At 61.5% G+C, this 55382-nt stretch carries 51 protein-coding genes (1 of these 51 running past the window's edge); 21 read left to right on the top strand and 30 right to left on the bottom strand.

Going from position 1 to position 55382, the window contains the following annotated elements:
* Window positions 1–33: the 5' portion of a UPF0149 family protein gene (locus tag ACQRBV_RS23160; RefSeq protein WP_411983927.1), read on the bottom strand. It extends 522 nt beyond the left edge of the window; the window shows 33 of its 555 coding nt (coding positions 1–33); the start codon lies at window positions 31–33; the stop codon falls past the left edge of the window.
* A 61-nt stretch (window positions 34–94) separates the two neighbouring features.
* Window positions 95–1363: a chloride channel protein gene (locus ACQRBV_RS23155; protein ID WP_411983928.1), complete on the bottom strand. Its 1269-nt coding sequence runs from the start codon at window positions 1361–1363 to the stop codon at window positions 95–97.
* Between the two features lie 192 nt (window positions 1364–1555).
* On the opposite strand from ACQRBV_RS23155, the gene ACQRBV_RS23150 reads away from it, so the two are divergent.
* Both ACQRBV_RS23150 and nudC read left to right on the top strand, forming a co-directional pair.
* Window positions 1556–2368, top strand: coding sequence for a crotonase/enoyl-CoA hydratase family protein (locus tag ACQRBV_RS23150; protein ID WP_060757019.1), 813 nt, complete (start codon window positions 1556–1558; stop codon window positions 2366–2368).
* A gap of 5 nt (window positions 2369–2373) precedes the next feature.
* Window positions 2374–3207 (top strand): NAD(+) diphosphatase, encoded by an 834-nt coding sequence (nudC, locus tag ACQRBV_RS23145; RefSeq protein WP_411983929.1) that lies wholly within the window; start codon window positions 2374–2376, stop codon window positions 3205–3207.
* Here the strand turns inward: nudC and ACQRBV_RS23140 are convergent.
* From ACQRBV_RS23140 to ACQRBV_RS23130, 3 genes are all read right to left on the bottom strand, one after another.
* The gene (locus ACQRBV_RS23140) at window positions 3175–3954 is read right to left on the bottom strand and encodes a TSUP family transporter (protein WP_060757017.1); all 780 of its coding nucleotides are present in this window, start codon (window positions 3952–3954) and stop codon (window positions 3175–3177) included. The two genes, nudC and ACQRBV_RS23140, sit on opposite strands and share 33 nt — an antisense overlap.
* A gap of 114 nt (window positions 3955–4068) precedes the next feature.
* Window positions 4069–4788, bottom strand: a complete 720-nt coding sequence (gene pcsA / locus ACQRBV_RS23135; protein ID WP_060757016.1) for a phosphatidylcholine synthase — start codon at window positions 4786–4788, stop codon at window positions 4069–4071.
* 149 nt (window positions 4789–4937) lie between these two features.
* Entirely contained in the window at window positions 4938–5852 is a 915-nt protein-coding gene (locus ACQRBV_RS23130) for a class I SAM-dependent methyltransferase (RefSeq protein WP_411984401.1), read from the bottom strand.
* 191 nt (window positions 5853–6043) lie between these two features.
* On the opposite strand from ACQRBV_RS23130, the gene mdeB reads away from it, so the two are divergent.
* Window positions 6044–8722: an alpha-ketoglutarate dehydrogenase gene (gene mdeB, locus ACQRBV_RS23125; protein ID WP_244383673.1), complete on the top strand. Its 2679-nt coding sequence runs from the start codon at window positions 6044–6046 to the stop codon at window positions 8720–8722.
* A gap of 76 nt (window positions 8723–8798) precedes the next feature.
* Here the strand turns inward: mdeB and ACQRBV_RS23120 are convergent, their stop codons facing one another.
* Together ACQRBV_RS23120 and ACQRBV_RS23115 are read right to left on the bottom strand one after the other, a co-directional pair.
* Window positions 8799–9287: a DUF1289 domain-containing protein gene (locus tag ACQRBV_RS23120; RefSeq protein ID WP_060757013.1), complete on the bottom strand. Its 489-nt coding sequence runs from the start codon at window positions 9285–9287 to the stop codon at window positions 8799–8801.
* Window positions 9288–9296: 9 nt separating this feature from the next.
* Window positions 9297–10547 carry a ribonucleotide-diphosphate reductase subunit beta gene (locus ACQRBV_RS23115; RefSeq protein WP_205343706.1) on the bottom strand — a complete coding sequence of 417 codons (1251 nt, stop codon included), beginning with the start codon at window positions 10545–10547 and terminating at the stop codon, window positions 9297–9299.
* A 301-nt stretch (window positions 10548–10848) separates the two neighbouring features.
* Here ACQRBV_RS23115 and fae point away from each other — a divergent pair, with 301 nt between their 5' ends.
* The 4 genes from fae (at window position 10849) to ACQRBV_RS23095 (ending at window position 15279) form a co-directional block, all read left to right on the top strand.
* Window positions 10849–11361, top strand: a complete 513-nt coding sequence (fae, locus tag ACQRBV_RS23110) for a formaldehyde-activating enzyme (protein WP_060752763.1) — start codon at window positions 10849–10851, stop codon at window positions 11359–11361.
* Window positions 11362–11371: 10 nt separating this feature from the next.
* On the top strand, window positions 11372–12406 hold the full coding sequence (locus tag ACQRBV_RS23105) for an aldo/keto reductase (RefSeq protein WP_060752764.1): 1035 nt from the start codon (window positions 11372–11374) through the stop codon (window positions 12404–12406).
* Window positions 12403–13836: an NAD-dependent succinate-semialdehyde dehydrogenase gene (locus tag ACQRBV_RS23100; protein WP_411983930.1), complete on the top strand. Its 1434-nt coding sequence runs from the start codon at window positions 12403–12405 to the stop codon at window positions 13834–13836. Before ACQRBV_RS23105 ends, ACQRBV_RS23100 begins: the two co-directional genes overlap by 4 nt.
* Before the next feature lie 72 nt (window positions 13837–13908).
* Entirely contained in the window at window positions 13909–15279 is a 1371-nt protein-coding gene (locus ACQRBV_RS23095) for an MFS transporter (RefSeq protein ID WP_411983931.1), read from the top strand.
* Between the two features lie 26 nt (window positions 15280–15305).
* Here the strand turns inward: ACQRBV_RS23095 and ACQRBV_RS23090 are convergent, their stop codons facing one another.
* The 8 genes from ACQRBV_RS23090 to ACQRBV_RS23055 all read right to left on the bottom strand — a co-directional run bounded on the left by ACQRBV_RS23090 (window position 15306) and on the right by ACQRBV_RS23055 (window position 25148).
* A complete protein-coding gene (locus ACQRBV_RS23090) occupies window positions 15306–16181 on the bottom strand; it encodes a LysR substrate-binding domain-containing protein (RefSeq protein WP_411983932.1) in 876 nt (291 codons plus the stop codon).
* 140 nt (window positions 16182–16321) lie between these two features.
* Complete coding sequence (locus tag ACQRBV_RS23085; protein WP_161548887.1) at window positions 16322–17491, bottom strand: hypothetical protein; 1170 nt, start codon at window positions 17489–17491, stop codon at window positions 16322–16324.
* Window positions 17492–17576: 85 nt separating this feature from the next.
* On the bottom strand, window positions 17577–19214 hold the full coding sequence (locus ACQRBV_RS23080; protein WP_411983933.1) for a dipeptide ABC transporter ATP-binding protein: 1638 nt from the start codon (window positions 19212–19214) through the stop codon (window positions 17577–17579).
* A gap of 2 nt (window positions 19215–19216) precedes the next feature.
* Entirely contained in the window at window positions 19217–20053 is an 837-nt protein-coding gene (locus ACQRBV_RS23075; protein ID WP_411983934.1) for an ABC transporter permease, read from the bottom strand.
* Window positions 20050–21003, bottom strand: a complete 954-nt coding sequence (locus tag ACQRBV_RS23070) for an ABC transporter permease (protein WP_060752771.1) — start codon at window positions 21001–21003, stop codon at window positions 20050–20052. The genes ACQRBV_RS23075 and ACQRBV_RS23070 overlap by 4 nt, the downstream gene beginning before the upstream one ends.
* Before the next feature lie 57 nt (window positions 21004–21060).
* Window positions 21061–22695 carry an ABC transporter substrate-binding protein gene (locus ACQRBV_RS23065; RefSeq protein ID WP_411983935.1) on the bottom strand — a complete coding sequence of 545 codons (1635 nt, stop codon included), beginning with the start codon at window positions 22693–22695 and terminating at the stop codon, window positions 21061–21063.
* A gap of 293 nt (window positions 22696–22988) precedes the next feature.
* On the bottom strand, window positions 22989–24215 hold the full coding sequence (locus tag ACQRBV_RS23060; protein ID WP_090371311.1) for a M24 family metallopeptidase: 1227 nt from the start codon (window positions 24213–24215) through the stop codon (window positions 22989–22991).
* 51 nt (window positions 24216–24266) lie between these two features.
* Entirely contained in the window at window positions 24267–25148 is an 882-nt protein-coding gene (locus ACQRBV_RS23055; RefSeq protein WP_411983936.1) for a HalD/BesD family halogenase, read from the bottom strand.
* A gap of 105 nt (window positions 25149–25253) precedes the next feature.
* On the opposite strand from ACQRBV_RS23055, the gene ACQRBV_RS23050 reads away from it, so the two are divergent.
* Complete coding sequence (locus ACQRBV_RS23050; protein ID WP_244383666.1) at window positions 25254–26168, top strand: LysR family transcriptional regulator; 915 nt, start codon at window positions 25254–25256, stop codon at window positions 26166–26168.
* On the opposite strand, the gene ACQRBV_RS23045 is transcribed toward ACQRBV_RS23050, so the two are convergent.
* Window positions 26106–27338: an MFS transporter gene (locus ACQRBV_RS23045; RefSeq protein ID WP_411983937.1), complete on the bottom strand. Its 1233-nt coding sequence runs from the start codon at window positions 27336–27338 to the stop codon at window positions 26106–26108. The genes ACQRBV_RS23050 and ACQRBV_RS23045 overlap by 63 nt on opposite strands.
* Window positions 27339–27622: 284 nt before the next feature.
* On the opposite strand from ACQRBV_RS23045, the gene ACQRBV_RS23040 reads away from it, so the two are divergent.
* From ACQRBV_RS23040 to ACQRBV_RS23020, 5 genes are all read left to right on the top strand, one after another.
* The gene (locus ACQRBV_RS23040) at window positions 27623–28552 is read left to right on the top strand and encodes a LysR substrate-binding domain-containing protein (protein ID WP_081086943.1); all 930 of its coding nucleotides are present in this window, start codon (window positions 27623–27625) and stop codon (window positions 28550–28552) included.
* A 115-nt stretch (window positions 28553–28667) separates the two neighbouring features.
* Window positions 28668–30092 carry an aldehyde dehydrogenase gene (gene aldA / locus ACQRBV_RS23035; RefSeq protein WP_411984402.1) on the top strand — a complete coding sequence of 475 codons (1425 nt, stop codon included), beginning with the start codon at window positions 28668–28670 and terminating at the stop codon, window positions 30090–30092.
* Window positions 30093–30167: 75 nt separating this feature from the next.
* On the top strand, window positions 30168–31478 hold the full coding sequence (locus tag ACQRBV_RS23030; RefSeq protein ID WP_411983938.1) for an MFS transporter: 1311 nt from the start codon (window positions 30168–30170) through the stop codon (window positions 31476–31478).
* A gap of 1 nt (window position 31479) precedes the next feature.
* Window positions 31480–32697, top strand: coding sequence for a mandelate racemase/muconate lactonizing enzyme family protein (locus ACQRBV_RS23025; RefSeq protein WP_411983939.1), 1218 nt, complete (start codon window positions 31480–31482; stop codon window positions 32695–32697).
* Between the two features lie 25 nt (window positions 32698–32722).
* On the top strand, window positions 32723–34333 hold the full coding sequence (locus ACQRBV_RS23020) for a GMC family oxidoreductase (protein ID WP_411983940.1): 1611 nt from the start codon (window positions 32723–32725) through the stop codon (window positions 34331–34333).
* Between the two features lie 98 nt (window positions 34334–34431).
* Here ACQRBV_RS23020 and ACQRBV_RS23015 read toward each other — a convergent pair whose 3' ends face one another.
* Genes ACQRBV_RS23015 through ACQRBV_RS23005 form a run of 3 tightly spaced genes read right to left on the bottom strand, consistent with a single transcriptional unit; the run spans window position 34432 to window position 36939 of the window.
* Window positions 34432–35124 carry an ABC transporter ATP-binding protein gene (locus tag ACQRBV_RS23015; RefSeq protein ID WP_218580522.1) on the bottom strand — a complete coding sequence of 231 codons (693 nt, stop codon included), beginning with the start codon at window positions 35122–35124 and terminating at the stop codon, window positions 34432–34434.
* Window positions 35125–35144: 20 nt separating this feature from the next.
* Window positions 35145–35972, bottom strand: coding sequence for an ABC transporter permease (locus ACQRBV_RS23010; protein ID WP_090371297.1), 828 nt, complete (start codon window positions 35970–35972; stop codon window positions 35145–35147).
* Window positions 35973–35982: 10 nt separating this feature from the next.
* The gene (locus ACQRBV_RS23005) at window positions 35983–36939 is read right to left on the bottom strand and encodes an aliphatic sulfonate ABC transporter substrate-binding protein (RefSeq protein WP_090371296.1); all 957 of its coding nucleotides are present in this window, start codon (window positions 36937–36939) and stop codon (window positions 35983–35985) included.
* 314 nt (window positions 36940–37253) lie between these two features.
* On the opposite strand from ACQRBV_RS23005, the gene ACQRBV_RS23000 reads away from it, so the two are divergent.
* The gene (locus ACQRBV_RS23000) at window positions 37254–37469 is read left to right on the top strand and encodes a TOBE domain-containing protein (protein WP_060752785.1); all 216 of its coding nucleotides are present in this window, start codon (window positions 37254–37256) and stop codon (window positions 37467–37469) included.
* A gap of 50 nt (window positions 37470–37519) precedes the next feature.
* Here ACQRBV_RS23000 and ACQRBV_RS22995 read toward each other — a convergent pair whose 3' ends face one another.
* Genes ACQRBV_RS22995 through ACQRBV_RS22980 form a run of 4 tightly spaced genes read right to left on the bottom strand, consistent with a single transcriptional unit; the run spans window position 37520 to window position 40223 of the window.
* Window positions 37520–38665 (bottom strand): MalY/PatB family protein, encoded by a 1146-nt coding sequence (locus tag ACQRBV_RS22995; protein ID WP_411983941.1) that lies wholly within the window; start codon window positions 38663–38665, stop codon window positions 37520–37522.
* A 58-nt stretch (window positions 38666–38723) separates the two neighbouring features.
* On the bottom strand, window positions 38724–39317 hold the full coding sequence (locus ACQRBV_RS22990; RefSeq protein ID WP_411983942.1) for an FMN-dependent NADH-azoreductase: 594 nt from the start codon (window positions 39315–39317) through the stop codon (window positions 38724–38726).
* Complete coding sequence (locus tag ACQRBV_RS22985) at window positions 39314–39754, bottom strand: GNAT family N-acetyltransferase (RefSeq protein ID WP_411983943.1); 441 nt, start codon at window positions 39752–39754, stop codon at window positions 39314–39316. Before ACQRBV_RS22985 ends, ACQRBV_RS22990 begins: the two co-directional genes overlap by 4 nt.
* Window positions 39747–40223 carry a carboxymuconolactone decarboxylase family protein gene (locus tag ACQRBV_RS22980; RefSeq protein ID WP_060752789.1) on the bottom strand — a complete coding sequence of 159 codons (477 nt, stop codon included), beginning with the start codon at window positions 40221–40223 and terminating at the stop codon, window positions 39747–39749. Before ACQRBV_RS22980 ends, ACQRBV_RS22985 begins: the two co-directional genes overlap by 8 nt.
* A gap of 131 nt (window positions 40224–40354) precedes the next feature.
* On the opposite strand from ACQRBV_RS22980, the gene ACQRBV_RS22975 reads away from it, so the two are divergent.
* On the top strand, window positions 40355–41740 hold the full coding sequence (locus ACQRBV_RS22975) for a PLP-dependent aminotransferase family protein (RefSeq protein WP_411984403.1): 1386 nt from the start codon (window positions 40355–40357) through the stop codon (window positions 41738–41740).
* Between the two features lie 76 nt (window positions 41741–41816).
* Complete coding sequence (gene ggt / locus ACQRBV_RS22970) at window positions 41817–43541, top strand: gamma-glutamyltransferase (protein ID WP_198762963.1); 1725 nt, start codon at window positions 41817–41819, stop codon at window positions 43539–43541.
* 387 nt (window positions 43542–43928) lie between these two features.
* On the opposite strand, the gene ACQRBV_RS22965 is transcribed toward ggt, so the two are convergent.
* From ACQRBV_RS22965 to ACQRBV_RS22955, 3 genes are all read right to left on the bottom strand, one after another.
* Window positions 43929–44447 carry an AAA family ATPase gene (locus ACQRBV_RS22965; protein ID WP_104993539.1) on the bottom strand — a complete coding sequence of 173 codons (519 nt, stop codon included), beginning with the start codon at window positions 44445–44447 and terminating at the stop codon, window positions 43929–43931.
* Entirely contained in the window at window positions 44444–45007 is a 564-nt protein-coding gene (gene pnuC / locus ACQRBV_RS22960; protein ID WP_060752793.1) for a nicotinamide riboside transporter PnuC, read from the bottom strand. Before pnuC ends, ACQRBV_RS22965 begins: the two co-directional genes overlap by 4 nt.
* Window positions 45008–45166: 159 nt before the next feature.
* Window positions 45167–46801, bottom strand: a complete 1635-nt coding sequence (locus ACQRBV_RS22955; protein WP_411983944.1) for a methyl-accepting chemotaxis protein — start codon at window positions 46799–46801, stop codon at window positions 45167–45169.
* Between the two features lie 228 nt (window positions 46802–47029).
* On the opposite strand from ACQRBV_RS22955, the gene ACQRBV_RS22950 reads away from it, so the two are divergent.
* Window positions 47030–47860, top strand: coding sequence for an undecaprenyl-diphosphate phosphatase (locus ACQRBV_RS22950; RefSeq protein ID WP_060752795.1), 831 nt, complete (start codon window positions 47030–47032; stop codon window positions 47858–47860).
* Complete coding sequence (locus ACQRBV_RS22945; RefSeq protein ID WP_060752796.1) at window positions 47857–48240, top strand: DUF1294 domain-containing protein; 384 nt, start codon at window positions 47857–47859, stop codon at window positions 48238–48240. The genes ACQRBV_RS22950 and ACQRBV_RS22945 overlap by 4 nt, the downstream gene beginning before the upstream one ends.
* Here the strand turns inward: ACQRBV_RS22945 and ACQRBV_RS22940 are convergent.
* Genes ACQRBV_RS22940 through ACQRBV_RS22930 form a run of 3 tightly spaced genes read right to left on the bottom strand, consistent with a single transcriptional unit; the run spans window position 48229 to window position 50929 of the window.
* Window positions 48229–48585: an MmcQ/YjbR family DNA-binding protein gene (locus ACQRBV_RS22940; protein WP_411983945.1), complete on the bottom strand. Its 357-nt coding sequence runs from the start codon at window positions 48583–48585 to the stop codon at window positions 48229–48231. The two genes, ACQRBV_RS22945 and ACQRBV_RS22940, sit on opposite strands and share 12 nt — an antisense overlap.
* The gene (locus ACQRBV_RS22935) at window positions 48582–49490 is read right to left on the bottom strand and encodes a LysR substrate-binding domain-containing protein (RefSeq protein WP_060752900.1); all 909 of its coding nucleotides are present in this window, start codon (window positions 49488–49490) and stop codon (window positions 48582–48584) included. The genes ACQRBV_RS22940 and ACQRBV_RS22935 overlap by 4 nt, the downstream gene beginning before the upstream one ends.
* 59 nt (window positions 49491–49549) lie before the next feature.
* A complete protein-coding gene (locus ACQRBV_RS22930) occupies window positions 49550–50929 on the bottom strand; it encodes an NAD-dependent succinate-semialdehyde dehydrogenase (protein WP_411983946.1) in 1380 nt (459 codons plus the stop codon).
* 159 nt (window positions 50930–51088) lie between these two features.
* Between ACQRBV_RS22930 and ACQRBV_RS22925 the strand changes: the two genes are divergently transcribed.
* The 3 genes from ACQRBV_RS22925 to ACQRBV_RS22915 all read left to right on the top strand — a co-directional run bounded on the left by ACQRBV_RS22925 (window position 51089) and on the right by ACQRBV_RS22915 (window position 53987).
* Window positions 51089–52015, top strand: coding sequence for an AraC family transcriptional regulator (locus ACQRBV_RS22925; RefSeq protein ID WP_411983947.1), 927 nt, complete (start codon window positions 51089–51091; stop codon window positions 52013–52015).
* A gap of 104 nt (window positions 52016–52119) precedes the next feature.
* Complete coding sequence (locus ACQRBV_RS22920; RefSeq protein ID WP_090371274.1) at window positions 52120–52731, top strand: FMN-dependent NADH-azoreductase; 612 nt, start codon at window positions 52120–52122, stop codon at window positions 52729–52731.
* Between the two features lie 206 nt (window positions 52732–52937).
* Window positions 52938–53987: an alpha/beta hydrolase family protein gene (locus ACQRBV_RS22915; protein ID WP_090371272.1), complete on the top strand. Its 1050-nt coding sequence runs from the start codon at window positions 52938–52940 to the stop codon at window positions 53985–53987.
* Here the strand turns inward: ACQRBV_RS22915 and ACQRBV_RS22910 are convergent.
* Window positions 53981–55156 (bottom strand): MFS transporter, encoded by a 1176-nt coding sequence (locus ACQRBV_RS22910; RefSeq protein ID WP_090371270.1) that lies wholly within the window; start codon window positions 55154–55156, stop codon window positions 53981–53983. The two genes, ACQRBV_RS22915 and ACQRBV_RS22910, sit on opposite strands and share 7 nt — an antisense overlap.
* Window positions 55157–55382: the final 226 nt, after the last annotated feature.

Here is a 55382-nt window from a genome sequence, read left to right as displayed (position 1 = left end):
GAAATCGGCGGGGGCGAGGGGTTGGGCGTGCATGGGCATATCCTTTAAGCGTCGAGCGCTGCGGGTGGGCAGCTTAGAGCGCGAAGGATGGCGCTTAGGCCGGCTTTTTTCCAGTGTTTTCCCAGCGTTGGCACAGCTTGCTCACGCACACCGAGCCGATGACGGCCAGGATGATCGGCACCAGAAAGTCATGCTCGATACGGGTGAATTCCGCCACCAGCACAATGGCGGTCAACGGCATGCTCATGCTGGCCGCCAGGAAGGCCGCCGCGCCGATGATTGCAAAGGCACCCAGCGGTACGCCGGGGAGCATCAGGCTCCAGGCACCGCCCAGGATGATCGCCAGTAATGCGCCATTGGCCAGGCCGGGTGTCAGCAGGCCGCCCTCGGCACCGGTGCGCAAGCTGGCAGCGGTGACCAGCACCTTGGCGACCAGCAACACGGCGGCCAGGCCAATGCCCAGTTCATTATCAAAGCCCAGTTGCGCCGGGCCTTTGCCGTTGCCGAGGATCTGCGGCAGCAGCATGGCCAACCCGCCAATCAGGCTGAAGTTGAGCAGCGCCAGCACCGGCAGGCGCCACCCGCGTGCCGCATGGGCCCTGGCGGCGCCGGTCAGGCGGGTAAAGCCGTAGGCGGCCACGCCGAACACCGGCCCGCACACCACGGCCCAGGCGATCAGCGCCGGGCTCAGCACAAAGTGCGGCACGACGTATTGCGCTTCCGCCCCCAGCCCGAGCCATGCCACCGCTGCGCCGATAGCCGACGTGGCCAACGCCATCAGTGCGGCCGGCCAGCTGAATGCGCCCACCAGCACTTCCAGTACAAACACCGCGCCGCCCAACGGTACGTTATACACCGCCGCCAGCCCGGCGCCCGCACCACAGGCGACGAGCAGCCGGTGCATCTCCGGCGTTAGTCGTGCGCGTTGGGACAGCCAGGTGGCGGCCAGCGCGCCAACCTCACGGGGCGCCACTTCACGGCCCAGGGGCGAGCCGAGCGCCACCGTGATGATCTGCAAGACGGCGTGGGCGAGGGTGGTCTTGGCCGGCATGATCGGCAGGCTTGCCGACACGGCCTGCTTGACGCTCACCAGCGGGCGGCCATAGCGATAGAGCGTCCACCAGCCCAGCCCGGCCACCAGCCCGCACACCATCAGCACGTGCAGGCGGCGTTCGGGTGTCGCGGCGGTCACGCCCCACAAAAAGGTTTGATGGCTGACCAGGCTGTCGAGGCTGTAGCCGTACGCCAGGTGTTGAATGCCGTGCAGCAACAGCGCCAGGCACATCCCGCCCAAACCCGCGCCGATACCGGTCAACACGACCACCAGGGCCAGCGTCAGCGACGAACGAAACGTGGGCGGCATAAGGTTGCTCCAGGCTAGGGCCCTGATGGTATAACCGATCAGTCGCGTCTGCTGGAGGAAATGTATCGGTACTGCATGCAGGGCGCGCCTGCAACATTGCATTACTTTGCCAGTCCCGTTTTTGGCCGATGCGCCGTCGCGCACCCTTGTTATAGTTCGAGCCTTATCACTCGCCAGTCAGGGATCACTGCCATGTCCGAATACCAAGCTTTCGTCGTCGAACTCACCGGCAACGTTGCCCATGTGCAGATCAACCGCCCGGAAAAGATCAACGCGATGAACGCGGCGTTCTGGACCGAAATCATCGACATCTTCCAATGGATCGAAGACACCGATGCCGTACGTGCGGTGGTGCTCAGCGGCGCAGGCAAGCATTTCTCGTCGGGCATCGACTTGATGATGCTCGCCTCGGTGGCCAACGAGTTCGGCAAGGATGTCGGGCGCAACGCACGCCTGCTGCGGCGCAAGATCCTCGAACTGCAAGCCTCGTTCAATGCCGTCGACAATTGCCGTAAACCGGTATTGGCGGCGATCCAGGGTTATTGCATCGGCGGTGCCATCGACCTGATCAGCGCCTGTGACATGCGCTATGCCGCCGAAGGGGCGCAGTTCTCGATCAAGGAAATCGACATCGGCATGGCCGCCGACGTCGGCACCTTGCAGCGCCTGCCGCGCATTATCGGTGACGGCATGCTGCGCGAGTTGGCCTACACCGGCCGCCAGTTCGGTGCCGAAGAAGCGCGTGACATCGGCCTGGTCAATCGTGTGTATGCCGACCCGGAAAGCCTGCTGGCCGGGGTGATGGAAATCGCCCATGAGATCGCCGCCAAGTCGCCGATTGCCGTGACCGGCACCAAGGCCATGATCAGCTACATGCGTGATCACACCATCAATGACGGTCTGGAATACGTTGCCACCTGGAACGCGGCTATGTTGCAATCCAACGACCTGCGCGTGGCCATTGCGGCCCACATGAGTAAGCAGAAACCCGAATTCGTGGATTGACTGACATGACCCCAGGCTGGATAACCACAACCCTGCTCGACAACGACACGCCAGGCGGCTGGGCCGTCGCCCGCAGCCGTGACGGCTTTTTGCATGACAGCAATGGCCCGCTGTTTCCCAGGGAGTGGCTCAAGCGCCAGGACCTGTCGGTGTTTGCCGAGCATGGCATCGGCCACCTCGACGGTGAACCGGTGTACTTGCTGGAGCTCAACTCGGCCGACCAGGTGCCGGGTTGCAGTTGGCAGGGGTTGCGCGGCTTTATGCTGCAAGGTGATCACACGCTGTACAAAGTGTTGGGCTACGCCGCGCAGATCGGCACCTGGGCGCGGGAGCACCGTTTTTGCGGCAGCTGCGGCCAGGCGATGGTTCAGGTTCCACGCGAGCGTGCGATGTATTGCCAGGCCTGCGACCTGCGCAGCTACCCACGGATCTCGCCGAGCATGATCGTGCTGGTGACCCGTGGCGACGAGATTCTACTGGCGCGTTCGCCGCGCTTTGTCACGGGCGTCTACAGCACCCTGGCCGGGTTTGCCGAGCCGGGCGAGTCGGCCGAAGACTGCCTGATCCGCGAGGTGCGCGAAGAGGTGCAGGTGGAGGTCAAGAACATCCAGTACATGGGCAGCCAATGCTGGCCGTTCCCGCATTCGATGATGCTGGGGTTCCATGCCGAATACGCCGGGGGCGATATCGTGCCCCAGGCCGACGAAATCGAAGATGCGCAGTGGTTCAACATCCACGAGCTACCGCCGTTGCCGGCCTCACGCTCGATTGCGCGTTACCTGATTGACCTCTACCTGGCGCGTCGTCTAGGCCACGCTGAACCAGTGCTGCCAGGCTAGGCGTACCGTCAGGCCGAGCACCACAGTGATAAACACCGGCCGAATGAATTTGGCGCCGCCGCTGATCGCGCTGCGCGCGCCAAAGAACGCGCCGCACATCACCGAAAGGCCCATGGCCAGGCCGACGATCCAGTCCACCGAGCCATTGATGATAAACACCGTCAGCGCCGCCGCGTTGCTCACGAAGTTCATGCTGCGCGCCACGCCGCTGGCCTTCACCAGGTCGATCGGGTGCAGCAGCATGGTGCTCACCGTCCAGAACGCACCGGTGCCGGGGCCGGCCACGCCGTCGTAGAAGCCCAGGCCAAAACCTTGGGTGGCTTGCCATTTCTTCTTGATCGGTGCATCGGCATCCAGCGGTGCCTTGGGTGTGCCGCCGAACAGCAGGTACACGCCACAGGCGAACACGATCACCGGGAGCATTTTGTTCAGGGTTTCGGCAGGCAGGTAGTGGGCGACCACGGCACCGGTCAGCGCGCCGACCAGCGTACCGATGATGGCGTGCACCCACTGGCGCGGGTTGAACAGCTTGCGTCGATAGAAGGTGAAGCTTGCCGTGGCGGAGCCGAACGTCGAGCTGAGTTTGTTGGTGCCCAACACCAGGTGCGGCGGCATGCCGGCGGTAAGCAGGGCCGGCGTGGTGAGCAACCCGCCGCCGCCGGCGATGGCGTCGATGAAACCGGCAATGAAGGCTACGACGGCGAGAATGGCTAGGGTGGTGAGGTCAACGCTGAGTTCGAAGGGCATGGGCAGGGCTTATTATTGGCAGGGCGCTAAGCGAGAGGCGGTCATCTTACCCGTGTGATGCACCCAGATCCAAATGTGGGAGGGAGCAAGCCCCTCCCACTTTTTCCAGCGTGATCAGCTGTGGCGTTTGTCGAGCCATTCCAGCGCGGTGCGCCACACGCAGATCCCGAGGAAATAAGCCGACATCAGCGACCACAACCCGAACGTCCACGGGTTGGTATTCGGGTAATCCACCACCATCAGAAAGCTGCACAACAGCCAGATCGTGGTCACCGCGATATTCAGCGGCATGAAACGCTTCACTCGAAACGGATGCAGAAACTTCATCGGCGTCACGGTCAGCAGCGCCAGGCCAATCACCGTCAACAAGGTGACCCAGGCTTCGGGCTGGATGATATACACGCACAACGCCACCACGTTCCACGCGGCCGGGAAGCCGACGAAGTAGTTGTCCTTGCTCTTCATGTTCACATTGCAGAAGCAGAACAGCGACGACACCAGGATCACCGACACCGTAAACAGATGGGTAAAGTCCGGCAGGTCGATATAGCGGTAGATAAACAAGGCCGGAATGAACACATAGGTCAGGTAATCAATCACCAGGTCCAGCACCGAGCCATCAAAGCTGGGCAACACCGTGCTCACATTGACCCGTCGCGCCAGCGAGCCGTCGACGCCATCGACCACCAGCGCCAGGCCCAGCCACAACAGGCAAGCCTTGGGCGAGTTTTCCAGCAGTGCCAGGGTCGCCAGGAAGGCCAGCACCACACCGGTGGCGGTAAAGCCGTGGGCGCCCCAGGCTTTGAGTCTGGCTACATGCAGGGTCGATATCACGGGCGGATCTCCAAAAGGTGAAACAGGGCAGCCGACAACGTAACGCCGTCGAGTCTGGCCAGGGAATGCAGTTATCGACCGGGAAGGGGGGGATAAGGTTCACCACCCCGGCGTATCCCTTAGCGTAGCAAGCGTAAGACGTTTCGGCATCAGCCCTGACGGAACACCAGGGCCTTTAAACCGCTTTGAGGGTCGACGTCGGGGAATTCCGGCGGGTTTGCCAGGCGTTCCACAAAGCGCAGGCCCGGCGCTTCGCGAGTTACGCCATCAATCAGGAAGTCTTCGCCGAAGGCCGGGTCGTTCATGCAGGCCAGCACCGTGCCCTGTGCTGTAAGCAGATCCGGCAGGCGGCGCAACACGCGCTGATAGTCCTTGGTCAATAAAAAGCTGCCTTTCTGGAACGACGGTGGGTCGATGATCACCAGGTCGTAGGGGCCGCCGTTGATGACCTTGGCCCAGGATTTGAACAGGTCGTGGCCCAGAAACGTGACTTTGCTCAGGTCATGTCCATTCAGGCGATGGTTGTCGCGGCCACGGCTTAGGGCGCCACGGGCCATGTCCAGGTTCACCACATGTTCGGCGCCGCCTTCGATCGCCGCCACCGAGAACCCGCAGGTATAGGCAAAAAGGTTGAGTACCCGCTGGCCCGTGGCCTGTTCGCGTACCCAGTTGCGGCCGTAGCGCATATCGAGGAACAGCCCGCTGTTCTGTTTTTTACCCAGGTCGATCAGGTAGCGCAGGCCACCTTCGGTAATCGTCAGCTCATCTACCGCGTCGCCCACCAGCCATTCGGTGGTGCTTTGCGGCAGATAACGGTGTTGCAGGGCGACGGTGTAAGCACCCAAGTGTGTCTGCAGCAACTGTTTCAAGGCTTCCAGCTGGGCAGGCTCCGGCTCCTTGAACAACGCGACCAGCACCACGCCTTGCAACCAGTCCACGGTCAGTTGCTCCAGGCCCGGCCAGCAGCGGCCGCGGCCGTGAAACAGGCGGCGGGTCTCCGCCGGTGGGCTGGCCAGGGCGGTGAGCAGGTGAGCGTGCAGGGTGGCGAGTGCGTCTGGGGTCATCGTCGAGCGTCGGTCATTGAGCGGGCGGCATTTTAAACACAGTTGGGTGGTTTCGGGGGGCTTGAGCACGATGTGCTGGTAAAAAGCCGATTGGCAGTGATTCATGCTCAAACCGCCGCAAACCGCGCCTGATAACAGGCAAAAAATCCTCAAGCACCCACATAAACTGGAAAAAAAGCCCGGAGGTGCTCATGAACGGTTTCGCAAGTGCAGTCAATCACACGGCGTTGGATCAGCAAGAGCTGGACGAATGGCGTGACGCCCTGGCTTCACTGGCCTCCCACGCCGGGCCTGCGCGGGCGCGGCAGATCCTCGACCTGCTCGCCCGCGAGGGCAGTGCGCCGCACATCGACTGGAAGCCGCGCCACGGCACACCGTATATCAACAGCATCAGCGTCGAGCAGCAGCCGGCCTTTCCCGGCGACCTGGCCACCGAAGAGCGCCTGGCCTCGTGGGTGCGCTGGAATGCCTTGGCCATGGTGGTGCGGGCCAACCAGGCCTACGGTGAACTGGGTGGCCATATCGCCAGCTACGCCAGTGCCGCGGATTTGTTCGAAGTGGGCTTCAATCACTTTTTCCGTGCCCGCAACGAGCATTTTGGCGGTGACCTGGTGTTTTACCAGCCGCACTCGGCGCCAGGCATCTATGCCCGGGCCTTCCTTGAGGGGCGCTTGAGCGAGAACGACCTGGCACACTATCGCCAGGAACTGGGCGGCGCAAAATCCGGCGCACGCGGCCTTTGCAGCTATCCGCACCCTTGGTTGATGCCGGACTTCTGGCAGTTCCCCACCGGTTCCATGGGCATCGGCCCCATCAGTTCGATTTTCCAGGCGCGTTTCATGCGCTACCTGCAGCACCGCGGCCTGCAGGACACCACCGACCGCCACGTGTGGGGCGTGTTCGGTGACGGCGAAATGGACGAGCCGGAAAGCATGTCGGCGCTGACCCTGGCCGCCCGTGAAGGGCTGGACAACCTGACCTGGGTCGTCAACTGCAACCTGCAACGCCTCGACGGCCCGGTGCGGGGCAACGGGCGGATCATCGACGAACTGGAGGCGTTATTCGCCGGCGCCGGCTGGAACGTGATCAAGCTGGTGTGGGGCTCGGACTGGGACGCTTTGCTCGCCCAAGACACCGACGGCTCGCTGGTCGATACCTTGTCGAACACCGTCGACGGCCAATTTCAGACGTTCGCCGCCAAGGACGGTGCCTACAACCGCGAACACTTCTTCGGCCAAAGCGCGGCCATGGCCAAGCGGGTCGAAGGCATGAGCGATGAACAGATCGACGGCCTCAAGCGGGGTGGCCACGATATGCTCAAGATCCACGCGGCCTACCACGCCGCGCGCCGGGTCAAAGGCAAGCCCACGGTGATCCTGGCCCAGACCAAAAAGGGCTTTGGCATGGGTGAGGCCGGGCAGGGCAAGATGACCACTCACCAGCAGAAAAAGCTCGATCGTGAGGCATTGATCGCCTTTCGTGACCGCTTTCGCTTGCCGTTGACGGATGAGCAGACCGAATCCCTGAGCTTCTATAAACCTGGCGATGACAGCCTGGAAATGCGCTACCTGCACCAGCGCCGCGCAGCCTTGGGCGGTTATGTGCCGAGCCGTGCCCAGCAGGCAGCGCCGGTCAGTGTGCCGCCGCTGACGGGTTACGCCGGTTTCGCCACTGGCGCCGACGGTAAGGAAATGTCCACGACCATGGCCTTTGTGCGCATGCTCACCAACCTGCTCAAGGACAAGGCGCTCGGCCCGCGCATCGTGCCCATCGTGGCGGACGAGGCGCGTACCTTCGGCATGGCCAATCTGTTCAAGCAGATCGGTATTTATTCCAGCGTCGGCCAGCGTTACGAGCCGGAAGACATCGGGTCGATCCTCAGCTACCGCGAAGCCACCGACGGGCAAATCCTTGAAGAAGGCATCAGCGAAGCCAGCGCCATCAGCTCCTGGGTCGCGGCGGCCACCAGCTATTCGGTGCACGGTCTGCGCATGCTGCCGTTCTACATCTATTACTCGATGTTCGGCTTCCAGCGCGTCGGCGACCTGATCTGGGCCGCCGCCGATCAACGCGCCCGGGGCTTTCTGCTGGGGGCTACCGCCGGGCGCACCACCCTGGGGGGCGAAGGCTTGCAGCATCAGGACGGCAGCAGCCACCTCACGGCGGCCACCGTGCCCAATTGTCGCGCCTACGATCCGGCGTTTGCCGGCGAGTTCGCAGTGATCCTCGACCACGGCATGCGGCAAATGCTCGAGCAGGATGTGGATGAGTTCTACTACGTGACCCTGATGAACGAAAGCTACCCTCAGCCCAGCCTGCCGGTGGGCGTGCAAGCGGCGATCATCAAGGGTATGTATCGCCTGGAAGGCGCTGCCGAGGCACAAGTGCGCCTGCTCGGGGCCGGTACGCTGGTGCGCGAGGTCCAGGCTGCGGCACAACTGCTGGCGGACGATTGGCAGGTGGCGAGCGAAGTGTTCAGCGTGACCAGTTTCAGCGAGCTGGCCCGGGATGCACGGGAGGTGGAACGGTGGAATCGCTTGCATCCGCAGGGCGTCAAGCGGGTCAGTCACCTGGCTGAATGCTTGCCCAAAGGCGCGCCGGTGATCGCGGTGTCCGACTATGTACGGGCCGTGCCGCAGATGGTGGGCTCGTATCTGGACTCCAGCTACACCGTGCTCGGCACCGACGGCTTTGGGCGCAGTGATACACGGGCGGCGCTACGGGATTTCTTTGAGGTGGACCGCCATCACCTCGTGCTGGCGGCGCTGACGGCGTTGGTGGAGCAGGGCAGTTTGGAGCGCGAAGTGTGCCGGCAGGCGATTGAGCGATATGGCTTGCAGGCGGAGCGTGACCCGTCCTGGATCGCCTGAACCACAGAGATCAAATGTGGGAGGGAGCAAGTCGAATCGTCGCACCGCCCCTCCCACATTTTATTTGTGTTGCGGGTTAGGCTGTGGCGATCAACGCCGGCTCGAATGCGTCCTGCAGAAAGCGTGGTGCGATATACCGCTCGTAATGCGCTTCGGACAGCAGGAAAAACTCCCGGTCAATCGCATCCCGCAGATCGGCCAGGCTGCGCTCACGAAATTCCGGCAACAACGCCAGGCCATAGGCCTCCAACTTGGAAATCACCCGCGCGCCCCGGGCAATCAGCTGGTACGCCCAGCAATAGGGTGACTGGTGCGGCACGAAGCGGATCTTGCGGGTTTCCAGTTGCTGACGCAGAACAGACGCGTCAAATACCTCCAGCTTGCTGGCCATTACCTGCACCAGCAGTTGCTCCAGGCGCAGCCAGACTGCCTGCTTCTCCTCGGCGTTGTAGCCGTTCCACTGGATCACTTCATGGTGATAACGCTTGCAGCCCCGGCAGACCAGGTCCCCGTAAACGGTGGAGCAGAGGCCGACGCAGGGCGTCTTGATGGTTTGATTGGGCATCCGTCTTGATCAATCCCAGCTCAGCGCGCCGCCGGTCTGGTACTCGATCACCCGAGTCTCGAAGAAATTCTTCTCTTTCTTCAAGTCCATGATCTCGCTCATCCACGGGAACGGGTTGGTAGTGCCTGGATACTCTTCCTTAAGACCAATCTGCGACAACCGACGGTTAGCGATGAACTTCAAATAGTCTTCCATCATCGCCGCATTCATCCCCAGCACGCCGCGAGGCATGGTGTCGCGAGCGTATTCGATCTCCAGCTGAGTCCCTTGCAGGATCATCTGGGTCGCTTCTTCCTTCATCTCGGCATCCCACAGGTGTGGGTTTTCGATTTTGATCTGGTTGATCACGTCGATACCGAAGTTCAGGTGCATCGACTCGTCGCGCAGGATGTACTGGAACTGCTCGGCGACGCCGGTCATTTTGTTGCGGCGGCCCATGGAGAGGATCTGGGTGAAGCCGCAGTAGAAGAAGATGCCTTCCAGCACGCAGTAGTAGGCGACCAGGTTGCGCAGCAGCTCTTTGTCGGTTTCGACGGTGCCGGTTTCGAACTTCGGATCGGAGATCGAACGGGTGTATTTCAGGCCCCAGGCGGCTTTTTTGGCGACCGATGGGATCTCGTGGTACATGTTGAAGATCTCGCCTTCATCCATGGCCAGCGATTCGATGCAGTACTGGTAGGCGTGGGTGTGGATCGCTTCTTCGAAGGCCTGGCGCAGGATGTACTGGCGGCACTCCGGGTTGGTGATCAGGCGGTACACGGCCAGGACCAGGTTGTTGGCGACCAGCGAGTCGGCGGTGGAGAAGAAGCCGAGGTTGCGCATGACGATGCGGCGTTCGTCGTCGGTCAGGCCCTCGGGGTTTTTCCACAGGGCGATGTCGGCGGTCATGTTGACCTCTTGCGGCATCCAGTGGTTGGCGCAGCCGTCTAGGTACTTCTGCCAGGCCCAGTCGTACTTGAAAGGCACGAGCTGGTTGAGGTCGGCGCGGCAGTTGATCATGCGTTTTTCGTCAACGGCGACGCGGGCGGAGGCGCCTTCGAGTTCGGCGAGGCCTTCGGCGATGTCGAGTTTGTCGAGGGCGGCCTTGGCGCGCACGATGGCGGCGGAGTCACTGGCGGTGACGGCGCGGGCTTCAACCGCGGCGGCAGCGCCGGCGCCGTCGAGGCGGTCCATGTTGGCTTCGGTGGCGTGGCCGGCGTTGGCGCCCCTGATCACCGCTGCACCGGTGTCTTCGTTGTCGACTTCATCCCAACTCAGCATTGAAATTCTCCTTCCTGGTGCTCGAAAAAATAGGGGGTTGCAGGCTTCATGGCATTGAAATACTGCGCAGAGTGTGGTGGGGAAATTCCAATTCTGCACACTATATAGTGGTCTGTTCTGTTTGTGGGCACACTATATGGTGTGTGGCAGGCGGGGTCAACGCGCAGGAATGCGCGCAGGGGTCGCAGGGCTATGAGAAAAACTCACACCCCCATGACTTTTAATGGTTACGGCCGCTTCGAAGCTCAATGCTAAAAATTCGCCAACAAGCTCCCCATAACAACAATGAGCGTTTGCGAAAATGAAAGCACTTGATCTGTACATCGGCGAAGGCTTCGAAGGCCCAGGCGTCAATGCTGCCCATATCAACATTCTCATCGGCCCACGCAATGGCCCGGCCGGCCAGGCGTTCGCCAACAGCCTCGCGTCGCCAAGCCAGGGCCATTGCCCGTTCATGGTGATCGCCCAGCCGAACATCCCGGTCAAACCCATGACCCTCTACGTCAACAAAGCCGCCATCGGCAGCGACCTGCACGGCAATGCCACCTGGGGTGCGTCCCAGGCCGGGATCGCCAAAGCGGTGCTTGAAGCGTTGCTGGACGGCACCTTGCCGGCCGAGGCCGAAGACGAATGGGCGATTGTCACCGCCAACTGGGTCAACCCGGCCTGCGATGATCTGGACGCCGTCTACCTGAACAACTACAACGCCTGTCGCACCGCGATCCGCGCCGCCCTGAATGGCACGCCGTACACCGCGCAGTTGGCCGATGTGGTCAATCACATCAGCAATCCTTTCTACACGCCGAAAGCCTGAGGAGACTGCCATGCAATACATCCGTTTGGGCAACTCCGGCCTGCAAGTCTCACGCCTGTGCCTGGGCACCATGAATATGGGCACCCCGGACTGGAAACCGTGGATTTTCGACGAAAAGCAAAGCGAGCCGATCGTCGCCCATGCCCTGGCCAACGGCGTCAACTTCATTGACCTGGCCGACTTCTACTCCGCCGGTGTCGGCGAAGAAGTGGTGGGGCGCATCCTCAAGCGCGTGGCGCGACGTGACGAGATCGTGGTCACCACCAAGGTCGGCTACGGCACCCGCAGCGGTATCAACGCCAGTGGCCACTCGCGCAAGCACATCATGGACAGCATCGACGCGTCCCTGAGCCGTCTGGGCATGGATTACGTCGATGTGTTCATGCTGCATTACTTTGACGTGAACACCCCGGTGGAAGAGACGATGTGTGCGCTCAACGACATCGTGCGCTCCGGCAAGGCCCGCTACATTGGCGTGTCGACCATGCTCACGGGGCAGCTTGCCAAAATACTGATGGCCTGCGAGCGCAACGGTTGGGTCAAGCCTATCAACATGCAGTTGCAACTGAACTGCGCCTACCGCGAAGAAGAGCGCGAGATGATCCCGTTCTGCCGAGACCAGGGCCTGGGCGTCTCGGTGTTCAGCCCGCTGGCGCGTGGTTTGCTCACGGGTGAGGTGCAATCGACGCGTAACCAGACCGATTTCTTTACCCAGCAGATGTACAGCGACCAGGCCTCGTTCGATATCGCCCATTCGGTACAGCGTGTGGCCCGTGCCCGTGGCGTGTCCAACGCGCAGATCGCCCAGGCGTGGGTCGCCAACCATCCTGGCGTCGACGTCATGCTGGTCGGCGCCGATACCACCGCGCAATTCGACAGTGCGCTGGCGGCCCTCGACACCCGCCTGGATGCCGAAGAACTGCACGAACTGGAGCGCAATTACACCCCGTGCGATGTGATCAATGACTACACCGCCGGCAAGCGCATCCTGCGTGAGGCCCGCCCGGGCCTGGACCGTTTCAACCTGACCGAGGCCGTGGCATGAACCCGCTGATCCGTACTGGCAACTACATCGATGGCCAATGGTCCAGCGGTGGCCCCACCTATCCGGTACTCAACCCGGCCAATGGCGCGCTGATCGTCGATGTGCAGCGCGCCGGCGCTGAAGAAACCCAGCTGGCCATCGATGCTGCCCACCGTGCCTTGCCGGCCTGGCGCAAGCTCACCGCCAAGGAGCGCAGCCAGCGTCTCAAGCGTTGGAGCGAGCTGATGCTGGGCAACCAGAAAGACCTGGCTCAGCTGCTCAGCCTGGAACAGGGCAAACCCCTGGCCGAAGCCATGGGCGAAGTGGTCTACGCGGCAAGCTTCCTGGAGTGGTTCGCCGAAGAAGCCAAGCGCGCCTATGGCGATGTGATCCCGACCCACAAGGCTGATGCACGCATCATCGTGACCAAGGAAGCGATTGGTGTCGTGGCTGCGATCACGCCGTGGAATTTTCCCCTGGCGATGGTCACCCGCAAAGTCGGCCCGGCACTGGCGGCCGGTTGCACGATGATCCTCAAACCGTCGGAAGAAACGCCGTTGTCGGCTTTTGCCTTGGCGGTGCTGGCCGAGCAGGCGGGTATTCCAGCCGGTGTATTCAACATCGTTTCGGGTGACGCCGTCGCCATTGGTGGTGCGCTGCAAGCGTCTGGCGTTGTGCGCAAGCTGTCGTTCACCGGGTCCACTCGCACCGGCAAATTGCTGATGCGCCAGGCCGCCGACACGCTGAAAAAAGTCTCGCTGGAACTGGGCGGCAATGCGCCGTTTATCGTGTTCGACGATGCTGACCTGGACGCCGCCGTCAAAGGTGCCATGGCCTCCAAGTTCCGTAACACCGGGCAGACCTGCGTGTGCGTCAACCGCTTCTATATCCAGGACGGCGTGTACGAGGCCTTTACCCGTAAATTGGCCGAAGCGGTCAGCGCCATGCGTGTGGGCAGTGCGTTGGACGGCGACACCGAGCAAGGCCCGCTGATCAACGCAGCCGCCTTGGCCAAGGTCGAAGCCCATGTGGGCGACGCGTTGGAGAAGGGCGCCAAGCTGCTCTGCGGCGGCCGTCGCCATGCGCTGGGCGGCACCTTCTTTGAGCCGACGATTCTCACTGAAGCCAACGGCGACATGTTGATCGCCCAGGAAGAAACCTTCGGCCCCGTGGCGGCGTGCTTTCGTTTCACGGACGAAGCCGAGGTGCTGCAACGGGCCAATGACACGCCGTTCGGCTTGTCCGCCTACTTCTACAGCCGCGATATCGGCCGCGTCTGGCGCATGGCCGAGGGCTTGGAGGCGGGCATGGTCGGCATCAACGAAGGGATCATTTCCACTGAAGTCGCGCCGTTTGGCGGTATCAAGGAGTCGGGGCTCGGCCGTGAGGGTTCCAAGTACGGCCTGGAGGATTATCTGGAGATCAAATACCTGTTGATGGGAGGCCTGTAGCTTCTGATTTGAACCGGTGCCCGCAGGGGCACCGGCTGTTACTCCGTCAAAAACAACAATATGGAGAACACCATGACTGTACAACCCGTCAAAATCGACGATCTGCCGATCGGTCGGTTTCACCTCAAGATTGCCGGCCTGACCTTCGGCGCGCATTTCACCGACGGCTATATTCTTGGCCTGATCGGTATCGCTTTCACCTTGCTCAGCCCACAAATGCAACTCGATGCCTTCTGGCAAGGCTTGATCGGTGCTTCGGCCCTGATCGGTCTGTTTTTGGGCAGCCTGTTTTTCGGCTGGATTTCCGACACCCTCGGCCGGCAGAAAATCTTCCTGGTCAGCTTCGTACTGATTACCGTAGCGTCGGTGATGCAGTTCTTTGTTGAAACGGCCATGAGCCTGTTGCTGTGTCGTATCTTGATCGGCATCGGCCTGGGCGGTGATTTCAGCGTGGGCCACGCCATGCTTGCCGAGTTCTCACCGAAGAAACACCGCGGTGTGCTGCTCGGCTCGTTCAGTGTGATCTGGACCTTCGGCTATGTGGCCGCGACCTTTGTCGGCACCGCCATGCTCAGCCTCGGCGACGACGCCTGGCGCTGGATGCTGGCGTCTTCGGCAATCCCCGCCGGGTTGATCCTGCTCGCCCGCATCGGCACCCCGGAATCACCGCGCTGGCTGGTCAACCGTGGGCGCATCGCCGAAGCCCGCGCCATTGTCAAAAAACACCTGGGCGAGCACGTGCTGCTGGATGAAGAACCGTCCGCGCAGACCCGCTCCGGCTATGGCGTGCTGTTCAGCCCTGAGTACCGCAAGCGCACGGCCTTCAACTGCCTGTTCTTCGTGTGCATCGTGATGCCGTACTTTGCGATCTACACGTTCTTGCCATCGATCCTGCAGAAGATGGGGTTGTCCCAGGGATTCGGCACTGAGTTGCTGCTCAACTTATTGCTGATTGTCGGCGCGCTGCTCGGTATCTGGTGCACGGTGAAGTTCTCGCGCCGTGGCTTTCTGATCAACTCGTTCATCATCCTCGCGGCGGCACTATTCCTGCTGGCGGTATTGCCGGGTAGCCTGGCATGGTTGATGGTGCTGACATTTGGCATATTCACGTTGGTGTTGTCGGCGGTCAGCAATCTGGTGGGTGTGTTTCCGGCGGAAAGCTTTCCCACCGAGGTACGTGCCAGCGGCATCGGTCTGGCGACTGCGGTCAGCCGTTTGGGCTCGGCGATCAGTACGTTCCTGTTGCCGGTCAGCGTGGCCGGGATCGGCTTGAGCCCGACCATGGGCATTCTGGCGGCGATCCTGGTGTTCGGCGCAATCATTTCCTGGGCCTGGGCCCCGGAAACCAAAGCGCTGACGCTGAGCCAGGCGTGCAAGGCGCAGAGCCCGGTCGATCAGCACGCGGCGGTCGGCGTGAAAAGGGCGAATGCTGTCAGGGTGTAGGTGTATCCGGGGTGGGTGAGTGCCTGTCAGGGATTGCTCACACGCCCCAACCACTCAGTAAACAGACCAACCTTGGATAACCCCTGCTTGTCCGCTGCCACATCCAGCCAATAGCCATACGGCCCGATCACCTCCACCGGGGTGATCGGCAGCAAACTGCCGTTGGCCAGTTCGCGCTCGATCATTTGCCGGTCGATCACCGCCAGCCCACCGCCGGCCAGGGCGGTGTGGATCACTTGGTCCAGGGTGCTGAATTCCAGGCCCCGGCCCGCATCGATATCGTCGCGGCCCATCGCCGCCAGCCAGTTTTCCCAGACTTTCAAACGCTTGCCGTCGTGCAGGATATGCAGCAGCGGGAAGCGTCGCAGGTCGGGCGGTTGGCCGTCGATAAACAGCTCCGGGCTGGCTACGGCGATATGGCGCTCCATCACCAATAACTCACTGTGCCAATGCGGGTCTGCGTCCAGGCCGAAGCGAATGCGGCAGTCGATCTCGGCCAGGCTCTCCTGGTGGCTCTGGTGGGTGACGCTGAGGTTGATATCCGGATAGTGCTCACAGAACCCGCGCAAGCGCGCCGACAGCCAGCGCGTGGCCCAGGTTGGTGGTGCAACGACACGCAGGCGCTGGCGCAGGTTGGGTACGCGCACGGCCTGCAGGGCGCGTTCGATATGGTCGAAGGCGTCGCTCAAATGCGGTGAGAGGGCGAAGCCGGCTTCGGTCAGGGACAGGCCCTGAGGCGTGCGGATAAACAGGGTGACGCCCAGATAGTCCTCCAGTTGCTTGATCTGGCGGCTGACCGCGCCCTGGGTAACGTTGAGGCTCACGGCGGCCTGGCTGAAACTGCGGTGGCGAGCGACTTCTTCGAAGACGCGGAGCATGTTGAGGGCAGGGAGTTGGCGCATGGTTCGGGTTCCACACATTGTTTTTATAGTGTTTTCACTGCCCTCATCGCAGGCAAGCCAGCTCCCACATTTTTGACCGCGCCGCCGATCAAATGTGGGAGGGGGCTTGCCCCCGATGGCGTCAGCGCTGACGCCGCCTATTAGAAGTAATAACCAATGTTCATGTACAGCTGATTTTCCCACTGGTTACTGCCCCCGGCACCCAGGCTCTGGGTGTAGCTGCTGCCGCCGATGTAGGGGTCGTTCTTGCCGATCAACCACTCTGTGGCGATCCACAACTTGCTGAACGAGAACGAGGTACCGAGGATCACTCGTTGCGAGGTCTTGAAGGCATCGTCGGACTTGTCGAAAGCGCTGTAGTTGGCGTACAGCTTCACGCCGCTGATCTGGTCGAACAGGTATTTACCGGCCACGTCATAACTCAGGTCCGCCACATACAGATTGCCGCGGCTGGCGACGTTGAAGGTGCCGTCATAACCGCCCAGTGTGACCACGCCATTGGTGCCCTCGTTGCGCGGTGACATCTGTTGGCGCGCCGCCTGCAATTGCAGGCCCCATGGACCGTTTTTGCCCAGGTAGTGGATGGCTACGGCGTTGCGTCGGCCGTCATTGCCGGTGTCCTTGTTTTCCAGGGTCGAGGTCAGGCCCGACAGGCCGACTTCGGATTTCCAGCCGCCCAGGTCCATGGCTTTGGCGACGCGCACCACCACGGTGTTGCGCTCCTGGTTATTGCTGCCGTCGGCGACATAACTGTCGGCTTCGGAAATCACGCTGGAATAGGTCACGCCCTTGCTGGTGCCTTTGCCTTGCCACGCCGGGCGCAGGTAATAACCGGCCTGGATGTTCCAGTCGCCACTTTGCTGGATGTACTTGGTGCCGACCTGTTGCACATCTTCCAGGCCGATCACGTTGCCCAGGGTTTCATAGAAGGTACTGCCGAAATACGGCTGCAAGCCGAACGGCACGGTGTTCAAGCCCACTTGCACTTGCTGGTCCGGGTTGAACTTGTAGCCTACCCAGGCGAATTTGGCGAACTGGATGTCGCCGTAATTCTTGGTGTACTGGTAAGGGTAAGAGCGCCCATAAAATCGGTACTGCGCCTCACCAATCCAGGTGTCGGAGTTGTACTTGGCGCTGAGAAACACGGTGTCGAGCCCGAACTTTTGAATATCGCGGTCCGGATCATAGTCCCAGCGCGCACGCACGGCGCCGCCAAGGTCGAGGTTGTCGGTGACCTGATAGGCCATGGCCGGTGCCGCCAGGGCGCCGAGTACCGGGATGAGGGTGAAGTAGCGTGTCGTTGGTCGCATGGTTTTACTCTCGTTTTTAGTTTTTTTTGGGCAACAGCAGCCCGTTGCCGCAGCAAACGCTGCGACGCAGGGAAAAGGCTTGGACTCAGTGCGCGTTGGGGTGGATCAGCCTCAAGGGCGGCCCGGCGGCGGGTAACTCGGAGGCGCCGGGTGCCGCCGCGAGAAGGGCCTGGGTGTAGCTGTTCCGTGGCCTGAGCAAGACCTGTTCGGCGCTGCCGTATTCCACCACTTCGCCTTGCCGCATCACCGCAATGTGGTCGCTGATCTGCGCCGCCACGCGCAGGTCGTGGGTGATAAACAGGATGCTCAGGTTCAACTGCTTCTGCAGTTCGGCCAGCAACTCCAGCACTTGCTTTTGCACCGACACATCCAGTGCCGACACACTTTCGTCGGCGATCAGCACTTCCGGGCGCATGGCCAGGGCCCGGGCGATGCCGATGCGTTGGCGCTGGCCCCCGGAAAACTGCCGGGGCTTGCGCTTGAGGGCGTCACGCTTGAGGCCGACCTGTTCGAGCAAGTCACCGGCTTCGGTCCACGCATCTTTGGCGGACAACCCTCGCAGTCGCGCGGCGCGGGCAATGATGTCGCCCACCCGGTGGCGCGGATTGAGCGAGCCGTACGGGTCCTGGAAAATCATCTGGATGCGGCGCCGATTGGTCGCCAGGGCCGAGCCGCGCAAGGCCAGGAAGTCGCTATCGCCGACCCACACATGCCCACTGTCGCTGTCTACCAGGCGGATTGCCGCCTTGACCAGGGTGCTTTTGCCTGAGCCGGACTCACCGACGATCGCCAGTGTCTTGCCCCGTGGCAGGTTCAGCGACACATTGCGCAGCGCCGCCACTGAGCTGCCGCCGACGTTATAGGTTTTGGTCAGGCGCTCGATACGCAACGCCATTTCGCCGTCGGCACAAGGTGTGCGCAGTTCGGGATGCAGCGCCGGTACCGCGGCAATCAGCTTGCGTGTATAGGCGTGGGCGGGGGCATTCAACACCTGGTCCCGTTCGCCGATTTCCACCAGGCGGCCACCTTCCATGACGGCGATGCGATCGGCAATCTGCGCGACGACCCCGAAGTCGTGGGTAATAAACAGAATGCCGTGTTGGCCGCGCCCTCGCAGGTCGCGCACCAATTTCAACACTTGGGCCTGGGTGGTCACGTCGAGGGCCGTGGTCGGTTCGTCAGCGATCAACAAGTCCGGGTTCATTGCCAGGGCCATGGCGATCACGACCCGTTGGCATTGCCCGCCGGACAGCTGGTGGGGGAAACTGTTGGCGATGCGCGGCGGGTCGGGCAGTTGGGTGGATTCGAGCAGCGCGAGCATGCGTTCCTGGCGTTCGCGCTGAGGCATCTGTGGCGCATGGATATCAAAGATTTCCTCGACTTGTTTGCCGATGCGAATCGCGGGGTTCAACGCGGCCATGGGTTCCTGGAAAATCATCGCGATGCGGTTACCGCGCAATGCGCGCAAACGGTTTTCATCCAGGCTGCAGATGTCGTCACCGAGAAAGTCGATCACCCCACCGGCATGCCGCAGACCCTTGGCGTAGTCGCCCATGATCGCCGCCGACAGGACCGACTTGCCTGAACCGGACTCGCCTATCACGCAGAGGATTTCGCCCTTGCGCACCTCCAGGCTGATGCCGTGCACGGCGTGGCGGCGGTCGGCGCCGGTGGGCAGTTCAATCGTGAGGTCCTGCACACGCAATACGGGTTCTGGGTTCATGTTCAACTCCTTGCGCCTTGCTGGGCGTGTTCATCCAGGCCGTCCGCGAGCAGGCTCAGGCCCAGCATCAGCGTGGAGATGGCGATGCACGGAAAGATCACCAGATGCGGAAAGGCGATGGCCATGGCGCGGCCGTCGTTGATCATGCCGCCCCAGTCCGGGGTCGGCGGCGGCAGGCCGAGGCCGAGAAAACCCAAGGCGCCGATCATGATCGCGGTGTAGCCGATGCGCAGGCAGAAATCGACTATCAAGGGCCCGCCGCAATTGGGCAGGATCTCCACCAACATGATGCGCAATGAACCTTCGCCTTGGGTGATGGCGCTGAGTACGTAGTCGCGCGAACGAATGTCGATAGTCAATGCGCGCATGATCCGGAAGATGGCCGGGGCACTGGTGAACGTCACCGCAATCAGGATGTTCACGGCCGAGGCGCCGAGGGCGATGATGATTACGATGTACAACACCAGCACCGGGAACGACAGCACGGTGTCGGCCACATACGACAGCACCGCGTCGACCCAGCCATTGAAGTAACCGGCACACAGGCCCATAGCAATGCCGACGGCGAACGCGGTAAGGGTGGCGAGGATCGACCAGAACAGCACCGTGCGCGTGCCCCAGATCAACCGCGAGAGAATGTCTCGGCCGATCATGTCGGTGCCCAGCAGGAAGCTCTGGCCGCTGTCGCCGGCCGTCATTGGCGTGAGCAGTGGCGTGAAGCTTTCCAGCGGATCATGCGGCGCGAGCCACGGCGCCAGCAACGCGGTCACCACCCAACTGCCGACCAACAGCAGGCCGAGCAACGCCAAGGGGTGCTTGAAGGCTTGAAGACGGTTCATCGGGTACCTCCGCCGAGACTGCGCAGGGTGATGCGCGGGTTGAGCCAGGTGTAGGCCAGGTCCGAGAAGATCTTGGTGATGCCCACGACCACCGCACTGACCATCGCGCAGGCTTCGATCAGGTATACGTCATGGTTCAGGGATGCGGTGTAGAGCAGCGAGCCGAAGCCCTTGTAGGCGAAGAACACCTCGACCACGATGACGTTGGACAGCAGCCACGGGATGTACAACATGATCACGGTGATGGGGGCGATCAGCACATTACGCAGGGCATGGCGCATCACGATGCGTGCGGTCGAGGCGCCTTTGAGGCGGGCCGTGCGGATGTACGGTGACTGCATCACTTCGACCATCGACGCCCGGGTAATGCGCGCCAGGTAGCCGATGCCGAACAGGCACAGCACCATCAACGGCAGGACCAGTTGCACCGCGCTGAAGCCCTCGCTCATGCTGCTGACGCCGGGCAGCCAGTTGAGCCAGAACACAAAGAGTGCCGAGACGAACACCGCGCTGGCGAAGTCGGGAATCGACGTGGTGACGATCGACAGGAACGACACCAACCGGTCAAGCAGCGAGCCCTGGCGAATGCCGGCCAGCACGCCCAGGGTCAGCGCCACGGGCACCATCACCAGCAGGGCCAGCCCGGCGAGGGTCAGGGTCTGCGCCAGGTTGGGCAGCAACAGTTTGATCACCGACTCACGAAAGTACACCGAGGTGCCCCAGTCGCCGCTGACAAAATCCTTGAGCCACAGCAGGTAGCGCCACACAAAGGGTTGGTTGTAGCCGTGTTCCACCAGCCACGCCGTACGTTGGTCGGCGGCGGAGTAGGGGCCGAGGACGTTGATCGCGACGTCTTCGATGTTCAGTTCCAGGGCCAGGAACACGATCAGTGACACCGATAGCAGGGTTGCCACCAGCGCCAATAATTTACGCAACAGAAAATGAGCCATGGGTGCATGCTCCGACGAATGATGGGAGACCTGCCCGCCTGTGCGGGCAGTGTTGACTCAAGCGCTCAGCCAGACGTTACCCATGGGATAGAAGTCAGAGGGGTGTACCTGGAAACCCTGGACCTTTTTGCTCACCGCCGTGAACTTGTCGCCCCAGAACGGCTGCACGATCACGCAGGCGTCTTGCAGGATCTGCTCGACGCTTTGCATGGCCACCGCACGTTGCTGCGGGTCGATGATGCCCATGGCCTTGTCCAGCGCGGCATCGAAAGCCGGGTCGCTGTAGTGGCTTTCGTTCCAGGCGCCGCCGCCGCGATAAGCCAGTTCCAATGACATCACTCCGAGCGGGCGATGGGCCCAGTAGGTGAGGCTGAACGCGGCCTTGTCCCAGATCGGCCAGTACTGAGCGGCGGGCACCACTTTGAGGTTGATGCGTATCCCGGCTTCCAGGCAATTCTGCTGCAGGATCTGTGCGCAGTCCTGCTCATAGCGCCCCTGGGTATTGCCGACGATCAGGTCGATGTCCAGGCCATTGGGAAAGCCGGCTTCGGCGAGCAATTTCCTGGCTTGCGCCACGTCGCGGTTGCGCTTGGGCAGCGGGAAATATTCAGGATGGGAGGGTGCTACATGGTGGTCCTCGCCCAGGGTGCCCATGCCACGGTAGGCGATCTTCAGCATCTGCGCGTTGTCGGCGCACAGCACCACGGCTTTGCGGATGCGCAGGTCGGTGAACGGTTTCTGGTCGCAGGCCATGCGCATCACGACGGTTTGCGCGGATTTGCAACTGAGCAACTGTGCGCCGGGCAGGCGCTTGGCCAGGTCCAGTTCGGCCACGGTCACCCGGTACAACACGTCAACCTGGCCGGCCTGCAAGGCCGCAAGGTGAGTGGACACGTCGGTGCCCATGTCGATGTAGCGCAGTTCGTCGAGGTTGGCGGGCTTGCCCCAGTAATCGGCACGCTTGGCGAAGGTGGCCTGCTTGTTCACCGCGAATGAGACCAGCTTGAACGGCCCGGTGGCCAGCGGATTTTTCGCCCAGTCATCACCCGCCTTGAAGCTGCGGTGCACAATGGCGCAGGTGAAGGCGTTGAGCATCTCCGGGATCGCCAGAATGGGCCGCTTGAGGTGCAGGCGGAACTGGTAGTCCCCGATTTTTTCGAAGGCTTTGATGTCCTGGAACGCAGTGCGGTTGACCGACTTGGAGTCGGCGGCAATCCAGCGTTCGATGTTGTGTTGCACGTCGTCGACGTTGAAACGCTCGCCGTTGCTCCACGTCACGTCCTGGCGCAGGTTGAAGGTCCAGGTGGTGAGGTCCTCGGACGGGCTCCAGCTTTCGGCGAGGTAAGGGTGGGTGATGTTGTCGGCGTCGACCCAGGTCAGGTATTCCAGGGAATTGCGCAGCAGGTTCGAAGCTTCGATCCAGGTGATCAGCATCGGGTCCTGGATTTCCTGGATCGCACAGGCAAAGCGCAGGCTGCCGCCTTGGCGCGCGGGCGTGGCATCAGCGGCCTGAGCCTCGTTGCCCAACAGGGCCGAGCCCAGGAAGGTGCTGGCGCTGGCGACGGTAACGCCCAGCAGTGCGGCGGTACGCAAAAATTGGCGGCGGTTTATCTCACCGCTTTTGACTTGGGCACACAGGTTGTCAACGGCTGGATGCGGCAGGGTGCCGCCCAGGGTAGTCAGGTCTTTCATAAGCCTCTCCGGTACTTGCGAATATGCGTTTTTGTTGAACCGCAAGGGTCAGTGGCAGGCGCAGCAACGGCGCAGCACGGACCTCTGTGAAGCCGGCAGAAGAACAAGGCAAAACGAAGTCAGGAGGCGGGCAATGGGATAGGACATAGGGCAGCTCTCATGTTGTTTTTATTAGAGATGCCCGCAGTTTTGTCATTTGCGCAACGATGGACAAACGACAAATTCTGCGCAGTAACCTTCTATAAATGCATGTTACAGATCCGTCCCAGGGCCGCCTGTATTGCTGGATCGGTTCAGCGTGGCAACAGGCGCGCATCGAATGGGTAATCGGAGAGCAGCTCGATGCCGTGCTCGTGAATGTAGATCTGTTCTTCGAGCTTCACGCCTTCGCCGCCGTCGTCGTGGCCAATGTAACTCTCCACGCAGATGGTCATGCCGGCTTCGAACACACCGTCGTAACCCAGCGCATCGATGTCCTCACGGTGCACCACATAAGGGTATTCACCGGTCATGCCAACCCCGTGCACCAGCGCGAAATAACGATTGTTCTTGTAATGCTCGGGAATCTTCCAGGCCATCTCTGCGTATTCCTTGAAGCTGCGTCCGGCCTTGAGCATTTCAACGTTGGTTTGCACCTGCTCGTAGGCGAGTTTGTACAGCTCCTGCTGTTTGGCGGTGGCCGCCTGGTCGCCGCACAGGAAGGTGCGGGAAAAGTCCGCGTAGTAACCGAAGCGCCCAACCACATCGGTATCCAATGCCACCAGGTCACCGGCTTCGATCGGCCGTGTGCTGCATTCCTGGAACCAGGGGTTGGTACGCGGGCCGGATGACAGCAGGCGTGTTTCCACATAGTCGCCGTCGGTGGCGATGACATGCTGGTGCAGGTGCGACCACAGCTGGTTTTCGGTGATGCCGGGCACCAATCGGCTTTCCATCAGGCGCACTCCGGCTTCGGTGGCGCGCAGGCTGGCGCGGATCATCTTCAGCTCATTGGGCACCTTGATGCAGCGTGCTCGCTCCAGCGGCTCCTGGGCGTCGAACACTTGATAGCCGAGGCGCTGCAGTTCGAATGCGGCGGCCGAAGTGGCACTTTCAATCGCAATGCGTTTACCGCCACCGCACTGTCGCACCAGCTCATCAATCTCGGCGGCCCAGTCGGCGGTGACATTGCTCAGGAAGCTGTCGCAAAAATAGTAGGAAATCGCTTTGGCCGGGCGGACTTCATCGACGGTGTTCAGGTTTTCGGCCAAGTGCAGGCAGCCGCCGAACTCGAAGACCACCACCGGGCCTTCCGCCGGGATAAACGCATAACGTGCCGGGTTGCGGGCCGAGTACACCTGCATGTTGCGCGAGCCGGTGGCGTAGCGCATGTGGGTCGGGTCGAACAGCACACAGGCGGCGTAGTCGCGTTTTTTCAGTTCGTTGCGTACCCGTTGCAGGCGGTCCAGCTGGATCTGCTGGATCTCGTCATAGGTGGGTTCACAGTCGGCGGGGTTGCGGTTCGGGCCGGACAGACTCATGGGGATTCCTCGCAGGGCAAATACGGTTTTTTGAGTTTTTGGAGAGGTCAATCAGTCGAGCAACTGGTCGCTGCGTACCAGGTTGCGTTCGGCTTGCAGATGCGCTTCGGACAGGCGTCCGTAAAGCTGTTTGGTACGTTGGGCGCGGCCGATGATCCCGGGCTTTTCCGAGTAGGCGAAAATCGCCGTGTTGCGTTCGATGGTGCCTTCCACGCGGGTCACGCGGTGCACCGAGAAGCGGCCCTTGAAGATCTGCAAGTCGCCGGGGTTGAGCTCCAGTTCCTGCACGCGCGAGCGGTCTTCACCGCGCACCACTTTGCCGACGGCACCCAGGTTTTCCTGGCTGCGCGAGCGGATCATCGGCGCGTACTCGAACCGGCCGCCGGCCTCGGGCTTCTGGGTCATCATGCTGACGATGAATTCGTTGGTGTCGAAGTGCCAAGGCTGTTCGGTGCCCTCGGGCATGACGTTGATCACCAGCCCGGCGAAGGGGTCGGCGTATTCGAAAATCTCCGGTTCATCCAGGCAGGCGCCGATAAAGCGTTTCATCATGGGGGAGACGTACAGCCGGTGAATGATCGCGTCAGGAGCGATCATGTCGCGGGTCACAAAGCCGCTGGTGCGCTCCATGAATGTGCGACGCGGATCATCCTGGGGCAGGCTGGGGTCATCCTCGGTGAAGTAGGCGTTGACCTTGCGCACCGAATAAAAGGTCTTGCCCGACAGCGCCTGGCCTTCCTGGCGCGCCTGCTCCAGTACTTGTGGGCGCAGGAAGTTCTTCAGCAGGCAGCAACCGTCCTCAGCCAGTTCGGCGCGGGCGTGTTCAATGAGTGCGCGTAATTGAACATGGCCCGAATCATGTATGGGATAGAGTTCGGTATTAACGATGTCGCTGATATCGCCGGTTTCGGCATCGGCAAGTTTAAGACTCATACACGGCTCCTGAAGTCGGTGGTGGTGTTGAGTCGATAGTTGCGTAAAGCGGTTTGAAGTGGAAATTACAAGTTGTGATCGAATCCATCGGCAGGGGCGATAGTTATGTCAGGCGAACTGGATGGCAGCTTACTTAAAGTGTTTGTGGCAATTATCGAGTGCCAGGGTTTTTCGGCTGCTGCCGAGCGCCTGCATAAAACCCAGTCCACCGTCAGCCAGAGTTTGCAACGACTCGAAGAGATTGTCGGTGCGCCACTGATCCATCGCACCAGCCGCTCCGTTGGCCTCACGCCAAGCGGGGAAACCTTTCTGATCTATGCCCGGCAAATCCTCAAGCTGCACGTCGAGGCGATCAGTGCCGCGCAATTGCCCAACGAGCAGGTGTGTATCCACTTGGGCATGCCCGAGGATTACGCCGAATACTGCCTGGGCGGGATGCTCAAGGATTTCCAGGCACAGTTTGCCCAGGTGCGTCCGGATGTCTGCTGCGAAATGTCGACTGCGCTGGTCGGCCGCTTGCTGCGCGGCGAGCTGGACCTGGTGCTGGGCGTTGAGCATGCCGGCTTGCAGCCCGGGGAATACCTGTGCGATGAGCCGCTGGCGTGGGTCGCAGCACCGAGCTGGAGTGCGGTGGGGCGCCAGTCGGTGCCGCTTGCGGTGTACGCCGAGGGCTGCGCATTCAGGGCCAATGCCGTGCAGGCGCTGGCCCACGCGGGGCGTTCTTGGCAAGTGGTCTACACCAGCCAGAGCCCGCGCGGGATTGCGATTGCCATCGAGCAAGGATTGTCCGTGGGCGTCATGGCGCGGCGTTTAGTGCCGCAGGGCTGGCAGATTCTGGACGAGCGCCAGGGCTTTCCGCCGATTGCCCCGGCGCGCCTGATGTTCTGGCGCTCAACCGGTTGCCAGGTACCGGAAGTGGACGCACTGGTGCAGATTCTACAACGTCAGTTAGGCGATTCAGGGAGTCGGCAACACCGGCACTTCGACAGCCTTCGCACGAGCCATGCGCTTGAGCAGTAGCAGGCTGGCCAGCACCCAGCCGGTGATCCAGGCATGCACCACGGCAAACTCGCCGCTGACCTGCAACAACCCGCCGCACAGTGCATTAGCCGCGGCGCTGGCCAGGCCATAGCTGACCATGCTCAGGCTCACCACCTGCAGGCTGTGCACCGGGTTCAGGCGGGCACTGAGGTAGGCCGCCATCAAGCCCCAGGACGGGAAATAAAACAGAGCGAACAAGGCGGCTGCCCACACACTGAGCAGCAGGCTGGGATGGCCCAGCAGGCCGAGCATGGCCAGGCCGAAGGCACCGATACTCAGCGCCATGACCCTCAGCGCGCCCCAGCGATCGGCCAGCGCCCCGAGCAGCAGCCCGCCGACGGCGCCTCCGATGCCGATCAGCGTCCACAGCGTACCGGTCACGGTGGCACTGGCCTGCAATTGATCGCTGGCAAACGCCGATAGAAAATTGAGAAACGGCCCACTGATCGCGCCGATAAACCCGCTGAGCAGCACAATCTGCAGGGCCACCGGTTGCTCAAGGCACAGGCGCAGCCATTGCCTGGCGACCTCGCTGAAGGTGGGCGGCGTCGCGGAGCGGGGCGCCTGCTCTGCGTGGGGCGCCAAGGCCCAGAGCGTCAGCAGGGTGACCAGCAGCGTCAAACCTGCGCAAATCAACCAGAATTGGCGCAAGGTCAAGCCCTGCAAGCCTGCAATCAGCAGCCCGTTCAAGCAGATTGCAAAGGCCGCTCCCGACGATGCCAACCCTAATACACGGCTACGGTGGCTGGCGGGGATCACTTCACGGGCCAAGGCTGCAATCGCGTTCCAGTTCGACACCGCGCACGCCGACACCAGTGCCAGGCACAGTGCAAACGGCAGCACCCACGGCGTGGCGACGGCCAGCGCCAGCAGGACCGGGCTCAATACGATCGTCAGGCGCACCATGGTGCGCGGGCTTACCCACGCGGCGGCGATGCCGCTGGCAATCGAAGCGCCCATGTAGAACAGTTGCAGCAGCGCGGCAATCAGCGCGGCCTGGCTGTAGCTCAACTCAAATAACTCACGGATCTGCGGCAATAACGCCGAATACAGGAAAATACTGAAACCGTGGGTGGTTGCATTGCAGGCGGTGAACACAAGTGCCAGCAGCCCGATACTTCGTCGCGATGAGAAAGTTGTTGTCGACATGCTGCGGCCCGAAGTTAATAAGTGAGTAAGTTTTCAGCCAGACTAACTTTTGTGGCAGGTCAGTCACCAATGCTTAATTGTCTTAGTGTGCATGCGTAATACGCGTGCTATTTATTCGATAACGACGCTAACCGTCGAAAAACGACGCGGGAGATTAAAACCGAGTGTTTTTCAGCGATGCTGGGTGCTACCGCTGAACTGATACAAAAAGGTATGTTGTGTGAAAATTTTCCTGCGGTGCCGTGGGAATTCGCTTCCTTGTCAGTTGCTGTCGAGCGCCCTCCATGAAACGTAAAATGCCCGGTCTCAATGCCCTCAAAGCCTTCGAAGTCGCCGGCAGCACCGGCAGCTTTACCCGGGCGGCGGAATTGTTGAACGTGACCCAGAGCGCAGTCAGCCGCCAGGTGCGCCAGCTTGAAGAACAATTGGGCGAGAGTCTGCTGGAGCGCCGCCATCATCACCTCGAACTCACCAGCGCCGGGCGCGTGCTGCTGCGCGCGCTGCACCAGTCCTTCGACAAGATCGAGCTGACGGTGCGTAGCATCCAGCAGAAAACCCACTCCAACCGCCTGCACATCAACGCACCGCCGACGTTCACCAGTCGCTGGTTGATGCCGCGCCTGGGGCGCTTGCGTGAGGCGCACCCGGAGTTGGAACTGAGCATTACCACGTGCTTGCAAGACAGCCTGGCGCAGACCAGTACGCTCGATTGCGCGATTCGGTTTGGCAATGGTGAGTGGGACGGGCTGGACAGTTCCTTGTTGATCCAGGAGCGGCATATCGCGGTGTGCGCACCCTCGCTGTATGCCCGCGAATGCAGCGATGGCGTGGATCTGAATCGCATGACCTTGCTGCATGTGCTGGCCAATGAGGACCAGCGTTACCTGACCTGGAAGCACTGGCTGGATGCGGCGCGGATTCATGGGGTGGATACGCAGGGCGGGTATGAATTCGACCTGCTGGACCTGGCGATCCGGGCGGCGACGGATGGGTTGGGGATTACCATCGCGGATTGGCATATGGTCGCGGCGGAACTGGCCAGTGGGCAGTTGACGCAGGTGTTGAATGTGCATGTGGAGGGGCATCAGTCGTATTGGCTGGTGACCCGACCCGAGCAGACGGATATGCCGCAGTTGCAGGTGTTCGAGCGATGGTTGCAGGAGGAGATCTGGTTGGCGCAGCGGCAGTTGGAGCCGTCTACGGCGGCGGGTTGATTACCCCTAACCTGCATTTTTCGCATGTTACCCCACCCAATAAGTCGTTTGCCCGCCCTCCTTACAACGACAAAACTGCATGTCACTCGCAAAACAACAACGTTGGGCAAACCACATGCAATTCGAGCGCAATTTCTACAACGGCCAGTTCGTCGAACCGGCCAGCGATGCCCTGATCGCCGTCTACAACCCTGCCGATGAAACCCTCGCCGGTCACGTCAGTGCCGCCAGCGCCGACGAGGCCATCGCTGCCGTCGACGCGGCTGCCGTCGCCCAGAAAACCTGGGGCAAGCTCACCAGCATCGAGCGCGCCGAGCACCTTCGCGCCTTGGCCGATGCCCTGGACAGCCACGCCGTAGCCATCGGCACGGCCCTGGCCAGGGAGTCCGGTAAAAGCGTCAGTGACGCGAGCAACGAAGCACGCTACGCCGCGCAGATCACCCGTTACCATGCCGAATGGGCGCGCCGTATCGAAGGCGAGATCATCCCCAGCGACACGCCGGACGAAAACCTGTTCCTGCAACGCGAACCGATTGGCGTGGTGGCTTGCCTGATTCCGTTCAACTATCCGGTGTATACCTTGCTGCGCAAGATCGCTCCGGCGTTGATCGCCGGTAACACGGTGGTGGTGCGCCCGAGCAACAACACGCCGCTGTCGGCGTTTGAAATCGCCAGAGCGGTGGTCAATGCCGGGATTCCAGCCGGTGTGATCAACATCCTGACCATGGACCACGCCACCGCAGCCAGCGTCTGCACGCACAAGGCGGTCGGCCTGATTACCCTCACCGGCAGCGTGAATGCCGGGCGTATCGTGCTCGATTACTGCAAGGCCAACATCGCCAAGCCGTCCCTGGAACTGGGCGGCAAGACGCCGGCGATCATCGAAGCCGATGCCGACCTGGAAAAGGCCGCCAGCGCCATCGTCGCGTCCAAGACCACGCACTGCGGCCAGCTGTGTACGGCGGTGGAGCGGGTGTATGTGCACGAGGCTGTTCATGACACCTTCCTCGCACTGCTGAAAACCAAAATCAGCGCAGTGAAATTCGGCGACCGTGCCAACGACGAAAGCCTGATGGGCCCGCTGGCCAACGCCAGTTCCCGCAAGAATATTCATGCCATGGTCGAGCGCGCCGTTGCCGCCGGTGCTGTACTGGAAACAGGCGGCGTGCTGCCCGACGGCCCTGGGCATTTCTATCCGCCGACCTTGCTCAGCCATTGCCGCCAGGACATGGAAATCATCCAGGAAGAAATCTTCGGCCCGGTGCTGCCGGTGCTCAAGTACCGCGACATCGATGAGGCGCTGGCGATGGCCAACGACCACCAGTTCGGTCTGTCGTCGGTGCTTTACACGGAGAACTACCGCACGGCAATGAAGGTGGCGAATGCGATCGAGGCCGGCGAGTTGTATGTCAATCGGACCCCGGCGGACCCCTACCAGGGTTTTCACGCCGGATGGAAACGCTCAGGGCTGGGCGGCGACGACGGCAAGCACGGGATGCTGGAGTTCACGCAGACCCGCTTGGTGGTCATGAAGTACTGAGCCAAGCACACCGCCGCACCTTTAATAAAAACAATTATCAGGGCACCCGCGCATCGGGCGCCCGAGGTCTACACGATGTCCAAGCCTGCACCTGTTGCCCAGGGTTCCGTTGCCGTGTCCGTGGCAAGCAGCGACAAAGCCAGTCGCTATTTCCAACTGCTATTACTGGTACTGGCGGCGGGGGCGATCTACCCGATCCTCTACCTGCGCCAGGTCTACCAGACCACCATGCTCGATGTGTTCCAGATCAACCACAGCGAGCTGGGTTACCTGTACTCCATGCTCGGCACGGTTTTTTTGCTCAGCTACTTGCCCAGCGGTTGGCTGGCCGACCGTTTGCCGCCGCGCTTTTTGATCTTCTTCTCGCTGGTCGCGACCGGTGCATTGGGCTTGTGGTACGCCAGCGTGCCGTCGATGACCGGCTTGATGATCATCTTCGCTTGCTGGGGGCTGACCACCGGCCTGACTTTTTGGGCCTCGGTGCTCAAGCGCGTGAAGATGATTGCGCACCCCTCTGAGCAGGGCCGTTTCTTCGGCATTCTCGACGGCGGGCGCGGCCTGGTGGAAGCCTTGTTGGCGACCGTGGCCCTGGGTCTGTTTGCCTATGCCACCGAAACGCAAAGCCGGTCGGCGGCTGAAGGTTTCAAGCAGGTGGTGTACCTGTACTCGTTTATCTGCATCGCCATCGGCTGCGGATTGGTGTTGCTCAAAGACCCCAAGTCCCTGGCCGAAACGGCAGCGGTGGAGAAGGGCAAGTTCAACCTGATCACTGACCTGACGACATTGGTGAAGATCCCTGAACTGTGGCTGGTGACCGCTATCGTGTTCTGCGGTTACCACATGTTCTGGGCCACCTACAGTTTTTCCGACTACCTGCAAGGCAGCGGCATGACCGCCGTGATGGCCGGCACCATCACGACCATCAAGCTGTGGATGCGCCCCATCGGCGGCATCGGTGGCGGTTGGCTGGGGGACAAGTTCTCGAACATTTCGGTGCTGATTGTCGCGCTGGTGCTGGTGACCCTGGCCATGCTCGGGCTGATCGTCTTCCCTGCGTTCAACAGCCTGGCCCTGCTGATCGGCACGGTGATCTTTATCGGACTGATGACCTACGCGATTCGTGGCCTGTACTGGGCGATCCTCGACAGCTGCGACATCCCGCTACGCATCACCGGCCTGGCCATCGGCATTGTGTCGGTGGTGGGTTACTTGCCCGACACCTTTATCCCCTTGATCAACGGCTACTTGACCGAGACCTACCCGGGCAAGGCCGGCTACACCCTGTATTTCGGCTACATCGCCTTTATCGGCGTGCTCGGGACCCTGGCGGCCCTGACCTTGCGCGCCCGGATCAACCGTAAAAAATTCAACCGGACAGGTGCCTGAGATGAAAATCGTCGCCCTTGAAACCCATATCGTTGCCGTACCACCGCCGCACATTGGCGGGATGTACTGGCTGTTCGTCAAGCTCAAGACAGACTGTGGCATTGAAGGCGTCGGCGAGATCTACGCCGCCACCTTCGGCCCCAAGGCCATGCTGCCGATCATTGAGGATGTGTTCGAGCGCTACCTGCTCGACCATGACCCGCACCACATCGAGCGGTTTTTCCGTCAGGCCTATTCCAGCGGTTTCACCCAGCGCCCGGACCTGACCATGATGGGCGTGGTCAGCGGCCTGGAAATGGCCTGCTGGGACATCATCGGCAAGGCCGCCAACAAGCCGGTCTACGAGTTGCTCGGCGGCAAGGTCAACGAGCGCTTGCGTTCCTACACCTACCTGTACCCGGTCAACAGCAAGGGCGAGTATGACTATGACGACCCTGACCTGGCGGCCGAATGCGCCATCGAGAACATGAACAAAGGCTTTACCGCGCTGAAGTTCGACCCGGCCGGGCCGTACACCGCTTATTCCGGTCACCAGGTCTCCCTGCAAGTGCTGGAGCGTTGCGAGACTTTCTGCCGCAAGATCCGTGAAGCGGTGGGTGACCGGTGCGACCTGCTGTTCGGCACCCACGGGCAGATGGTGCCGTCGTCGGCCATCCGCCTGGCCAAGCGTCTGGAGAAATACGACCCGCTGTGGTTCGAAGAACCGGTGCCGCCAGGCCAGGAAGACGCGATGGCCCAGGTTGCGGCCAAGACCAGCATCCCCATTGCCACGGGGGAGCGCCTGACCACCAAGTACGAATTTTTCAAGCTGCTGCAAGCGGGCGGCGCTTCGATTCTGCAAATGAACGTGGCGCGCTGTGGCGGGCTGCTGGAAGCCAAGAAGATCGCGAGCATGGCCGAGGCTTATTACGCGCAGATCGCGCCTCACCTTTACAACGGGCCGATTGGCGCGGCGGCGAGTTTCCAACTGGCGACCTGTACGCCGAATTTCCTGATCCAGGAAAGCATCATGACCTGGGGTGGTTTCCACGCCGAGGTGCTGACCAGGCCGCTGCACTGGGAAGACGGCTACATCATCCCGTCCACCGAACCCGGGCTTGGTGTGGAACTGAATATGGACGTGGTGCGCAAGCACACGCCGTATACCGGCGAACGCCTGCACCTGCAAATGGCGCCAACCCCGGCTGACGTCAAAGACACTTCGCCCGCCAAGGGCTAAAAAACGACTTACGCGGTAACCGTGAATGACATATGACTACATCATCGCCGGTGCTGGCGCCGCAGGCTGCGTCCTGGCCAACCGGCTGTCCGCTTCGGGCAAATACTCGGTGTTGCTGCTCGAAGCCGGCGGCAAGGACAGTTCCTGGTGGTTCAAGATCCCGGTCGGTTTCGCCAAGATGTATTACAACCCGACCTTCAACTGGATGTACTACAGCCAGCCGCAAAAGCAGTTGGCCGATCGGGCGATCTATGCGCCTCGCGGCAAGGTACAGGGTGGCTCGGGCTCGATCAACGCAATGATCTACGTGCGCGGCCAAGCCCATGACTTCAATGACTGGGCGGCGAATGGCAACGACGGCTGGAGTTTTGCGGACGTGCTGCCGTACTTTCGCAAGCTGGAAAACCACCCCTTGTGTGACACCGAGTATCACGGTGGCAGTGGCCCCATCAGCATCACACCGATGAAGGGCCATACCCACCCGATTTGCGACGTGTTTCTCAAAGGCTGCGAGCAACTCGGTTATGGCTTGAGCGATGACTTCAACGGCCCGAACTTTGAAGGCGCGGGCCTGTATGACGTCAACACGCGCAATGGCGAGCGCTGCTCCAGCAGTTTTGCGCACCTGCATCCGGCGCTCGGCCGTACCAATTTGACGGTGGAACTGCACGCATTGGTCGACCGCGTGCTGTTCGACGACCAGCAACGAGCCACGGGCATCAGCGTGACCCAGCACGGCGTGGCCCGCACCTTTACCGCACGCAAGGAGGTCATCCTGTGTGCCGGTGCGGTGGACACGCCGAAAATCCTGCAATTGTCCGGTGTGGCGGATCAACAACTGCTCGCTGAACACAATATCTCACTGGTCAAGCACCTGCCGGCCGTGGGCGAAAACCTGCAGGATCACCTGTGCGTCAGCTACTACTACAAGGCCAATATCCCGACGCTGAACGACCAACTCAGCTCGCTGTTCGGCCAACTGAAGCTGGGCCTCAAGTACCTGTTCACGCGAAAGGGCGCGCTGGCGATGAGCGTCAACCAGGCCGGCGGGTTCTTCCGTGGAAACGCCGAGCAGGCTGACCCGAACCTGCAGCTGTACTTCAACCCGCTGTCCTACCAGATTCCGAAAAACAACAAGGCCAGCCTCAAGCCCGAGCCGTATTCCGGATTCCTGCTGTGCTTCAATCCGTGTCGGCCCACCAGTCGCGGCACCATCCGCATAGCTTCGAAAAACCCGCGTGATGCAGCGCTGATCGACCCCAACTACCTGAGCACCCAGAAGGACATCGATGAGGTGATCCAGGGCAGTCGATTGATGCGCAAGATCATGCAGGCGCCTGCGCTCAAAGGCATCACGGTGGCCGAGGTTCTACCCGGCGCGGCGGTGCAGAGCGATGAGCAGATGCTGCAATACTTTCGCGAAAACAGTGGCTCGATCTACCACCTCTGCGGCTCCTGCGCCATGGGCTCGGACCCGCGTACATCGGTGGTGGACAAGCGCTTGAAGGTGCATGGCCTGGACGGATTGCGCATTGTCGATGCGTCGATCTTCCCGAATGTGACTTCGGGCAATACCCATGCGGCGGTGTTGATGGTGGCGGAGAAGGGCGCGGATCTGATTTTGCAGGATGCTTGAGGCATTCCCGACACCGATGCACCAGGGGCAATGCCAGCCACAGTGACAGCGTTGCGCCTCGCCTGGCTGGCATTAGGGCCCGACCGCCCACTACTGGATCAGATCACGTGCGCTCGCTGCAATTGCGTCAGGGACAACGCTTTGAGCTGCGCCAGCATTGGGTCACGGCGGTCTCTGGGGTGCGGTAGGTCCACCGCCAATGCCTGGCGAATGCTGCTTGGCCGGTTGCCCATCACCAGCACCCGATCACTCAAGTACAGCGCCTCGTCCACATCGTGGGTGACCAACAGCAGCGCGATGGCATGGTGCTCGGCCAGTTGCAGCAGCAAGTCCTGCAGCTTCATGCGGGTAAACGCATCCACCGCGCTGAACGGCTCATCCAGCAGCAAGACCTGCGGTCGCGAATACAGGCCACGGGCGATGGCCACTCGTTGCGCCATGCCCCCGGACAATGCCTTGGGCAGCGCCTGGGCAAAGCCCTTGAGGCCGACTTCCTCGATCAATTGCGTGACCCAGGCTTTATCGTAGTGGTTGTCGTCGCTGAAACCGATGTTCTGCTCCACCGTCAGCCAGGGCATCAGGCGCGGTTCCTGGAACACAAATGCGACTTCTCCATCCGGGCTGCGCAGTTCTCCCTGATAGTCCTTGTCCAGCCCGGCGACGATACGCAACAGCGTACTTTTGCCACAGCCGCTTGGCCCCAGCAGGCTCACGGTTTCGCGAGGTTGCAAGACCAGACTCACGTCGCTCAACACCACGGTGTCGCTGAAGCTCTTTCGCTCCACGCGCATATCCAATAACGGCGATGCAGTCACTGCTCCGCTCCTTGACCGTTGAAGGTATCGCGCCACGCCAGGCAGCGCTTTTCCAGAGCCGCGAGCAGGCCATCGCTGACCTTCCCCAACAGCGCCAATACGATGATCGCCGCCAGCACGATGTCCGGCCGTGAGGTTTCGCGCCCATCGCTGAGCAGGTAGCCCAAGCCCTTGGTGGCTGCGATCAGCTCAGCCGCCACCAGGAACATCCACGCCAGGCTCAAGCCGCTGCGCAAACCGGTAAACAAGCCGGGCAGGGCGGCGGGCAGGAGGATGCGGCGTACCAATCGGCGTCGACTGAAGCCATACATTTGGCCCACTTCCACCAGCTTGCGATCGATATCGCGAATGGCCGCGACGCCATTGAGGTACACCGGGAAGAACGCGCCAATCGCGATCAGCACAATCTTCGAGGTTTCATCGATACCTAGCCACAACAGCAGCAGCGGTACCCAGGCCAAGCTCGGGATCGAACGTAACCCGGCGAACGTCGGCTCCAGGTAAGCTTCGGCCTCACGGCTCAACCCTACCCAGGCGGCAAATACCAGGGCCAGCCCGGCGCCGATGGCAAAGCCCAGCAGCACGCGGCCCAGGCTGGCACTGATATGCTTCCACAGTGCGCCCTCGGCCAGCTGCGTCAGGGTCACGGCAATTTCGCTGGGCGCCGGCATCTGGTACGACGGCAACCAACCCACCCGCACGACCCCTTCCAGGATCAGCAGGATCAGCACCGGCAACACCAGGCCCTTGAGCCTGCGTGGCCAGGCGCTGCGGTTGATCACCTGCGGTGCCGTCAGCGGCAAAATCTGGGTCTTGCTGGTCATCCCGCGCCCCTTATTGACTGAACGAGGTGTCGATCAACTGGTCGATCACCTGGTCCACGTTCACCCCGCGCCGCACCAGTTCTTCAGACACCAGGATCGGCGCCGCGGCCTTGGATGACACGACATCCTTGCTGCTCAGGAACGGTGTGCTCAAGTCGGTGCGCGACAGTTGCAACTTGGCCACTTCCAACGGCAAGCCCGACTCGTCGGCCAGCAGCTTGGCGAATTCATCCGGGTGCTTCACGGCCCAGTCGCGGGCTTTCTCGTAGGCGCCGAGCACTTTGGTGATGGTCTGCGGATGCTCCTTGGCGAACGTCTCGGTAACGCTGACCACGCCATAACTGTTGAAGTCCTTGTTGCGATAGAGCAGGCGTGAACCGGCCTGGATTTCACTGGCGGCCATATGCGGATCGAGACCGGCCCAGGCGTCGACGTCGCCTTTCTCCAGCGCGGTGCGGCCATCCGGGTGTTGCAGGTGCACCAATTCCACATCGTCCTTGTTCAGCCCGGCCTTTTGCAGGCTGCGCAAGGTGAACAGGTACGGGTCGGTACCCTTGGTGGCGGCGATTTTCTTGCCCTTGAGGTCGGTGAGATTTTTAAGCGGCGAGTCCTTGCGTACCACCAAGGCCGTCCATTCGGCGCGACTGTATACGTACACCGATTTGATCGGGCTGCCATTGGCGCGGCTCAACACCGCAGACAGGCTGGCGGAAGACGCGAAGTCGACGCCGCCGCTGTTGAGGTACTCCAGGGACCGGTTGCTACCCTGGCTCAATACCCAGCCGACCTTGGAGTTCGGCAAGGCCTGCTCCAGCCAGCCGAAATGCTTGAGCACCAGGCTGACGGGCGAATAGTAGGCGTAGTCGAGGTTGACTTGGGCCGGATCTGTCTCGGCGGCAAACGCCTGTGGTTGCAGGCACAGCGCGAGGGCGAAGACGCCCAATAAGCGTTGGGTAATGGGTTTCATGGAACCGCTCCGAAAGGCATGGGAAGGAAATTTTCTTATGCTTAGAAAATTAGTCGGCATGTTCCATCATGCTTTTCGGGAATATGCAGTCTCTGTGCCAGCGGGTTCGGCAGCGTATTGGCGGGGGGTGGCGGGATGATTACTGTGCTGAGAGGGGCAGATTGTTGAATCACTGTTTGCTGGGCAACACTTCTCAATATATCCATAAGGAATAAATAAATAGTTATATATTCCTTTTGTGTTTTTCTCCGTTGCTGCATCTTGAGGGCCTGCGCATTCGTGCGGATTGACCCAACAGCTAAAGGAAAGCCGACATGACCATTAAAGCGATCAACGTGCGCAACCAGTTCAAGGGCGTGATCAAGGAAATACTGCAGGGCGAAGTGGTGTCCGAAATCGACGTGCAGACTGCATCCGGCATCGTCACTTCGGTGATCACCACCCGTTCGGTGCGTGATCTGGAGTTGAAGGTGGGCAGTGAGGTCATCGCTTTTGTGAAGTCGACGGAAGTGTCGATCGCCAAGCTCTGACCGCGCGTTCCCACGCCTTGCGTGGGAACACCGCCCAGGCGCTCTGCGTGTCAGCGATGACGCAGGGCGCGCTCCATGCGTTGCACGCCTTCTTCCAGCATCGACCGTGGGCAACCGAAGTTAAGGCGCACGAATTGTTGGCTGTCATCGCCGAATTCGATCCCCGCACTCAAGCCGACCTTGGCCTGTTCCAGGAAGAATTGCTGCGGGTCGTCCAGGCCCAGGGCGCTGCAATCCAGCCAGGCCAGGAAGGTGCCTTGCGGGGCATGCATCACCACGCCCGGCAGGCGGGTTTGCACGGCGTCGAGCAGGTAGTCACGGTTGGCTTGCAAGTACTTGACCAAGGCCTCCAGCCATTCTGCGCATTCGCTGTAGGCGGCGCGGGTGGCTTCCAGGCCCAGGGGGCTGACGCTGTCGACCATGCCGCAACGCGCGTTGTTGAAGCGTTCGCGGATCTCGGCGTTCTGCACCACGGCAAAACAGGTCTTCAGGCCGGCCACGTTGTAGGCTTTGCTCGCCGACATCAACGTGATGGTGCGCTGGGCAATCTCAGGGCTGAGGCTGGCGGTGGGGATGTGGCGGCGGCCGTCGAAGCACAGCTCGGCGTGGATTTCATCGCTGATGATCAACGCGCCATTTTCCAGGCAGGCGTTGGCCACGGCCAGCAGTTCTTCGCGGGGGAAGACTTTGCCGATCGGGTTATGCGGGTTGCTCAACAGCAGCGCGCCGGCACCGTTCAGTGCCTTTTGCAGGGTCGCCAGCGGGGTGAGGTATTCAGCGCCGACCCGTTCAAACGGTACTTCGATGCGTGGCAGGTGCCAGTGGCCGGGTGCCAGGCGAATCGGGCGGTAGTTCGGGGTCTGCAGCACCACCGGCTGGCCCGGTTGCACAAAGGCATGCAGCGCCATATTGAAGCCGGGTTCGACGCCGGGCAGGAACAGCAACTCGTCCGGCTGCACCCGCCAGGCGTACTTGGCCCACAGGTCGGCCACGATGGCTTCGCGCACATCCGGGCCGGCCACGCTGTAGCCCAGAACCTGCTGGTCCAGGCGCTGGTGCAAGGCGTGCAGCACGGCCGGGGGTGCGGCGATATCCATGTCGGCGATCCACATCGGCAACACGTCAGGCGGGTAACGGTTCCACTTGGTGCTGCCGGTGCCGAGGCGTGGGTGGATCGTGTCGAAATCAAAGCTCATGGGCGGCTCGTATCAGGAAGGCGGGCAAACACTGGCGCCGATTCTAGCGCCATTAATTTTATAGGCCAGTGCTGATTGCCGCAGACAGTTGTTGGTGGGCCTGTTCCAGGGCGTGATTGACCGCTGCTTCACCGCGCACCATGGCCGGCAGGTAGGCAAAGTCCACCGAGCGAATGCCGATCGTCGCCAGGACGGTGGTCAGGTACGGCGTGAGAAAGTCCGGCTCGTGGCCTTTGCGCGCATTGCCGGAGCTGACCAGCACAAAGGTGCGCCGGTCGTGCAACAGGCCGACCTTTTCAAACTGCGGGCTGACCGTGAAGCTGCGATGGATGCGCACCACATGGTCGATCCAGGCCTTGAACGCTGCCGGCACGGTGAAGTTGTGTACCGGGGTGCACAGGATCAGCAGGTCGCAGGCTTCCAGTTCAACAATCAGCTGTTCCGACACTGCCGTCGCGTCGCCATTCAGGCCACCAGGCGTGGTCAGGGCATCAGCGTATTCGCGGGTCAGCGGCGGCAACGCCTGGCTGCCGTAGTCGCGTTCGGTGACCTCGGCCTGCGGCAGCAGGTCGCGCAGCAGGGCGCGGCCCAGTTTGAAGCCGTGTGCGGCTTTGCCATGGGGGCTGAAGCTGAGTAACAGGGCACGGGTCATGGGTTCAGATCCTGAGAGAAGTGCATGCCAAGCGGTAACAGACCCTGGCGGAAGTAGAAGCGCTGGGCCAGGGCCATGTGCATGCCGGTGTCCAATACCAGGTAACGATAACCGCGTGCGCGGGTTTCTTCGCGCACGCGGTCCAGCAATTGTTCGCCGAGGCGACGACGTTGCAAGGCGGCATCGACGACCAGATCGTCGACATAGATGAAGCGGCCATACAAGGTGTTTTCCGTCAGCCGGTAACCGATCAGGCCGATCACCTTACCTTGTTCTCGGGCGGCCAGCAGGTGGTAGCCGTTCTGCTGTTGGCGTTGGACCTGCTCGGCAAAGGTGACGGCATCCTTCAGGTGCGGGCGCAGTTGCTGCATTACCGCAAAGCTTGCGATGCAGTCGGCTTCAGTCTGTATCGGCACAAATTCGACCTGTTCATTCATGATCTTGATTCACCAGATGGGCTTTGACGGCGGCCGGCACCTTGCGAAAGCTGATGGCGACGCGGTTCAAGGCGTTCATCAGGGCGATCGCCAGGGTCAGGTCGGCCACTTCCTTGTCATTGAACAGCGCCGAGACCCTGGTGTAATCGGCGTCCGGCACCTGGGTCTGCGCCACCTGGGTGACCACCTCGGCCCAGGCCAGGGCCGCACATTCACGCGGCGTGAACAGCGGCGAGGCCTCATGCCAGGCGGCGACCAGCATCAGCTTCTCCAGATCGATGCCCTGTTTGAGCAGGTCGCGGGAGTGGGAGTCCAGGCAATAGGCACAGCCGTTGAGTTGGGAAACCCGCAGGTACACCAGGTCAATCAACTCTTTCTCCAGGCCGCAGCCGTGGATGTAGCGGTGCACTGAACCGAGGGCACTGTAGCCCGCAGGAGCGGCTTGGGCGTAATCGAGTCGGTGTTTCATGGGCGATCCTGTGTGGAGTAAGTGATGCGTCATTTTCAGTGGCTGACGGATCGCTCGACAGGGGCATGATTGGACAAGTGGGTTGGGACATGATCAGACTTCGCCGTGTATCCCTGTCGAGCCCGCCCGTGATGTCAGCCTTGCCCAAGTACCAGGAAATCTACCGGCGTTTTCGCTTGGCCATTGACCAGGGCCAGTTCGGCCCCGGTGACCGCGTGCCGTCCGTGCGCAGCTTGGCGCTGGAGCTCAAGGTGGCGCGAGGCACGGTGGAGACGGCCTATCAACTGCTGGTCAGCGAAGGTTTTTTTGAGGCCCGCGGTCAGGCGGGCACGGTGATCGCTGCGTCGCTGCCGACGGTGTCGGTCAAGCCGTTGCCGGTGGTTGAGCCTGTGGTACGCAGCCCCCTGGCCTTGCAGATGGGCCTGCCGGCCCTCGATGCCTTCCCGCGTAAGCTGTGGGCGCGGCTGGTGACCCAACAAGTGCGCCGCACCGATTCCGACAGCCTGGCGATGGGTGACGTGCGCGGCGCCCAGGCGCTGCGTGTGGCCATTGCCAACTACCTGGCGTTGTACCGCGGCGTGCAGTGCGCACCACAGCAGGTATTTGTCTGCGCCGGTTATGCCGGATGCCTGACGCTGCTGTGCGATGCGCTGCAGATGGCAGGGCAACGCTGCTGGTTCGAAGACCCTGGCTACTTGCATGGGCGTCAACTGTTGACCCATTGCGGCGTGGATTTGGTGCCGGTGCCGGTCGACCGTGATGGCCTGGACGTAGCGCAGGGCATTCGACGCGACATGCAGGCGCGGCTGGCAGTGGTCACCCCGGCGCATCAAAGCCCGTTGGGTGTGGCCTTGAGCCGGGAGCGGCGGCAGGCCTTGCTGGCATGGGCCGGGGAGCAGGGCAGTTGGGTGGTCGAGGATGATTACGACAGTGAATTTCGCTACCGGGGCCAACCGCTGGCGGCGCTCAAGAGCCAGGATCACGATGACCGGGTCATCCATGCCGGGAGTTTCAGCAAGATGCTGTTTCCCGGGCTACGCCTCGGCTACCTGGTGGTGCCCACCGCCCTGGTGGCGGCATTTGAGCGCAGTGCCCAGGCGTTGCAGCAACGCAGCGCGCAGTTATTGCAACTGACCACGGCAGACTTCCTGGAGCAGGGGTATTTCACCCGGCATCTGAAGAAGATGCGCCAGTTATATGCGCAGCGGCATGGGTTGCTGGTCAACGCGTTGGCAGTGCATTGCGCGGGTCTTTTGCGGGTGGATGAGCAAGCAGGGGGGATTAATCTGCTGGTGCGCCTGGAGGTGGCGGTATCGGACCAGGCCGTGGCTGAGGCGGCGAACGCGGCGGGCCTGGCGGTACAGGCGCTGTCGGTGTGGACCCTGGGGGCACATCGCGAGCAGGGCTTGTTGATGGGTTTCACGAATGTCGCCACGGCGCAACAAGCGTCGGAGCTGGCCTTGTTGCTGCGCGGCGTGATCGAGTCGTCATCGTTCTGTGACCGACAAGTTCTGTAATAAAAACGCCATTGCGCTGGGGATTAAAACCGGGAAGGGCTATTTTGGTGCACCTCAATAACTAGAGTAGCCATGGATGAAATACCAACCCTTCAGCCGTACTTTGATTGCTACTGCACTGGTGTTGACCGTCAGCGGTGTGCAAGCTGCGTCCCAGGCTCCGGTGGCCGGTGAAAATGGCATGGTGGTCACCGCCCAGCATTTGGCCACTCATGTGGGCGTGGATGTGCTCAAGGCCGGCGGCAACGCGGTGGATGCGGCCGTTGCGGTCGGCTATGCGCTGGCGGTGGTGTACCCGGCGGCGGGCAATCTCGGCGGCGGCGGTTTCATGACCGTGCAACTGGCCGACGGGCGCAAGACCTTCCTCGACTTCCGCGAAAAAGCCCCCCTGGCGGCGACCGCCGACATGTACCTGGACAAAGATGGCAAGGTCATCGATGGCCTCAGTGCCAAGGGCCATTTGGCGGTCGGGGTCCCCGGCACCGTGTCCGGCATGGAGCTGGCGCTGAGCAAATACGGGACCCTCAAGCGCGCCCAGGTGATTGCCCCGGCGATCAAACTGGCCGAAAACGGCTTCGAACTGGAGCAGGGGGATATCGACCTGCTGCACACGGCCACCGGTGAATTCGAAAAAGACCCGGACCTGCGCGGGATCTTCCTGCACAACGGCCAGCCGATGCAGGTCGGCCAGAAGCTGGTGCAGAAAGATCTGGCCAAGACCCTCAAGGAAATTTCCGCCAAGGGCAGCGACGGTTTCTATAAAGGCTGGGTCGCCAAGGCGCTGGTGGATTCCAGCCAGGCCGGCAAAGGCATCATCACCCAAGCCGACCTGGACAAATACAAGACCCGTGAACTGGCGCCCATCGAGTGCGATTACCGGGGTTACCACGTCGTCTCGGCGCCGCCGCCAAGCTCGGGGGGCGTGGTGATCTGCCAGATCATGAACATCCTCGAAGGCTACCCGATGGCCGACCTCGGCTATCACTCGGCCCAGGGCCTGCACTACCAGATTGAAGCCATGCGCCACGCCTACGTGGACCGTAACAGCTACCTCGGCGACCCGGACTTCGTGAAGAACCCGATCGCCCACCTGCTGGACAAGGACTATGCCGCCAAGCTGCGCGCCGCCATCGACCCGCAGAAAGCCGGCGACTCCCAGGCGATCAAACCGGGCGTATCGCCCCATGAAGGCAACAACACCACGCACTATTCGATTGTCGACAAGTGGGGCAACGCGGTCTCGGTGACCTATACCCTCAACGACTGGTTCGGTGCCGGCGTGATGGCGAGCAAAACCGGGGTGATCCTCAACGATGAAATGGACGACTTCACCGTCAAGGTCGGCGTGCCGAACATGTACGGCCTGGTCCAGGGCGAAGCCAACGCCATCGCGCCGGGCAAGGCGCCGCTGTCGTCGATGAGCCCGACCATCGTGACCAAGGATGGCAAGGCGGTGATGGTGGTGGGCACGCCGGGTGGCAGCCGTATCATCACGGCCACCTTGCTGACCATTCTCAATGTCATCGACTACAAGATGAACATTCAGGAGGCGGTGGATGCGCCACGTTTCCACCAGCAGTGGATGCCGCCAGCCACCAACCTGGAACGGTTTGCCGTAAGCCCCGATACCCAGAAGATCCTGGAAAGCTGGGGCCATCAGTTTGCGGGCCCTCAGGATGCCAACCACTTGGCGGCGATTCTGGTCGGCGCGCCGTCACTGGAGGGTAAGCCGGTGGGTAATAACCGCTTCTATGGGGCGAATGATCCGCGTCGCAATACTGGCCTTTCACTGGGCTACTGATCACATCGCAACACCTGCCTGTTAGTGGGCTGTAGTGAGCGGGCTTGCCCCGCGCCGGGCGGCACAGCCGCCCCAACAGGGACGCCTCGGTTTTTCAGGAAGACTGCGGTGCCTGGATTGGGGCGGCTGCGCCGCCCAGCGCGGGGCAAGCCCTAATGCCAGTCAGTTAAGGCTTAACGCGGTCATTGTGGGAGGGGGCTTGCTCCCGATAGGCCGCGCAGCGGCCTCTGAAGGGCGCCCAAAAGTTGGACACCCATCCGACCTTTGGGGCGCACTTCACTAAAAAATGGGCCTGCTACGCAGTCCATCGGGAGCAAGCCCCCTCCCACAGGTTATCTATCGTCTGCTCTATCGCTTAACTGACAGGCATTAGGGCAAGCCCGCTCACTACAAGAGCTGTTTGACGGCTTTGAATGCGGCGAGTCGGCGTTCTTGCCAATTTCCCTGGATGATGACGAAGGGCTGTTGATGCGCTTGCATCCACGCCAGGCTGTCCTGGAAAAACGCCCGTCGATCCGCCAGCTCGGGTTGGCAGCGTTGCCCGTCGGCGGTCCATTCCACATGCTCGGGCGAGAGCAGCAGGTGCAAGTCGTAGTGCCGGGCCAGCAGCTCAGTGTCGAGCCATGCCGGGTAGTCGCCGAACAGGGTCTGGCTCCACAACCGGTTGGTCAGCAAGTGGGTGTCGAGGATCAACAAGTCGGGCTGTCGGGCGCGGGCGGCGTCTTCCCAGGCCAGTTGGCCGCGGGCAATGGCGGGAATATCGGCCAGGGTCGTGTCGCGCTGGTGATGGTCGATGAAGTCGCGCACATATTCGCCCACCATCAGCCCACCAAAATGGGCTTGCAGCTCGGCGGCCAGCCAGCTTTTGCCACTGGATTCGGGGCCTGCCAATACCACCACCTTCATGCGTGCAACGCCGGGTCGGCGCGCCATTCACGCCAGCCTTGCACGGCGATCACGGTGAACAGCGCATAAAGCGCGGCGGTGAGGTACAGGCCTTTGTAGAGGAACAGGCCGACAAAGATCACGTCCACGGCGATCCACAAGGGCCAGCATTGTACGCGTTTCTGTGCCATCCACATTTGCGCCACCAGGCTGAAGCCGGTGAGGGCCGCGTCGAGCCAGGGTTGGGCGGCGTCGGTCCAGTGGGCCATGGCGGCGCCCAGCAACAGGCTGAACAGCGCACCGACCGCCAGGCTGGTCATGATCGCGGGCCAGCCCAGGCTGGTCACCTGGCGGCCTTGCTTGACCTCGCCGGCGCGGGTCCATTGCCACCAGCCGTAGAGTTGCAGGGCGGCGTAGACCACCTGCAGCAGCATGTCGGAATAGAGTTTCACATCGAAGAATACCCAGGTGTAGAGCAGCACCATCACCAAGCCGATGGGCCAGCACCAGGGGTTTTGCTTGACCGTCAGCCAGACAGCGATCACCCCCAGGGCGGCGGCGAACAATTCAAGCCCGGACATGGCGGTTCCTTGGGAGAGTCGAAGAGGGCGGGGATTGTAACGTCAAAATGAACACCGACCAATGTGGGGGGCTTGCTCCCAATAGCGGTTCACCGGTCACTGCTTTTCAGCTGACCCACCGCCATCGGGAGCAAGCCCCCTCCCACAGGTTGAAACGAGCTAGACCTTGAACTGGCGCAGCAGGCCGTCGAGTTGTTCGCTCAAGGCGCGCAAATGTTCGCTGGCCGCGCTGGACTGTTGCGCCGCCAATGCGGTGCTGTGGGACAAGCCGGCCGCCTCGGTGACGTTCTGGTTGATGTCTTCCACGACATGCGCCTGTTGCAGGGTGGCGCTGGCGATTGAAGCGTTCAGCCCGTTGAGGTTGTGCAGCGCCTGGCCGATCGCCGTGAGGCTGGCCCCGGCCTGGCCGGCTTGTTCAATCGTCAATTGCGAGGCGCTGTGGCTGTCGCTGATGACCTTGACCGCCGCTTCCGAATGGCCTTGCAGACGCTCGATCATGACCTGGATTTCAGCAGTGGATTTCTGCGTACGCTGGGCCAGCAGGCGGACTTCATCGGCCACCACCGCAAAGCCTCGGCCTTGCTCGCCGGCACGCGCGGCTTCAATGGCCGCGTTGAGTGCCAGCAGGTTGGTCTGGTCGGCGATGGAGCGGATCACCTCGAGCACGCTACCGATCTGCGTGCTTTCGCTGGACAGCGTGCGGATCACTTCGACGGCCTGGCCGATGGTGCCGGAGAGTTGGTCGATCTGTTGCAGGCTGCCGTCGATATTCACCTGGCCCTGTTGTGCCTGCGCCTGCGCGTCGCGCATTTCGCTGGCGGCGTGCTCGGCGTTTTTCGCCACATCCTGCACGCCATAGGTGACTTCGTTGATGGCGGTCGCTACCAGTTCCATCTGCTGCGACTGTTGCTGGCTGCGGTCATGGGCCTGGCTGGCATTGGTGCCAAGCTCTATGGACGACTGGCCCAAGGCATTGGCGCACGCCTGCAACTGGCCGACCACCTGGCTCAGTTTTCGCGTGAAGGCATTGAAGTGCTGGGACAGTTGGGTGACTTCGTCGCGCCCGTGGGTGTCGAGGCTGCGGGTCAGGTCGCTTTCGCCACTGGCGATATTGGCCATGGCGTTCACGGCCTGTTGCAACGGGTGCACGATGCTGCGGGCGATCAGCAGCACCAGCAGCGCCATCACCAGGGCGATCGCCAAGCAGATGAACGAGGCTTTCCACACCTGCACCTTGAATTCGGCCTGGACGTCATCCACGTAGACGCCGGAGCCAATGATCCAGCCCCACGGCTCGAACAGTTGGATATACGAGGTTTTCTCCACCGGGGCTTCGGCGCCGGGCTTCGGCCAGCGATAACTGACGATACCCGCACCCTTGGCCTTGGCCAGGCTCACGAACTCGTTGAACACCGCAAACCCGTCCGGGTCGCGAATCGCCGACAGGTTCTGGCCATCCAGCTTGGGGTTGGCCGGGTGCATGATCATCACGGGCGTGAGGTCGTTGATCCAGAAATAATCATCGTGGTCATAACGCAACCCGCGCACCGCGCTCAGGGCTTGCTGCTGCGCCGCTTCGCGGGTCAGCACGCCGGTTTTTTCAAGATTCTGGTAATACGCCAGTACGCCGCTGGCGGTCTGGACCACATGCTCGGTCTGTTGGCGCTTGGCCTGGTAGAGATCGCCATGGATCTGCTTGAGCATCAGCAGGCCCAAGGTCAGCAGCATCAGCACGGCGACTATCAGGATCAGCCAGAGACGGCGGCTGATCGACATGTTGCGCAAACTGTTCATCGTCCTGTCACTCCATGCTTTTTATAGTTGTAGCGCTGCTTCGCCATTTCCGGCGTGTCTGATAGGCTTTCGGCCCGTAATCGGAAAACCTGAGTACTGCCTGATTTTTCACGCAATTTTTGCAGCCCGGCGTGGATGATCCACCGCCTGGCCGCAAGCTCACTCAACATCATTGAATCACTGGAAAAGACAACGGGGTGTGCCTCGCGCATGACCTTTGGGGGAAATATGGATTTTTGGACCGCCATACAGGCATTGATACTGGGCGTGGTGGAGGGGCTGACGGAGTTCCTGCCGATCTCCAGCACCGGTCACCAGATTATCGTAGCCGACCTGATCGGTTTTGGTGGCGAGCGTTTTGAGGCGTTCAACATCATCATTCAGTTGGGCGCGATCCTGGCGGTGGTGTGGGAGTTCCGGCGCAAGATCCTGGACGTGGTGATCGGTTTGCCGACGCAGCGCAATGCCCAGCGCTTTACCGTCAACCTGATGATCGCCGTGCTGCCGGCCGTGGTGTTGGGGGTGATTTTCGCCGACCTGATCAAGCACTACCTGTTCAACCCGATCACCGTGGCTACCGCGCTGGTGATCGGCGGCGTGATCATGTTGTGGGCCGAACGTCGCCAGCATGCCGTGCATGCGCACAGTGTGGATGACATCACCTGGAAGGAAGCGCTCAAGGTGGGCCTGGCCCAGTGCCTGGCGATGATCCCGGGCACGTCGCGTTCCGGTGCGACCATCATCGGCGGCCTGTTGTTCGGTTTGTCGCGCAAGACCGCTACCGAGTTCTCGTTCTTCCTGGCCATGCCGACCATGGTCGGTGCGGCGGTGTATTCGGGCTACAAGTACCGTCACCTGTTCCAGCCGGATGACCTGCCGGTATTCGCGATTGGTTTCGTCACCTCGTTCATCTTCGCGATGATCGCGGTCAAGGCGTTGCTCAAGTTCATCGCCAGCCACAGCTATGCGGCTTTTGCCTGGTACCGGATTGCATTCGGCCTGGTGATCCTGGCGACCTGGCAATTCGGTTGGATCGACTGGTCCGCGGTCAAGCCATGAGCCTGCAGCACCCACGCTTGAAGGCGGCGATCTTTGCACTGCTGTGCGCCGCGCCGTTGTTGGGAGCGGCGCTGCTGGGGTATCGCGGCGAGACCCTGATCCCGCTGGTCGCCTATGGGGTGGTCAGCGTGGTGGCGTTTTTCCTGTACTGGAGCGACAAGCGCAAGGCGCAAACCGATGCGCGCCGCATCCCGGAAAACATCCTGCACGCTGTCGAGCTGGCAGGCGGTTGGCCGGGCGCGTTGATCGCCCAGCAGGTGTTTCGCCACAAGACCCGCAAAGTGTCCTATCAGGTGCTGTTCTGGGTGATCGTGCTGTTGCACCAGGTGTTCTGGCTGGACCAGCTGTTCCTGGGCGGTACCTTGTTGTCAGTCCTCTAGCCGCAGCCCGACCTGCGTGCGCTTGGGCAGTTTGTTGACCACCAGTTGGTGGGAACGCTGCAACAAGCCACGCAGTTCATCAGCGCCCAGCGGGTAGGGCGTGTCCATGATGATCCACTGCGCGCGCGCCAGGTACGGCGCCGGGTGGATACCCGGGCGGTCGACATGGCCCAGGAACAATTCCTTGTCGACCTTGAAGGCCAGCGACGCACCCCGCAGGTTTTGCACGGCGAACATCTTGTTGCCGGCGATCGAGAACACCCGCACGCCACCCCATTTATAGTCTTCCCGTGCTCCGGGCAGGCCCAGGCAAAACGTCGCGACTTGTTCTTCGTTCATCTTCATAGCAGTCGATCTCCGCAACCTCTGAAGCCTTCTTCGAGGTAATCAATCCAGGCCCGAATGGCCGGCAGTACGCCACGCCGATGCGGGTACACCGCCTGCAACCAGCCCCCCGGCAGCGACCACTCGGGCAGCAGTTGCACCAGGCGGCCGCTGGCCAGCTCCTCCTCGCAATACATCATCGGCAATACGGTAAAACCCAGGCCCATGATGGCACTGGCCTTGCGCACAACGAAGTCGTCGATGCCCAATCGGGCTTCCATCACCAGCTCGTGGGGCTGCCCTTGTGGGTCGAGAATGCGCTGATGCACCATGCGGTCCGCCTCGAGGGCGCCCAGTATCGGCAGTTGCTTGAGGTCTTCAAGGGTGTTGATCTGCCTGCCCTGGATAAACGCCGGGCTGGCCACCAGCACCGTCTGGGCCTGGCGCAGGCGCTTGGTGACCAGCAGCGGGTCTTCATCGCCGTGTTCGCGCACGCGCAGGGCTACGTCGATACCTTCAGCCACCAGGTCGACACGGCGATTGACCAGGGTCATTTCCAGTTGTACCAGTGGGTGGGCGGCGAGAAATCCGGCGACCATGTCCGGCAGCATGTGCTGGGCCATGCCCACCGGGCAACTGACGCGCAGGCGGCCACGGGGTTCGCTGGACATGCTGGCCACGGCCTCATCGGCCATTTCCGCTTCGAGGAGCATGGCCTGGCAATGGCGCAGGTAGCGCTCCCCCACGGCAGTGAGGGTCAGTTGCCGGGTGGTGCGCTGCAGCAGGCGGGCGCCCAGGCGTTCTTCCAGCTCGGCGATGCGCCGCGACAGGCGTGATTTGGGAATCCCCAGCACACGGCCTGCCGCCGCGAAACCGCCGGATTCGACGACTTTGGCGAAATAGTAAAGGTCGTTGAGGTCTTGCATGATCAACCTGTTGTCCTGTCAGTGGGACGAACTATCCGCGTCTGGTGCAGGCAAATCCACTAAAAATGTGCGCCCGCCATCAGCACATACTTCACATGCACATACTCCTCGATCCCGTAATAGCTGCCTTCGCGCCCGTAACCGGATTGCTTGATGCCGCCAAATGGCACCGACGCGGTGCCCACCGAACCGGAGTTCAAGATGACCATGCCGGCCTCAAGCCCGCTTGATAGTCGTAATGAGCGACCCAATGCGCGGGTGTAGGCGTATGCCACCAGGCCGAATTCGGTCTGGTTGGCGCGCCTGATGGCTTCCTCTTCATCCTCGAACGCATAGATGGCGAAGACCGGACCGAAAATTTCCTCGGTGGCCAGCGTTGAATCATCCTGCAACCCCGTCAAGATCGTGGGCTCGTAGAACAGGCCGCCCTTGGCGTGGGGCTTGCCACCCATCAGTACATCGGCGCCGGCGGCCTTGGCCTGCTCCACCAGGCGCACCACTTTGTCGAACCCCGCCTGGTTGACCAGCGGCCCGACCACAAACCCCTCACGCAGGCCCTGATCCACTTCGATATCGGCCACCGCCGCCTGCACCCGCCGCAGGAACGTTTGCAGGATGCTGCGTTGCACAAAAATCCGGTTCGGCGAAATACACACCTGGCCGCAGTTGCGCAGTTTGGCGCTGACCAAGCCTTTGACCGCCTCATCCAGATTGGCGTCTTCGAACACGATAAACGGCGCGTTGCCGCCCAGTTCCAGGGTCATCTTCTTGACCGTCGCGGCGCATTGCGCGGCGAGCAGTTTGCCGACCGCGGTAGAGCCGGTGAACGAGATCTTGCGAATGCGCGGGTCGCCGGTGAGGATCAGGCCGATGGCCTTGGGATCGCCGACCACCACTTCCAGCACGCCTTCAGGGATACCGGCCTTGCGCGCGTACTCCAGCAGTTTCAGCGCCGTCAGCGGGGTGTCTTCGGCGGGCTTGATCACCATGCTGCAGCCGGCGGCCAGGGCCGTGGCCACCTTGCGGGTGATCATCATGAACGGGAAGTTCCACGGGGTAATGGCGGCGACCGGGCCGACGGCTTCCTTGGTCACCACCACCTGGGCGTTGCGATCGTGGGTGGGCAGGGTGTCACCGTAGACGCGTTTGGCTTCTTCGGCATACCACTCGATAAAGCCCAGGCCGTAGTCGATTTCACCACGGGCTTCGCTCAGGCATTTGCCGTTTTCGCGGCACAGCAGTTCAGCGAAGGCTTCTTTGTCGGCTTTAACGCTGTCGTGCCAACGGCGCAGGATGTCGCTGCGTTCGCTGGCAAGCCTGGCTGACCAGGCGGGGAAGGCCGCGCAGACGCGGTCGAGCGCAGCCTTGACTTCGTCCGTGGAATGCGTGGCGACGCGACCGATTTCTTCTGCGGTGGCAGGGTTATAGACGATGAGCATGGGGCAATCTCCGAGGGCTGAAAGGGCTGTTTCAGGCTACGCAAGGGAGTGCGTTGGGCGAATATCCATTCCAATGTGCTGATTGCCTATTCCTATGAGCGTGTAGCCAGGCTGCCGTTTGCGCAGTACCGTGCGGTTTTCCCCCAGGAGCCCCAGCCCATGGGCCGTACCCAGAAAATCATCGAGCTGATGGGCCGCCTGGCGCCTGTCGAAGGCTATAACCTCAGCGTGCTGGATGACGTGCGCTTCCTGCGCTCCAACCGGCCGCTGCATCGGGTGCCAGTGCTGTATGACCCCGGCATCGTGATCGTTTGCCAAGGCTCCAAGCGCGGTTATCTGGGCAGTGAGATTTACCGGTATGACGCCCAGCACTATCTGGTGGTCTCGGTGCCGGTGCCGTTCACCATGGAAACCGAGGCCAGTGAAGAGGAACCGATGCTGGCGGTGTACCTGAGGCTGGACTTCACCCTGGCGGCGCAATTGATGCTGGCGTTGGCGGACTTTCCCGCACTGGTGGAGGCCGAGCCCAGGGGCATGTATTCATCGCCCATGGATGACCCGCTCAGCGATTCATTACTGCGTTTTCTCGAAGCCATGAGCGCGCCGATGGACGCGAAAATCCTCGGCCCCATGCTGATGCGCGAGATCTACTACCGGATCCTCACCGGCGAGCAGGGCGGTTCGATGCGTGCGGCGCTCAATCGTCAGGGCCAGTTCGGCAAGGTGGCGCGGGCGATCCGCAAGATCCATGGGGGTTATCACCAGCACTTGGACGTGGCGGTGCTGGCGGAAGAGGCGATGATGAGCGTGCCGAGTTTTCACGCGCACTTTCGCACCGTGACCGACACGTCGCCGATGCAGTACCTCAAGTCCACGCGCCTGCACCAGGCGCGGTTGTTGATGCTGCGCAGCGACATCACCGCCGCCACGGCCTGCGCCCAGGTCGGCTACGAAAGCGCCTCGCAATTCAGTCGTGAGTTCAAGCGCTTCTTCGGGCGCACGCCCCAGGAAGAGATCCAATGGATGAAGCGCACCTATGCATTGCCGGCGCCCACCTCGGCTTCGATTTACGTATCGTCCCATTAATAGGACGAACAATCGCATTTGTGCCATCTAATCGAGTATTGGATTCATGTGTAGGATTAACCTCAATTGGTCGCCCCACCGCGATCCTCACTTGGAGATTCCGCATGAAACTGTTGCATATCGATTCCAGCATCCTCGGCGACAACTCGGCCTCCCGTCAGCTCAGTGCTGCCGTGGTCAAGGCGTGGCAAGCGGCTGAACCCGGTGTGGAAGTGACTTACCGTGACCTGGCCAGCGAAGGGATCAACCATTTTTCCGGCGCCACCCTGGGTGCACTGGGTACACCTGACGATCAGCGCAGTGCCGCACAAAAGCAGGAAGCCGACCTCAGCGCTTCCACCCTGGCCGAGTTCCTGGCAGCCGATGCCATTGTGCTGGCGGCGCCGATGTACAACTTCACTATTCCGACCCAGTTGAAAGCCTGGATCGACCGTATCGCGGTGGCCGGCCAGACTTTCCGCTACACCGAAGCCGGCCCTGAAGGCCTGTGCGGCAACAAGAAAGTCATCATCGTGTCCACTTCGGGCGGCCTGCATGTTGGCCAGGCCACGGGTGTTGCTCACGAAGACTATCTGAAAGTGCTGCTGGGCTTCCTGGGCATCACTGACATTGAATTCGTTCGCGCCCACGGCCTGGCCTACGGTGACGAGTTCCGGACCAAGTCCCTGAACGACGCCAACGTAGTCATCAACGAACAATTGTTCGCCGCCGCGTAAGGCTTGTGTAAATTTGCCGCTTGCTCGGTTTCAATCTGAATCCGGGCGCCTAAACTCTGTACTCTGATCGTGCGAAAACGATGGAGTACGGAGTTTTTTCGTTTTGCCGATGTCACTCATTTGGCCCAGGTTATGCATTCGTGGGTTTATCACCTGGACTTTTAATTCGACATGTCGGTTCTCATGCAGCAAAGGTGGACATCCCCATGATGCGTCTTTGTGCTGTTTTGGTTCTTTCTCTGCTCGGCGGCCTGGTTTCAGTGCACGCCGCGCCTGCACCGCACCCGCATTGGAGTGTGGGCTTTCATCGCATGACGTTTCTCGATCCGCTGGATTCGCAGCCGATGAAGGCTATCGCGTTCTATCCCTCCAGCGGCCCAGCCCTGGGCGTTGAACATATCACTCGGCTGGGGCCGTATGACGTTGCCGCCACTGAGGACGCGCGGGTTGCCATCGGCCGTTTCCCGATGCTGATGCTGTCCCATGGCAATACCGGCACACCGCTGGCCCTGCATGACCTCGCCACGTCTCTGGCGCGCAAAGGTTTTGTGGTGGTAGCGGTGCTGCATCCTGGCGACAACTACAAGGATCACAGCCGACTGGGCACCGTGAGCAATTTGTATGGCCGGCCTATCCAGATTTCTGCGGCGATTACGGCGACCTTGAATGAACCGATGCTGTCGCCGTTCGTCAATGTCGATCAGGTGGGTGTCATCGGTTACTCGGCCGGGGGCGAGACGGCGTTGATCCTCGCTGGTGCCAAGCCCGACTTCGATCGCCTGCGCCGCTATTGCCAGGAGCGTCCGGAGGACCGTGATGCCTGCACCACCAAAGGTGAGCTGGTGGTGGACCGTGACGACCTGCAACCGCAAGCCGACCCGCGTATCCATGCGTTAATGCTGATGGCCCCGCTGAGCCTGATGTTTGGCCGCCACACGCTGGCGGACGTGCATGTGCCGGTGCTGCTCTATAGCGGCGATGGCGACAAACTGGTGGCCGTGGACAAGAATGCTGCCGCCCTGGCGCGCAAACTGCCGCAACCACCGGATTTCAAACTATTGGCCGGGGCAGGGCACTTCGTCTTCATGGCGCCGTGCGACAGCGATCAACAGATGGCGATGCCGGCCGTCTGCACCGATGCGGATGGCGTCGACCGCGAAGGGATTCACCGCAACCTGATTTCCGAGGCGGGGCGCTTTTTCACGAACACCCTTGGCCAGGCGACCCGCGCCGGTTTGCAGACCGCCGATCAGTAGGCGCGGCGCTTGAGCTGCAAGGTCACGGCCAATGCCGTGATCGATAGCAGCGCGGCGCAGAAGAAGATCCAGCCGTAGCCAAGATTCAGCGCTACGGCCCCCATCAGCGGGCCGGCAATCGCCAGGGCCAGGTCAAAAAATACCGCATACGCGCTCAAGCCTGCGCCACGGCTGCTGTTGGGCACTTGCTTGATGGCTTCCACGCCCAGCGCCGGGTACACCAGCGACAAACCGAAACCGGTCAGCCCTGCGCCAATCAAGGCGACACCGGTGGACGGCGCCAGCCACAGCAGTGTCAGCCCCAGTGTCTCGATGGTCATGCAGGCGATGGCCGCCCGAAAGCCGCCGAAGCGGCTGATGGCGGAGATAAACACCAGGCGCGACAGGATAAAGCACACGCCAAACACGGTGAGACAGTAGGCCGCGCCCGCCCAGCCACGGTTGAGGTAGTACAGGGTGATAAAGGTGGTGAGCGTGCCGTAGCCGATCGATGCCAGGCACAGGCTCGCGCCAAACGGTGCGATACGACCGAACACCGCCCAGAACGGTAATCGCTCGCCGCGCACCACAGGCACTGAAGGTTTATTGCGAATCAGCCAAAGCCCCAGCGCCGCCAGCACCGACAAGGCGACGCCCAGGCTGGCATAGCCATAATCGGCCACCATCACCACGCCCAACGGCGCACCGATAGCAATTGCGCCATAGGACGCGATCCCGTTCCAGGAAATCGAACGGGCCGTATGCTCGGCGCCTACTGCCCCCATGCACCAGCTGATGGTGCCCACGCCGATCAGACCTTGGGCCACGCCCAGCAACAGTCGGCCGGCGATCAGAATGCCCAGGCTCAGGGCGGGCATGCTCTGCACCCATGTGGCAACAAGCGTCAACACGCCACTGACGAAAATGCCGGCCAGCCCCAGCACAATGGCGCGTTTGGTGCCCACGTTATCCGACATACGCCCAGCCATGGGGCGACTGAGCAGGGTGGCCAGGTACTGCGAGCCGATGGTGATACCGGCGACGACTGCGCTGAAGCCCAGTTGTTCATGCACATAGCCAGGGATCACCGCGATCGGCAGGCCGATGCAGATAAACGCGATAAAGGTGTAGAAGACGATGGAGACGATCTGCAAGGTGATCGACAGGGAGGAAGGGGCGGCGTCGGACATGGGCACTCGTTCGCGGGCGGGCGGTGAATGCATCATGGCAAGGGCCCGGGACAAAAGAAAGCACCCTATCTATTCTTCAGCCCTGCGGTGAGCGGGCTCATCCCAATAAAAAAACGCCGCATTCTGTCTGAAAGAATACGGCGCCTGTTGTAGTGAGCGGGCTTGCCCCGCGCTGGGTGGCGCAGCCGCCCTAAATCCAGACACCTCGGTCCTCCTGAAAGACCGA

This window comes from Pseudomonas sp. R11F (assembly GCF_050312575.1).
GTDB classification, from domain to species: Bacteria; Pseudomonadota; Gammaproteobacteria; order Pseudomonadales; family Pseudomonadaceae; genus Aquipseudomonas; species Aquipseudomonas palleroniana.
Note: the sequence above shows the minus strand (reverse complement) of the source record. Positions and strands in the feature narration are given on the sequence as shown.

What these genes read in the sequence shown, in the direction of transcription:
- ACQRBV_RS23155 (WP_411983928.1), bottom strand. Translation starts at nt 1,363, where the DNA reads ATGCCGCCCACGTTTCGTTCGTCGCTGACGCTGGCCCTGGTGGTCGTG.
- ACQRBV_RS23150 (WP_060757019.1), top strand. Translation starts at nt 1,556, where the DNA reads ATGTCCGAATACCAAGCTTTCGTCGTCGAACTCACCGGCAACGTTGCC.
- nudC (WP_411983929.1), top strand. Translation starts at nt 2,374, where the DNA reads ATGACCCCAGGCTGGATAACCACAACCCTGCTCGACAACGACACGCCA.
- ACQRBV_RS23140 (WP_060757017.1), bottom strand. Translation starts at nt 3,954, where the DNA reads ATGCCCTTCGAACTCAGCGTTGACCTCACCACCCTAGCCATTCTCGCC.
- ACQRBV_RS23130 (WP_411984401.1), bottom strand. Translation starts at nt 5,852, where the DNA reads ATGACCCCAGACGCACTCGCCACCCTGCACGCTCACCTGCTCACCGCC.
- mdeB (WP_244383673.1), top strand. Translation starts at nt 6,044, where the DNA reads ATGAACGGTTTCGCAAGTGCAGTCAATCACACGGCGTTGGATCAGCAA.
- ACQRBV_RS23120 (WP_060757013.1), bottom strand. Translation starts at nt 9,287, where the DNA reads ATGCCCAATCAAACCATCAAGACGCCCTGCGTCGGCCTCTGCTCCACC.
- ACQRBV_RS23115 (WP_205343706.1), bottom strand. Translation starts at nt 10,547, where the DNA reads ATGCTGAGTTGGGATGAAGTCGACAACGAAGACACCGGTGCAGCGGTG.
- fae (WP_060752763.1), top strand. Translation starts at nt 10,849, where the DNA reads ATGAAAGCACTTGATCTGTACATCGGCGAAGGCTTCGAAGGCCCAGGC.
- ACQRBV_RS23105 (WP_060752764.1), top strand. Translation starts at nt 11,372, where the DNA reads ATGCAATACATCCGTTTGGGCAACTCCGGCCTGCAAGTCTCACGCCTG.
- ACQRBV_RS23100 (WP_411983930.1), top strand. Translation starts at nt 12,403, where the DNA reads ATGAACCCGCTGATCCGTACTGGCAACTACATCGATGGCCAATGGTCC.
- ACQRBV_RS23095 (WP_411983931.1), top strand. Translation starts at nt 13,909, where the DNA reads ATGACTGTACAACCCGTCAAAATCGACGATCTGCCGATCGGTCGGTTT.
- ACQRBV_RS23090 (WP_411983932.1), bottom strand. Translation starts at nt 16,181, where the DNA reads ATGCGCCAACTCCCTGCCCTCAACATGCTCCGCGTCTTCGAAGAAGTC.
- ACQRBV_RS23085 (WP_161548887.1), bottom strand. Translation starts at nt 17,491, where the DNA reads ATGCGACCAACGACACGCTACTTCACCCTCATCCCGGTACTCGGCGCC.
- ACQRBV_RS23080 (WP_411983933.1), bottom strand. Translation starts at nt 19,214, where the DNA reads ATGAACCCAGAACCCGTATTGCGTGTGCAGGACCTCACGATTGAACTG.
- ACQRBV_RS23075 (WP_411983934.1), bottom strand. Translation starts at nt 20,053, where the DNA reads ATGAACCGTCTTCAAGCCTTCAAGCACCCCTTGGCGTTGCTCGGCCTG.
- ACQRBV_RS23070 (WP_060752771.1), bottom strand. Translation starts at nt 21,003, where the DNA reads ATGGCTCATTTTCTGTTGCGTAAATTATTGGCGCTGGTGGCAACCCTG.
- ACQRBV_RS23065 (WP_411983935.1), bottom strand. Translation starts at nt 22,695, where the DNA reads ATGAAAGACCTGACTACCCTGGGCGGCACCCTGCCGCATCCAGCCGTT.
- ACQRBV_RS23060 (WP_090371311.1), bottom strand. Translation starts at nt 24,215, where the DNA reads ATGAGTCTGTCCGGCCCGAACCGCAACCCCGCCGACTGTGAACCCACC.
- ACQRBV_RS23055 (WP_411983936.1), bottom strand. Translation starts at nt 25,148, where the DNA reads ATGAGTCTTAAACTTGCCGATGCCGAAACCGGCGATATCAGCGACATC.
- ACQRBV_RS23050 (WP_244383666.1), top strand. Translation starts at nt 25,254, where the DNA reads ATGTCAGGCGAACTGGATGGCAGCTTACTTAAAGTGTTTGTGGCAATT.
- ACQRBV_RS23045 (WP_411983937.1), bottom strand. Translation starts at nt 27,338, where the DNA reads ATGTCGACAACAACTTTCTCATCGCGACGAAGTATCGGGCTGCTGGCA.
- ACQRBV_RS23040 (WP_081086943.1), top strand. Translation starts at nt 27,623, where the DNA reads ATGAAACGTAAAATGCCCGGTCTCAATGCCCTCAAAGCCTTCGAAGTC.
- aldA (WP_411984402.1), top strand. Translation starts at nt 28,668, where the DNA reads ATGCAATTCGAGCGCAATTTCTACAACGGCCAGTTCGTCGAACCGGCC.
- ACQRBV_RS23030 (WP_411983938.1), top strand. Translation starts at nt 30,168, where the DNA reads ATGTCCAAGCCTGCACCTGTTGCCCAGGGTTCCGTTGCCGTGTCCGTG.
- ACQRBV_RS23025 (WP_411983939.1), top strand. Translation starts at nt 31,480, where the DNA reads ATGAAAATCGTCGCCCTTGAAACCCATATCGTTGCCGTACCACCGCCG.
- ACQRBV_RS23020 (WP_411983940.1), top strand. Translation starts at nt 32,723, where the DNA reads ATGACATATGACTACATCATCGCCGGTGCTGGCGCCGCAGGCTGCGTC.
- ACQRBV_RS23015 (WP_218580522.1), bottom strand. Translation starts at nt 35,124, where the DNA reads ATGCGCGTGGAGCGAAAGAGCTTCAGCGACACCGTGGTGTTGAGCGAC.
- ACQRBV_RS23010 (WP_090371297.1), bottom strand. Translation starts at nt 35,972, where the DNA reads ATGACCAGCAAGACCCAGATTTTGCCGCTGACGGCACCGCAGGTGATC.
- ACQRBV_RS23005 (WP_090371296.1), bottom strand. Translation starts at nt 36,939, where the DNA reads ATGAAACCCATTACCCAACGCTTATTGGGCGTCTTCGCCCTCGCGCTG.
- ACQRBV_RS23000 (WP_060752785.1), top strand. Translation starts at nt 37,254, where the DNA reads ATGACCATTAAAGCGATCAACGTGCGCAACCAGTTCAAGGGCGTGATC.
- ACQRBV_RS22995 (WP_411983941.1), bottom strand. Translation starts at nt 38,665, where the DNA reads ATGAGCTTTGATTTCGACACGATCCACCCACGCCTCGGCACCGGCAGC.
- ACQRBV_RS22990 (WP_411983942.1), bottom strand. Translation starts at nt 39,317, where the DNA reads ATGACCCGTGCCCTGTTACTCAGCTTCAGCCCCCATGGCAAAGCCGCA.
- ACQRBV_RS22985 (WP_411983943.1), bottom strand. Translation starts at nt 39,754, where the DNA reads ATGAATGAACAGGTCGAATTTGTGCCGATACAGACTGAAGCCGACTGC.
- ACQRBV_RS22980 (WP_060752789.1), bottom strand. Translation starts at nt 40,223, where the DNA reads ATGAAACACCGACTCGATTACGCCCAAGCCGCTCCTGCGGGCTACAGT.
- ACQRBV_RS22975 (WP_411984403.1), top strand. Translation starts at nt 40,355, where the DNA reads ATGTCAGCCTTGCCCAAGTACCAGGAAATCTACCGGCGTTTTCGCTTG.
- ggt (WP_198762963.1), top strand. Translation starts at nt 41,817, where the DNA reads ATGAAATACCAACCCTTCAGCCGTACTTTGATTGCTACTGCACTGGTG.
- ACQRBV_RS22965 (WP_104993539.1), bottom strand. Translation starts at nt 44,447, where the DNA reads ATGAAGGTGGTGGTATTGGCAGGCCCCGAATCCAGTGGCAAAAGCTGG.
- pnuC (WP_060752793.1), bottom strand. Translation starts at nt 45,007, where the DNA reads ATGTCCGGGCTTGAATTGTTCGCCGCCGCCCTGGGGGTGATCGCTGTC.
- ACQRBV_RS22955 (WP_411983944.1), bottom strand. Translation starts at nt 46,801, where the DNA reads ATGAACAGTTTGCGCAACATGTCGATCAGCCGCCGTCTCTGGCTGATC.
- ACQRBV_RS22950 (WP_060752795.1), top strand. Translation starts at nt 47,030, where the DNA reads ATGGATTTTTGGACCGCCATACAGGCATTGATACTGGGCGTGGTGGAG.
- ACQRBV_RS22945 (WP_060752796.1), top strand. Translation starts at nt 47,857, where the DNA reads ATGAGCCTGCAGCACCCACGCTTGAAGGCGGCGATCTTTGCACTGCTG.
- ACQRBV_RS22940 (WP_411983945.1), bottom strand. Translation starts at nt 48,585, where the DNA reads ATGAAGATGAACGAAGAACAAGTCGCGACGTTTTGCCTGGGCCTGCCC.
- ACQRBV_RS22935 (WP_060752900.1), bottom strand. Translation starts at nt 49,490, where the DNA reads ATGCAAGACCTCAACGACCTTTACTATTTCGCCAAAGTCGTCGAATCC.
- ACQRBV_RS22930 (WP_411983946.1), bottom strand. Translation starts at nt 50,929, where the DNA reads ATGCTCATCGTCTATAACCCTGCCACCGCAGAAGAAATCGGTCGCGTC.
- ACQRBV_RS22925 (WP_411983947.1), top strand. Translation starts at nt 51,089, where the DNA reads ATGGGCCGTACCCAGAAAATCATCGAGCTGATGGGCCGCCTGGCGCCT.
- ACQRBV_RS22920 (WP_090371274.1), top strand. Translation starts at nt 52,120, where the DNA reads ATGAAACTGTTGCATATCGATTCCAGCATCCTCGGCGACAACTCGGCC.
- ACQRBV_RS22915 (WP_090371272.1), top strand. Translation starts at nt 52,938, where the DNA reads ATGATGCGTCTTTGTGCTGTTTTGGTTCTTTCTCTGCTCGGCGGCCTG.
- ACQRBV_RS22910 (WP_090371270.1), bottom strand. Translation starts at nt 55,156, where the DNA reads ATGTCCGACGCCGCCCCTTCCTCCCTGTCGATCACCTTGCAGATCGTC.